At 60.6% G+C, this 55,598-nt stretch carries 56 protein-coding genes, 1 tRNA gene and 1 pseudogene (2 of these 58 only partly in view); 25 read left to right on the top strand and 33 right to left on the bottom strand.

What is annotated here, in order from left to right; all coding sequences use genetic code 11:
- Positions 1-338 carry the 5' portion of a DUF2161 domain-containing phosphodiesterase gene (locus FHX15_RS11780; RefSeq protein ID WP_184397071.1) on the bottom strand. 331 nt of this gene lie to the left of the window's left edge, so the window shows 338 of its 669 coding nt (coding positions 1-338); it begins with the start codon at positions 336-338; the stop codon falls past the left edge of the window.
- Positions 339-527: 189 nt separating this feature from the next.
- On the opposite strand from FHX15_RS11780, the gene FHX15_RS11775 reads away from it, so the two are divergent.
- Positions 528-1,139, top strand: coding sequence for a TerC family protein (locus FHX15_RS11775; protein ID WP_184397068.1), 612 nt, complete (start codon positions 528-530; stop codon positions 1,137-1,139).
- A gap of 48 nt (positions 1,140-1,187) precedes the next feature.
- Here FHX15_RS11775 and FHX15_RS11770 read toward each other — a convergent pair whose 3' ends face one another.
- Genes FHX15_RS11770 through metG form a run of 3 tightly spaced genes read right to left on the bottom strand, consistent with a single transcriptional unit; the run spans position 1,188 to position 4,342 of the window.
- Positions 1,188-2,000, bottom strand: a complete 813-nt coding sequence (locus tag FHX15_RS11770; RefSeq protein ID WP_184397065.1) for an MBL fold metallo-hydrolase — start codon at positions 1,998-2,000, stop codon at positions 1,188-1,190.
- 4 nt (positions 2,001-2,004) lie between these two features.
- A complete protein-coding gene (locus FHX15_RS11765) occupies positions 2,005-2,787 on the bottom strand; it encodes a TatD family hydrolase (RefSeq protein WP_184397063.1) in 783 nt (260 codons plus the stop codon).
- A 4-nt stretch (positions 2,788-2,791) separates the two neighbouring features.
- Entirely contained in the window at positions 2,792-4,342 is a 1,551-nt protein-coding gene (gene metG, locus FHX15_RS11760) for a methionine--tRNA ligase (protein ID WP_184397059.1), read from the bottom strand.
- A 233-nt stretch (positions 4,343-4,575) separates the two neighbouring features.
- Here metG and FHX15_RS11755 point away from each other — a divergent pair, with 233 nt between their 5' ends.
- Entirely contained in the window at positions 4,576-5,364 is a 789-nt protein-coding gene (locus tag FHX15_RS11755) for a sulfite exporter TauE/SafE family protein (protein ID WP_184397056.1), read from the top strand.
- A gap of 99 nt (positions 5,365-5,463) precedes the next feature.
- Here FHX15_RS11755 and FHX15_RS11750 read toward each other — a convergent pair whose 3' ends face one another.
- The 4 genes from FHX15_RS11750 to FHX15_RS11735 all read right to left on the bottom strand — a co-directional run bounded on the left by FHX15_RS11750 (position 5,464) and on the right by FHX15_RS11735 (position 9,737).
- Positions 5,464-6,489 carry a DNA polymerase III subunit delta' gene (locus tag FHX15_RS11750; protein WP_184397053.1) on the bottom strand — a complete coding sequence of 342 codons (1,026 nt, stop codon included), beginning with the start codon at positions 6,487-6,489 and terminating at the stop codon, positions 5,464-5,466.
- Positions 6,482-7,159 (bottom strand): dTMP kinase, encoded by a 678-nt coding sequence (gene tmk / locus FHX15_RS11745; RefSeq protein ID WP_184397049.1) that lies wholly within the window; start codon positions 7,157-7,159, stop codon positions 6,482-6,484. Before tmk ends, FHX15_RS11750 begins: the two co-directional genes overlap by 8 nt.
- Positions 7,160-7,293: 134 nt before the next feature.
- Positions 7,294-8,487 carry a D-alanyl-D-alanine carboxypeptidase family protein gene (locus FHX15_RS11740; protein ID WP_184397047.1) on the bottom strand — a complete coding sequence of 398 codons (1,194 nt, stop codon included), beginning with the start codon at positions 8,485-8,487 and terminating at the stop codon, positions 7,294-7,296.
- A gap of 83 nt (positions 8,488-8,570) precedes the next feature.
- The gene (locus FHX15_RS11735) at positions 8,571-9,737 is read right to left on the bottom strand and encodes a septal ring lytic transglycosylase RlpA family protein (protein WP_184397045.1); all 1,167 of its coding nucleotides are present in this window, start codon (positions 9,735-9,737) and stop codon (positions 8,571-8,573) included.
- Positions 9,738-10,183: 446 nt separating this feature from the next.
- Between FHX15_RS11735 and FHX15_RS11730 the strand changes: the two genes are divergently transcribed.
- From FHX15_RS11730 to FHX15_RS11720, 3 genes are all read left to right on the top strand, one after another.
- A tRNA-Ser gene (locus FHX15_RS11730) sits at positions 10,184-10,273 on the top strand.
- A 154-nt stretch (positions 10,274-10,427) separates the two neighbouring features.
- A complete protein-coding gene (locus FHX15_RS11725; RefSeq protein ID WP_184397043.1) occupies positions 10,428-11,540 on the top strand; it encodes an NAD(P)/FAD-dependent oxidoreductase in 1,113 nt (370 codons plus the stop codon).
- 380 nt (positions 11,541-11,920) lie between these two features.
- Complete coding sequence (locus tag FHX15_RS11720; protein ID WP_184397041.1) at positions 11,921-12,175, top strand: GlsB/YeaQ/YmgE family stress response membrane protein; 255 nt, start codon at positions 11,921-11,923, stop codon at positions 12,173-12,175.
- Positions 12,176-12,238: 63 nt separating this feature from the next.
- Here the strand turns inward: FHX15_RS11720 and FHX15_RS11715 are convergent, their stop codons facing one another.
- Complete coding sequence (locus FHX15_RS11715; protein ID WP_184397038.1) at positions 12,239-12,520, bottom strand: hypothetical protein; 282 nt, start codon at positions 12,518-12,520, stop codon at positions 12,239-12,241.
- Positions 12,521-12,738: 218 nt separating this feature from the next.
- Between FHX15_RS11715 and FHX15_RS11710 the strand changes: the two genes are divergently transcribed.
- Genes FHX15_RS11710 through glp form a run of 5 tightly spaced genes read left to right on the top strand, consistent with a single transcriptional unit; the run spans position 12,739 to position 18,202 of the window.
- Positions 12,739-14,631, top strand: coding sequence for a peptidylprolyl isomerase (locus tag FHX15_RS11710; RefSeq protein WP_184397036.1), 1,893 nt, complete (start codon positions 12,739-12,741; stop codon positions 14,629-14,631).
- A 13-nt stretch (positions 14,632-14,644) separates the two neighbouring features.
- On the top strand, positions 14,645-15,661 hold the full coding sequence (gene trpD, locus FHX15_RS11705) for an anthranilate phosphoribosyltransferase (protein ID WP_184397034.1): 1,017 nt from the start codon (positions 14,645-14,647) through the stop codon (positions 15,659-15,661).
- A gap of 9 nt (positions 15,662-15,670) precedes the next feature.
- On the top strand, positions 15,671-16,483 hold the full coding sequence (gene trpC, locus FHX15_RS11700; RefSeq protein WP_184397032.1) for an indole-3-glycerol phosphate synthase TrpC: 813 nt from the start codon (positions 15,671-15,673) through the stop codon (positions 16,481-16,483).
- 1 nt (position 16,484) lies between these two features.
- A complete protein-coding gene (gene moaC / locus FHX15_RS11695) occupies positions 16,485-16,982 on the top strand; it encodes a cyclic pyranopterin monophosphate synthase MoaC (RefSeq protein ID WP_184397030.1) in 498 nt (165 codons plus the stop codon).
- On the top strand, positions 16,979-18,202 hold the full coding sequence (gene glp, locus FHX15_RS11690; RefSeq protein ID WP_184397028.1) for a gephyrin-like molybdotransferase Glp: 1,224 nt from the start codon (positions 16,979-16,981) through the stop codon (positions 18,200-18,202). Before moaC ends, glp begins: the two co-directional genes overlap by 4 nt.
- Here the strand turns inward: glp and FHX15_RS11685 are convergent.
- From FHX15_RS11685 to FHX15_RS11670, 4 genes are all read right to left on the bottom strand, one after another.
- The gene (locus FHX15_RS11685) at positions 18,171-19,412 is read right to left on the bottom strand and encodes a multidrug effflux MFS transporter (protein WP_184397026.1); all 1,242 of its coding nucleotides are present in this window, start codon (positions 19,410-19,412) and stop codon (positions 18,171-18,173) included. The genes glp and FHX15_RS11685 overlap by 32 nt on opposite strands.
- Positions 19,409-19,861 carry a MarR family winged helix-turn-helix transcriptional regulator gene (locus FHX15_RS11680; RefSeq protein ID WP_184397025.1) on the bottom strand — a complete coding sequence of 151 codons (453 nt, stop codon included), beginning with the start codon at positions 19,859-19,861 and terminating at the stop codon, positions 19,409-19,411. Before FHX15_RS11680 ends, FHX15_RS11685 begins: the two co-directional genes overlap by 4 nt.
- A gap of 111 nt (positions 19,862-19,972) precedes the next feature.
- Complete coding sequence (locus FHX15_RS11675) at positions 19,973-20,563, bottom strand: 2-hydroxychromene-2-carboxylate isomerase (protein ID WP_184397023.1); 591 nt, start codon at positions 20,561-20,563, stop codon at positions 19,973-19,975.
- Between the two features lie 46 nt (positions 20,564-20,609).
- Positions 20,610-21,272, bottom strand: a complete 663-nt coding sequence (locus FHX15_RS11670; protein ID WP_184397021.1) for a class I SAM-dependent methyltransferase — start codon at positions 21,270-21,272, stop codon at positions 20,610-20,612.
- Positions 21,273-21,438: 166 nt separating this feature from the next.
- Between FHX15_RS11670 and FHX15_RS11665 the strand changes: the two genes are divergently transcribed.
- A complete protein-coding gene (locus FHX15_RS11665; protein ID WP_184397019.1) occupies positions 21,439-22,221 on the top strand; it encodes an alpha/beta fold hydrolase in 783 nt (260 codons plus the stop codon).
- A gap of 53 nt (positions 22,222-22,274) precedes the next feature.
- Here the strand turns inward: FHX15_RS11665 and FHX15_RS11660 are convergent, their stop codons facing one another.
- From FHX15_RS11660 to FHX15_RS11645, 4 genes are all read right to left on the bottom strand, one after another.
- Positions 22,275-24,182: a DEAD/DEAH box helicase gene (locus FHX15_RS11660; protein ID WP_184397017.1), complete on the bottom strand. Its 1,908-nt coding sequence runs from the start codon at positions 24,180-24,182 to the stop codon at positions 22,275-22,277.
- 97 nt (positions 24,183-24,279) lie between these two features.
- Positions 24,280-26,142 (bottom strand): CHASE2 domain-containing protein, encoded by a 1,863-nt coding sequence (locus FHX15_RS11655; protein ID WP_184397016.1) that lies wholly within the window; start codon positions 26,140-26,142, stop codon positions 24,280-24,282.
- Between the two features lie 8 nt (positions 26,143-26,150).
- The gene (locus FHX15_RS11650; protein WP_184397193.1) at positions 26,151-26,669 is read right to left on the bottom strand and encodes a FecR domain-containing protein; all 519 of its coding nucleotides are present in this window, start codon (positions 26,667-26,669) and stop codon (positions 26,151-26,153) included.
- 126 nt (positions 26,670-26,795) lie between these two features.
- Complete coding sequence (locus FHX15_RS11645; protein WP_184397014.1) at positions 26,796-27,935, bottom strand: citrate synthase; 1,140 nt, start codon at positions 27,933-27,935, stop codon at positions 26,796-26,798.
- 84 nt (positions 27,936-28,019) lie between these two features.
- On the opposite strand from FHX15_RS11645, the gene FHX15_RS11640 reads away from it, so the two are divergent.
- On the top strand, positions 28,020-29,108 hold the full coding sequence (locus FHX15_RS11640; RefSeq protein ID WP_184397012.1) for a citrate synthase/methylcitrate synthase: 1,089 nt from the start codon (positions 28,020-28,022) through the stop codon (positions 29,106-29,108).
- A 64-nt stretch (positions 29,109-29,172) separates the two neighbouring features.
- Here the strand turns inward: FHX15_RS11640 and FHX15_RS11635 are convergent, their stop codons facing one another.
- From FHX15_RS11635 to FHX15_RS11620, 4 genes are all read right to left on the bottom strand, one after another.
- Positions 29,173-30,801, bottom strand: coding sequence for a CTP synthase (locus tag FHX15_RS11635; RefSeq protein ID WP_184397010.1), 1,629 nt, complete (start codon positions 30,799-30,801; stop codon positions 29,173-29,175).
- 141 nt (positions 30,802-30,942) lie between these two features.
- Positions 30,943-31,449 carry a preprotein translocase subunit SecG gene (gene secG, locus FHX15_RS11630; RefSeq protein ID WP_184397008.1) on the bottom strand — a complete coding sequence of 169 codons (507 nt, stop codon included), beginning with the start codon at positions 31,447-31,449 and terminating at the stop codon, positions 30,943-30,945.
- 108 nt (positions 31,450-31,557) lie between these two features.
- The gene (gene tpiA, locus FHX15_RS11625) at positions 31,558-32,328 is read right to left on the bottom strand and encodes a triose-phosphate isomerase (protein ID WP_184397006.1); all 771 of its coding nucleotides are present in this window, start codon (positions 32,326-32,328) and stop codon (positions 31,558-31,560) included.
- Positions 32,329-32,453: 125 nt separating this feature from the next.
- A complete protein-coding gene (locus FHX15_RS11620) occupies positions 32,454-33,338 on the bottom strand; it encodes an alpha/beta hydrolase (RefSeq protein WP_184397004.1) in 885 nt (294 codons plus the stop codon).
- 205 nt (positions 33,339-33,543) lie between these two features.
- Between FHX15_RS11620 and parE the strand changes: the two genes are divergently transcribed.
- The 3 genes from parE to FHX15_RS11605 all read left to right on the top strand — a co-directional run bounded on the left by parE (position 33,544) and on the right by FHX15_RS11605 (position 38,193).
- Positions 33,544-35,610, top strand: a complete 2,067-nt coding sequence (gene parE / locus FHX15_RS11615; protein ID WP_184397002.1) for a DNA topoisomerase IV subunit B — start codon at positions 33,544-33,546, stop codon at positions 35,608-35,610.
- A 145-nt stretch (positions 35,611-35,755) separates the two neighbouring features.
- Entirely contained in the window at positions 35,756-36,892 is a 1,137-nt protein-coding gene (locus FHX15_RS11610) for an esterase-like activity of phytase family protein (protein ID WP_184397000.1), read from the top strand.
- 116 nt (positions 36,893-37,008) lie between these two features.
- The gene (locus FHX15_RS11605) at positions 37,009-38,193 is read left to right on the top strand and encodes an AI-2E family transporter (RefSeq protein WP_184396997.1); all 1,185 of its coding nucleotides are present in this window, start codon (positions 37,009-37,011) and stop codon (positions 38,191-38,193) included.
- A 22-nt stretch (positions 38,194-38,215) separates the two neighbouring features.
- Here FHX15_RS11605 and FHX15_RS11600 read toward each other — a convergent pair whose 3' ends face one another.
- Entirely contained in the window at positions 38,216-38,677 is a 462-nt protein-coding gene (locus tag FHX15_RS11600; protein WP_184396995.1) for a GNAT family N-acetyltransferase, read from the bottom strand.
- Between the two features lie 131 nt (positions 38,678-38,808).
- On the opposite strand from FHX15_RS11600, the gene FHX15_RS11595 reads away from it, so the two are divergent.
- Positions 38,809-39,216, top strand: a complete 408-nt coding sequence (locus tag FHX15_RS11595) for a hypothetical protein (RefSeq protein ID WP_184396993.1) — start codon at positions 38,809-38,811, stop codon at positions 39,214-39,216.
- Here the strand turns inward: FHX15_RS11595 and FHX15_RS11590 are convergent.
- The 3 genes from FHX15_RS11590 to FHX15_RS11580 form a co-directional block, all read right to left on the bottom strand.
- Positions 39,213-40,343 (bottom strand): DUF2336 domain-containing protein, encoded by a 1,131-nt coding sequence (locus FHX15_RS11590; RefSeq protein ID WP_184396991.1) that lies wholly within the window; start codon positions 40,341-40,343, stop codon positions 39,213-39,215. The two genes, FHX15_RS11595 and FHX15_RS11590, sit on opposite strands and share 4 nt — an antisense overlap.
- Positions 40,344-40,467: 124 nt before the next feature.
- Entirely contained in the window at positions 40,468-41,070 is a 603-nt protein-coding gene (locus FHX15_RS11585) for a flavin reductase family protein (RefSeq protein WP_184396989.1), read from the bottom strand.
- Positions 41,070-41,654, bottom strand: a complete 585-nt coding sequence (locus FHX15_RS11580; protein ID WP_184396987.1) for a nitroreductase — start codon at positions 41,652-41,654, stop codon at positions 41,070-41,072. Before FHX15_RS11580 ends, FHX15_RS11585 begins: the two co-directional genes overlap by 1 nt.
- A gap of 112 nt (positions 41,655-41,766) precedes the next feature.
- Between FHX15_RS11580 and FHX15_RS11575 the strand changes: the two genes are divergently transcribed.
- The gene (locus tag FHX15_RS11575; RefSeq protein WP_184396985.1) at positions 41,767-42,876 is read left to right on the top strand and encodes a hypothetical protein; all 1,110 of its coding nucleotides are present in this window, start codon (positions 41,767-41,769) and stop codon (positions 42,874-42,876) included.
- 27 nt (positions 42,877-42,903) lie between these two features.
- On the opposite strand, the gene FHX15_RS11570 is transcribed toward FHX15_RS11575, so the two are convergent.
- From FHX15_RS11570 to FHX15_RS11545, 6 genes are all read right to left on the bottom strand, one after another.
- Complete coding sequence (locus tag FHX15_RS11570; RefSeq protein WP_184396983.1) at positions 42,904-43,098, bottom strand: hypothetical protein; 195 nt, start codon at positions 43,096-43,098, stop codon at positions 42,904-42,906.
- A 184-nt stretch (positions 43,099-43,282) separates the two neighbouring features.
- Complete coding sequence (thrS, locus tag FHX15_RS11565) at positions 43,283-45,289, bottom strand: threonine--tRNA ligase (RefSeq protein ID WP_184396981.1); 2,007 nt, start codon at positions 45,287-45,289, stop codon at positions 43,283-43,285.
- 122 nt (positions 45,290-45,411) lie between these two features.
- Complete coding sequence (locus tag FHX15_RS11560; RefSeq protein ID WP_184396979.1) at positions 45,412-45,939, bottom strand: DUF1697 domain-containing protein; 528 nt, start codon at positions 45,937-45,939, stop codon at positions 45,412-45,414.
- Positions 45,936-46,355: a DUF2267 domain-containing protein gene (locus tag FHX15_RS11555; protein ID WP_184396977.1), complete on the bottom strand. Its 420-nt coding sequence runs from the start codon at positions 46,353-46,355 to the stop codon at positions 45,936-45,938. Before FHX15_RS11555 ends, FHX15_RS11560 begins: the two co-directional genes overlap by 4 nt.
- 5 nt (positions 46,356-46,360) lie before the next feature.
- Complete coding sequence (gene yidD / locus FHX15_RS11550) at positions 46,361-46,762, bottom strand: membrane protein insertion efficiency factor YidD (protein ID WP_184396974.1); 402 nt, start codon at positions 46,760-46,762, stop codon at positions 46,361-46,363.
- A gap of 3 nt (positions 46,763-46,765) precedes the next feature.
- Positions 46,766-47,212 carry an iron-sulfur cluster assembly scaffold protein gene (locus tag FHX15_RS11545; RefSeq protein ID WP_184396972.1) on the bottom strand — a complete coding sequence of 149 codons (447 nt, stop codon included), beginning with the start codon at positions 47,210-47,212 and terminating at the stop codon, positions 46,766-46,768.
- 305 nt (positions 47,213-47,517) lie between these two features.
- Here FHX15_RS11545 and folE point away from each other — a divergent pair, with 305 nt between their 5' ends.
- The 3 genes from folE to FHX15_RS11530 all read left to right on the top strand — a co-directional run bounded on the left by folE (position 47,518) and on the right by FHX15_RS11530 (position 49,697).
- Entirely contained in the window at positions 47,518-48,132 is a 615-nt protein-coding gene (gene folE / locus FHX15_RS11540; RefSeq protein ID WP_184396970.1) for a GTP cyclohydrolase I FolE, read from the top strand.
- Positions 48,133-48,159: 27 nt separating this feature from the next.
- Complete coding sequence (hisI, locus tag FHX15_RS11535; protein ID WP_184396967.1) at positions 48,160-48,612, top strand: phosphoribosyl-AMP cyclohydrolase; 453 nt, start codon at positions 48,160-48,162, stop codon at positions 48,610-48,612.
- A gap of 116 nt (positions 48,613-48,728) precedes the next feature.
- On the top strand, positions 48,729-49,697 hold the full coding sequence (locus FHX15_RS11530; protein ID WP_184396965.1) for a patatin-like phospholipase family protein: 969 nt from the start codon (positions 48,729-48,731) through the stop codon (positions 49,695-49,697).
- Positions 49,698-49,718: 21 nt separating this feature from the next.
- Here the strand turns inward: FHX15_RS11530 and FHX15_RS11525 are convergent, their stop codons facing one another.
- Positions 49,719-50,153, bottom strand: coding sequence for a CBS domain-containing protein (locus tag FHX15_RS11525; protein ID WP_184396963.1), 435 nt, complete (start codon positions 50,151-50,153; stop codon positions 49,719-49,721).
- A gap of 100 nt (positions 50,154-50,253) precedes the next feature.
- On the bottom strand, positions 50,254-51,039 hold the full coding sequence (locus tag FHX15_RS11520) for a rhomboid family intramembrane serine protease (protein WP_184396961.1): 786 nt from the start codon (positions 51,037-51,039) through the stop codon (positions 50,254-50,256).
- 291 nt (positions 51,040-51,330) lie between these two features.
- On the opposite strand from FHX15_RS11520, the gene FHX15_RS11515 reads away from it, so the two are divergent.
- From FHX15_RS11515 to FHX15_RS11495, 5 genes and pseudogenes are all read left to right on the top strand, one after another.
- Complete coding sequence (locus FHX15_RS11515) at positions 51,331-51,948, top strand: PAS domain-containing protein (RefSeq protein ID WP_184396959.1); 618 nt, start codon at positions 51,331-51,333, stop codon at positions 51,946-51,948.
- Positions 51,949-52,069: 121 nt separating this feature from the next.
- Positions 52,070-52,681 carry a PilZ domain-containing protein gene (locus FHX15_RS11510; protein ID WP_184396957.1) on the top strand — a complete coding sequence of 204 codons (612 nt, stop codon included), beginning with the start codon at positions 52,070-52,072 and terminating at the stop codon, positions 52,679-52,681.
- A gap of 315 nt (positions 52,682-52,996) precedes the next feature.
- Positions 52,997-53,955 (top strand): annotated as a pseudogene (gene pip / locus FHX15_RS11505) (prolyl aminopeptidase).
- A gap of 383 nt (positions 53,956-54,338) precedes the next feature.
- Positions 54,339-54,947 carry a transglutaminase-like cysteine peptidase gene (locus FHX15_RS11500; RefSeq protein WP_184396955.1) on the top strand — a complete coding sequence of 203 codons (609 nt, stop codon included), beginning with the start codon at positions 54,339-54,341 and terminating at the stop codon, positions 54,945-54,947.
- A gap of 216 nt (positions 54,948-55,163) precedes the next feature.
- Positions 55,164-55,598, top strand: the 5' portion of a protein-coding gene (locus tag FHX15_RS11495) for a hypothetical protein (protein WP_184396953.1). The gene runs 312 nt beyond the window's last position; only the first 435 of its 747 coding nucleotides appear in the window; the start codon lies at positions 55,164-55,166; its stop codon lies beyond the right edge, outside the window.

Here is a 55,598-nt window from a genome sequence, read left to right as displayed (position 1 = left end):
ACGGAGCCGACGATAATGCTGACGTCGCCGGCGTCCGAAATGCCGAGCATGCCGATGCCGAGCCTGCGGCACAGGTCACGGTAGCGCCTGTCGGCTTCGCGGCCTTTTCCCTTGGCTGATACCTTGGCCGCAATCCACACCTCATCCGAAATGGCCGCGCGATCGACAGCCTGGAGGATGAGCTCGAGATTGAAGCTCATCTTCAACTCGCAGACCACGATCACAGGCGGATCGTCGTCGTTTAAGCCCACGAGATCGCAGCCGCCGACTTCGCCTTTGACGACATAACCTGCTTTTTCGAGGAAGCCTTTCACGGGCAGATAAAGCGACGTTTCCATGAGCCTGCGGATAGAAAAAGAATCGTTCCATAATCTACATCGATACGCCTCCGCGCGACACCGCATCAACCGCCATCGGCCGGCTAGGCGGCTTGACCGTGGATGTAGCCATCAAGGCATACCTTCGCTGGTTGACGGAAAAGCGCTGAGACGCTAGCACGCTCGAAGCATATCAGGGGGTAATGCAATATGGATATTTTCACAGCAGCCGGCTTGACGGCCTTGCTGCAGGTCATTGCTATTGACCTCGTTCTCGCCGGCGATAACGCCGTCGTCATTGGCCTTGCTGCCGCTGGTCTGGAGGCCGCACAGCGCCGCAAGGCGATCATTGTCGGCATTCTGGCGGCAACGGTTCTCCGAATCCTGTTCGCCAGTGTTGCGGTCTATCTCTTGGCGATTGTCGGTCTGCTGCTTGCCGGCGGCCTGCTCCTCCTCTGGGTCTGCTGGAAGATGTGGCGTGAGTTGCGCGCCGGCCATCATGATGATCACGCCGTTGAAGCCGGCGCATCGGCGCCGAAGAAGACGTTCTTCCAGGCCGCGATGCAGATCGTCATCGCTGACGTCTCCATGTCGCTGGACAACGTCCTTGCCGTAGCGGGTGCCGCTCGCGAGCATCCAAGCGTATTGGTTCTCGGCCTCGGGCTTTCCATCGCGCTGATGGGCATAGCTGCGAACCTCATCGCCCGCTTGCTCAACAAACATCGCTGGATTGCCTATATCGGCCTTGCGATCATCCTCTACGTCTCACTGGACATGATCTATCGCGGTTCGCTTGAAGTCATGCCTCTGGTCGGCGGCTAAAGCAAAAGATACCGCATTCCCGTCTTTCGAAGAAAAGACGGGAATGCCTTAGATCTCGACTTCGAAGCTCATCTGGTCGAACGCTGGCACCACATGATCAGGCGTCTGGGCCATGACCACGTCATAATCGAGCGGTGTATGCATGTGCGTCAGGATCGCCCGCTTCGGTCTCAGCCGCTCGATCCAGTCCAGCGACTGTTCCAGCGAAAGATGGCTCGGATGATACGCATATTGCAGGGCGTCGATGATGAGGATGTCGAGGTTCTGCAACTTCTCGACCGTCTGTGGCGGAAAATCGCTGACATCGCTGCAATAGGCCACGTCGCCGATGCGGAAGCCGAGCGAGTGGATGTCGCCGTGCTGCTGCAGATGCGGCACGCAGGCGATCGTTCCGCCCGGCCCGTGGATTTCGACGGGCTTCTCCAGATCCTCGATCACGATTGGCAATGCAATCGGCGGATAATTGCTACCAGGCGGCGTCTCCAGGCAATAGCCGAAGGCCTCCTGCAGCCTGCCCATGGTGAACGGTTCGGCAAAGATCGGTACGCGCCGGCGGGTATTGTGGAAATAGCCTCGCAGATCGTCGATGCCGTGAATGTGGTCGGCATGCGGATGAGTGTAGAGGACCGCATCGACATGATCGACCCCTGCCCTGATCATCTGTTCGCGGAAGTCCGGACCGGTATCGACGACGACAGTCGTCGCCGCACCATCAGCGGCGAACTGCTGGATCATGAAGGATGCGCGCGTCCGGCGGTTCTTTGGATTGGCTGGATTGCAGGCCCCCCAGTCACCGGTGATGCGCGGCACGCCTGGCGACGACGAACAGCCGAGAATGGTGAACCGCTGCCGCCGTGACACGCCGCTAGATCCTCGGCATTTTGGAGAACAGACGGAAAGCATTATCCGTCGCGATACGCGCAAGTTCCTCGTAAGGAAGGCCGATCGTATCGGCCAGTACCTCGGCCGTATTCACCACGTAGGACGGCTCGTTGCGCTTGCCGCGCCAGCGCTTCGGCGCGAGATACGGCGCGTCGGTTTCTACGAGCAGCCGCTCATGCGGAATGGTCTTGGCGATCTCGCGCAGCTCTTCCGATTTCGGGAAGGTCAGAATGCCCGAAAAGGAAATATAGCCGCCGAGGTCGACGCCGATCTTTGCGAGCTCGGGACCGGCCGAGAAGCAATGCAGAATGAAAGGAAAGGCCCCCTTTTCTGTTTCCTCGGTCAGGATCGCAGCCATGTCGGCATCTGCGCTGCGGCTATGGATGACGAGCGGAAGCTGCGTCTCACGCGCGGCTGCAATATGGCGCCGAAAACCAGTCTGCTGATCCTCGGGTTTCTGCGTGTCGTAAAAATAATCAAGGCCGGCCTCACCGATCGCAACGACCTTTTGATGGCTGTTGGCGAGCCGCACCAGATCTTCCGTCTGGATATCCAGCTCGTCACCAGCATTGTTAGGGTGCGTGCCAACAGAACAGAAGACGGACGGATATTTTTCGGTTATGGCGAGCAGCCCGTCGAGCTTGCGCACGCGGGTGCAGATCGTCACCATCTGCGCCACGCCGGACGCATGCGCGCGTGCGACGACCTCGTCGCGCTCGGCATCGAAATCGGCAAAGTCCAGATGGCAATGCGTATCGACCAGCACGGCCTCAAGCCTCCGGAGCCACATAGCGTGGGAAGACCGGCTTCGGCGCTTCGAGCGGCGTTCCCGGCACCAGACGGCCAGCTTCGCCCAGGCTCGCGAAGTCCCGCTTGTCCGCAGGTGCGGCCACGAGATCGAGCAGCTTGCCGGCCGATTCCGGCACGAAGGGTTGCAGCAGGATGGCGATCTGTCGCACCACTTCGGCAGTGACATAGAGCACCGTGCCCATGCGGACCGGATCAGTCTTCTTCAGCGCCCACGGTTCCTGGCCGGCGAAATAGCGGTCCGTTTCCGAGACGACTGCGATGATGGAAGCCAGGGCGCGATGGATCAGCTGCTTGCCCATGTCTTCGCGCGTCGAGGCATGCAACGCATCGGCCTGCGCTAGCATCGCCTTGTCCTCGTCGGTCAGGGGACCGCATTCAGGTATCTGGCCGTCGCAGTTCTTGACGATCATCGACAGCGAACGGCTGGCAAGATTGCCGATGCCGTTGGCAAGGTCGGAATTGATGCGCGTGCCGATCGCCTCTTCGCTATAGCTGCCGTCCTGGCCGAAAGAAACCTCGCGCAGGAAGAAGTAACGCACCTGATCGAGACCGAAATGGCTGACTAGGTTGACGGGATCGACGACGTTGCCGAGCGACTTCGACATCTTCTCGCCCTTGTTAAGCAGGAAGCCATGGGCAAAGACGCGCTTCGGCAGCGGCAGCTTGGCCGACATCAGAAAGGCAGGCCAGTAAACGGCGTGGAAGCGGATGATGTCCTTGCCGATGATATGCACATCGGCCGGCCAGTATTTCGCCCGCGGTCCGTCGCGGTCTTCGATATAGCCCGTAGCAGTGATGTAGTTCGTCAGAGCGTCGACCCACACATACATGACATGCGAGGGATCGTTCGGTACCTTGATACCCCAATCAAAGGTCGTGCGCGAGATCGACAGATCCTTCAGGCCAGACTTGACGAAGGAGATCACCTCGTTACGGCGCTCGGCCGGCCCGATGAAGTCAGGGTTTTCCTCGTAGTGCTTCAGCAGCCGGTCTTGGTATTCCGAGAGCTTGAAGAAGTAGCTTGCCTCTTCCACCCATTCGACGGGCGTACCTTGCGGTCCGTAGCGCACACCGTCGGCGCGCAGCTCGGTCTCGTTTTCCTGGTAATAGGCTTCGTCGCGCACGGAATACCAGCCAGCGTAGGAATCCTTGTAGATGTCGCCATTGTCGGCCATCAGGTTCCAGATGTTGCGCGAGGTCTCGTGGTGACGCTCCTGGGTGGTGCGGATGAAGTCGTCGTTCGAAGCATTGAGCAGCTTCGCCATCGCCTGGAATTCACCGGAATTGCGGTCGGCAAGTGCTTGCGCCGTGATGCCTTCGGCGCGCGCCGTCTGCTGCATCTTCTGGCCGTGTTCGTCCGTCCCCGTCAGGAAGAAGACATCTTTGCCGTCGAGGCGCTGGTAGCGCGCCATGGCATCGGTCGCAATCAGCTCGTAGGCATGGCCGATATGCGGCTTGCCGTTGGGATAGGAGATCGCGGTCGTGATGTAGAAGGGGGTCTTGTCTGTCATGGCGGCCAATTCGGGCTTACTCTATAAAAATCGTCAGCCGCTATTAGCGCATGTCTCGCATAAGCGAAACATCAAGTTTGGCAGCCGCCTACGATTTCGGGGCCGCGCATTGATGATCTTGACTCGGCTTCTGGCGCAATTTACCCCTGCTGGCGCAAGAGGCGGGACGGATGCGAAGTGCCATTTTTTGTCGATTGGAATAGTCGTGGCCCCGCGCTCTCGGAGGCACGTATTTGACATTCGAGCCTCTTTATTCTCTGTCCGGTCTCATGGTGGGAGCGCTGGTCGGTATCACCGGCGTTGGCGGCGGTTCGCTGATGACGCCCCTGCTCGTGCTACTTTTCGGTGTTCATCCGGCGACGGCCGTTGGAACCGATCTTCTCTATGCGGCAATCACCAAGACGGCGGGTACTGCCGTCCACGGCATGCATGGCCGCGTAAATTGGAAGATCGTCGCCAGTCTTGCGGCCGGCAGTGTCCCTGCGGCACTTTCGATGCTCTGGCTGATGGCTGGCGTCGATCGCAAAAGCATTGGCGTCACGAATACCATCACCACTGCGCTCGGCTGGCTTCTGGTCATGACCGCAATCATGCTGGTTTTCCGCAGCCAGATCCTTGAATTTGCCCGCCGTGCCATCGGGGAGCGCATGCCTCCGAAACCTGCGACTATCGCAGTCTTCACCGTCGGTCTGGGCTCTGTGCTCGGCGTGCTCGTCACCTTGACGTCGGTCGGCGCCGGCGCCCTGGGCGTGACGATCCTGCTTGTCCTCTATCCCAGCCTCGATGTGCGCGAGATCGTCGGCTCGGATATCGTCCATGCGGTACCGCTCACCCTGATCGGAGGCATGGGATACTGGTTCATCGGCGAGATCGACTGGACGATGCTCTTTGCCCTGCTCGTCGGTTCCATCCCCGGGATCATCGTCGGCAGCTTGCTTGCGCCGAAACTGCACGAGCGCACCATCCGCATCGTACTGGCCGTCACGCTCGCCCTGGTTGCCTGGAAGCTGCTGGCCGGCTGATTAGAACAATTCCAGCAAAAGTTTGCAGCGGTTTTGTGTCCGGAATTGCGTGAAACAAAGAGATAGAAAGTCCTTAGTGCGGGACGCACTAAGGACTTTCTACACGCGGGGTTGCTTGATCTCGGAAAGCACTTCCATGATCGTCTGCTTGCGGTCGAGATTGTAGGCGTCGGAGACGGTCAGCTTCTCGGTGATTTCGGAATAAAGCCGCGCCAAACGTTCGGCCGCCGCAATCCGCCCCTCACCCGCAGCGAGGCGCGCGCGGCTCATGACGTCGTCGCCGACATGGCTCACGAAGAAATCAAAAATCGTGTCGCTTTCTTTACCCGAAAGCGCATCCGCAAGCCGATGCATGGCTTTGCGCGCCGTAGGTCCCTCGGAGGAGAGAACTGCGTCATAGGCTTCGATGATCTCTCCGCCGCCATAGTTCAGCAGTTTGAGCGCCTCGCCCACACTGCCCTTGGCAGCGGAAAGTAGGGGCTGCCCCTCCCCTTGAATGCCGAGATGGGCAAGTGCCGAAAGCAACGCGCGATCGTCGAGTGGGGCAAGCTTCAGCGGCAGGCAGCGTGAACGGATCGTCGGCAGCAGCTTTCCCGGTGCGTGCGAAAGAACGAGGAACATCGCCCGCTTAGGCGGCTCCTCGAGGATTTTCAGGATGGCGTTGGCGGCGTTCCGGTTCATGTCGTCGGCGGGGTCGATGACGACGATGCGCCAGTTGCCGGTACCCGAGGTCTGCGAGAAGAATTTACCCGCCCGGCGCACTTCATCGATGGTGATCGCCGATTTCACCTTCCCGGTCTTGTCGTCGACAGGACGGGCAAGGTGCAGGAGATTGTGCGAGGCGCCCGATGCGATCTGCCGGCTGACAGCGGAAGCAGGGTCCGGATCGGAAATGCGCTCGGGCGCGCTCGCGGGATCGGGATGCGAGAGCACGTGGTTGGCGAAGCGGAAGGCCAGGGTTGCCTTGCCGATGCCCTCCGGCCCCTCGATCAGGATTGCATGATGTCCTTTGCCGGAGCGGTAGAATTGCGCCAGGAAATTCTCGGCTTCTTCATGGCCGAAGAGCTTCGTATTCTCGGCTGGCCAGATCGCGCCGTCGAGCAGTCCGGGCCTTTCCTCACTCATGGTGGGCAGCTTCCGGCATCCGCTCTTCGGGGGCTGGCTTCAGCAGTTGCCTTACGATGATGAGGATGTCTGCGGCGATCGCCTCTTCCGGCTGCGCAGCGTTGATGACATGACAGCGCTCTGGCTCGCGCGCGGCGATATCGAGATAGGCCTCGCGCCTCTTCTCGTGTGTTTCCAGCGTTTCTTTCTCGAAGCGGTCAGGTCCGCCGGCGTTTCGTTTGCTGACGCGCTCCAACCCCAGCTTGGCCGGAATATCGAGGATCAGCGTACAGTCAGGCATGACACCGTTGATGGCGATGCGCTGCAGCGTCTCGATGAAATCGGGCTCCAGATTGCCGGTGACGCCCTGATACACCCGCGAGGAATCCATGAAGCGGTCGCAGAGCACGATCTTGCCGTTGTAGAGCGCCGGTCGGATGACCTCTTCCACGTGATCGTTGCGGGCCGCGGCAAAGAGGATCGCTTCCATGCGAGTGCCGAAGGCCTCCGCTGCACCCGAAAGCAGCACATGGCGCACCGCTTCGGCACCCGGCGAACCGCCCGGCTCCCGGGTCAGCAGCACGTCGTGGCCTTCAGCCTTAAGAGCCTCGGCGAGGCGGCGGATCTGCGTGGACTTCCCAGCGCCCTCTCCGCCTTCAAAAGTAACGAACAAACCCTTACCGGATGACAATGATACTTTCCCGCATTCTGAGCGCCGCGCTCTTCCTCTATCTATCCGAAGATAGCGCGGAGCGAAACCTTTTGCCGCGGCGACATATTCGCCTTCCCCGGCAAATTACGGCTATATCGGTCTGAAAAGAAGTGTCAGCTCTGCTCGGGCTTGTCCCACAGCCAGGAGAAGAACAGTGATTCGCCAAGCTCGAGCAGCGCATCGACCGCCCGGCTGCTGAGCGATCCGACCTCCACGGATTGCGCGGTATAGAGAGGCACTTCACGCAACATCCTGTTGCCGGAAACGATGCGCAGGGTGCCGACTTTCGTATCGGCTTTCACGGGCGCCATTAGCGGCCAGTGATAGACGATGCGCGCGGCGAGCCGGTCCGGATTGCTGATCGGAACATAGACGCTGACGGGCGCTTTGGCGACGAGGTCGACGGTGCGCGCCGTGCCGCCGTAGACGCTCGCGGCACCGATCACCTCCTTGTCGGCGAAGACCTGGTGGCTCTCGAAGGCTGTCAGCCCCCATTCCAGCACCCGTTTGGCTTCTTCCGTGCGTTCCTTGTCCGAGGCAATGCCGGCAAGCACCATGAAGAGCCGCCGTCCGTCGCGCTGCACCGAGGCGACGATCGAGTAGCCCTCGCCTTCCGTAAAGCCTGTCGCCAGTCCGTCCGCGCCGAGATCCATGCCGAGCAGCGGGTTGCGGTTACGCTGGAAGATCCTGTTCCATTCGAAATCGGGCTGCGCGAAATAGGAATAGAGGTGGGGATAGGAGGTCTGCAGATCGCTGGCGAGCGTCACGAGCTCCTTGGCTGTCACCTTGCTCTTGCCGTCGGGAATCCCGGTGGAATTGCCGAAGGTGGCCTTTTCCATGCCAAGATCGCGTGCGCGCCGCGTCATCGAAGCCGCGAACTGGTCTTCGCTGCCGGCCATGCCCTCGGCAAGGATGATGCAGCCGTCATTGGCGCCCTGGATCGCAACGCCCTTGATCAGATCCTCGACACGCACTTTCGATTTCAGCGCCGCAAACATGGTCGCCGCACGCGAAGGCGCGCCGCCCGTGCGCCAGGCATATTCGGAGACGGCATATTCGGTATCGAGCGAAATCTGCCCTTTAGTGACCGCATCGAAAACGAGGTCCATCGTCATCAGCTTGGCAAGTGAGGCAGGTGCGAAAACCTGGTTCTCATTCTTGGCGAGAAGCACCGTGCCGGTCGAGGCTTCGATCATATAGGCCTGCGCGGCCTTGGTGACGAAACCAGCCTCGGTACCTTCTGCAGCAACGGCAGCGGAAGCAGGCAGGAGCAGGCATGCAAGGAGGCGAAGCAGCGGCTTCAACATCGCTAATCCCATTGAACGTGCGGGGTGATTCAGGAGGGTAAAGCGAGCCGGAAGCCGATGCAATTACACTTTATTGTAGGCTTTTATCGCGCCTTTGCGCTGCCGCCGTTACGCCGCTTGAAGGAGGCGAGAATCGACTCCTCGGTGAGCCCGTCGTTGCGCACCATCACGGCATCGAAAGCGAGTGGGACGTTCACCGTCGTCACGTCTTCCTGGTAGCCCATGGCCAGCGACGTGCCCTTCGACCAGCCGTTCGGACGCTCAAAGGGAATGGGTCCGATTTCCGGCAGAACCACCATCTGTTCCATCGTCTGCCCGCCCGTGGAGGGTGCGGGCGGCGGCGTCAGGAAATGCCCCCCCGGCGGTGCTTGCATCGGCACAGGGGCCAGTTGCGGAGCCGGAGCTGGATTATACCTGGCGCTTGGCGTGGAGCCTGGATACTTGGCGCTCGGCGTAGAGCCTGCATAGGCCGTCGACGAGAATGGCACCGGCACACTGGCAGGAGACGGATTCGAATAATCGCCGAGGCTTTGAAGCTGATCGCCGGTGATCTTCTTGCTGTTGGAGGCGACCATTACGCCAGTCGCAATCTGACCCTCGCCCGGATAGATGCCCGGAAGACGGCTGCCCTTCGGAATATAGGAGGCCATCAGATAGGGCATATCATGTCCGTCGAGCGGGGCCTTGCCGACATATTGAACGCGAACCTTCCCGGTGCCGCTGTGCTGCAGGTCGAGCATGGAGGCAGTCTTGTTGGAGAGGTCGATGATGCGGCCTTCATGATACGGCCCGCGGTCGTTGACGCGTACAATGATCGACGACCCGTTTTCGACATTGGTTACGCGCGCATAGCTTGGCAGCGGAAACGTCGGATGGGCAGCGGAAAGATGCATCTGGTCATAAACTTCGCCATTGGCAGTCAGACGGCCGTGGAAAGCCGAGCCGTACCAGGAAGCGATACCCACTTTGTTATAGGAGTAGTCCTCCTTGGGGTAATACATCTTGCCTTTCACAACGTAGGGGTCACCCACCATATAGCGGCCACCGCCCTTGGGGATATTGTTGCCGGTAGCAACACGCGGGCTGGCTTTAACGCCATATTCGCTTTCGGAGAAATATTCCTTGCCGTGGGATTTCTTCTTGGGAACTGCCTGCGTCGTGCCGCAGGCCGCCACTGTTGCGCACATGGCCGATATCGCCAGCCACCGTGCCGTCGTTGCGAAAGACGCCGCCCCGTAATTCAGTTTCATATGCCCCACGCCGTCAAAGACCGTTATGGTTAAGGAACTCACCCGTGAATGAGTTGGAGTTGCCTTATGCCCTGCCTGCCTAACGAGACTTTAATCTTGTGGATATCGTGGCGAATTTGCGAACGATTTCGGCACGATAGGTCGAATTCTAATGATTATGGTTAATATTTGATTGATTTTAACCTGTGCAGGAATGAAATCCTGCATGTATTTCCGCATTTTGGACCGTTTCGGATGATGACAGGCTTGCCGCTGGCGGCCGCTACCCTGTCCCGCCGCGAGACACCAAGCAGCCTATCTTTTCAATTGTTGTCCGATCTATCAGAACGCATTGACGCTGGAGCGCGAACCGCTATAAAGCCTGCCAAACAGCGATTTGCCCGTCGGGGAAAGTAGCCTCGTCAAGAACGAGCGCTTCCAGCGAAGACGAGGCAGGCCAGCTAGACGGAAGAGTGTCCGAGTGGTTTAAGGAACCGGTCTTGAAAACCGGCGTGCGGGAAACCGTACCGTGGGTTCGAATCCCACCTCTTCCGCCAACTTCAGATTGTCCTATCCTGGACCGATACCACCCCAGCACCCTCTTGATTTGAAGATGGGTTCACCCGACGATACCTGAAGCTGGATTGCGTTGTCGGGCCACCAAAAAATCGGAGGCCCCTCGCCGCATTTGGACGATGAGAGGGGAATCTCATGGCGGAGGAACTCGACCTCGACTGCGTCATCGTGGGTGGAGGTGTCGTGGGGTTGGCCGTAGCGCGCGAACTTGCCATGAATGGACGCGAGGTGGTTCTTTTGGAAGCGGAGCCTATGACCGGCAGCGTTACTTCTGCACGCAACAGCGAAGTCATCCATGCCGGGCTCTACTATGCCACCGGCAGCTTGAAGGCAAAGCTGTGCGTTGCCGGAAAACACAGGCTCTACGAATATTGCCGGGAGCGGAACATCCCCCACAGAGCTTGCGGCAAGCTCGTCGTTGCATCCAGTGAGCAGGAGCTCAGGTATCTCGAAAAGCTGTCCAGCCAGGCTGAAGCAAATGGAGTGGAGGACTGCTATCTGATCGATGCAGTTGAGCTCTCCGTTCGAGAGCCTCAGATCCGAGGCTTTGCAGCACTTGTCTCGCCGTCGACAGGTATCATCGATAGTCACAGTCTCATGCAAGCCTACATTACCGACATAGAGGCCAACGGCGGAGCCATCGTATGCAATTCGCCTGTCATCGAAGGCGAATTTGCCGAAGGCAAGATCCGTTTGTCCGTCGGCGGTCGCGATCCCGTTGTGATTCAAGCACGTCTCGTCGTAAATGCCGCCGGTCTGAATGCGTGGACGGTTTCCGAACGGTTGTTGGGCCTGAATGTAAACACGATCCCGTCACGTCACTACGCCAAAGGATGCTATTTCGCATTGACCGGCCGCGCGCCGGCAAAGCAGCTGATCTACCCGGTCCCTGAACCCGGCGGGCTCGGCGTGCATCTGACACTCGATCTTGCAGGCCAGGCACGTTTTGGTCCTGACGTCGAATGGGTTGACGCGATCGACTACGATGTCGATGCTAGCCGCGCGCAGGGATTCTATTCGGCAATCCGCCGCTATTGGCCCGATCTGGCTGACGGTGCGCTGCAGCCCGCCTACTCTGGAATCCGCCCGAAAATCGCCGGGCCGGACGCAGGTGGCGGTGGTGACTTCGTTATCCAGGGGCCGGAACAAACCGGTCATCCAGGCTATGTAGCTCTCTATGGAATTGAAAGCCCCGGCCTCACCGCCTCGCTTGCCATTGGGCAGAAAGTGGCGCGACTTGCGAAATAAAGTAAGTGTTCTGCAAACCCACTGATCGGCGGCTATCGCTCACCACAGACGCTTCGGTAACGATCTTGAGGGCTACACATTGAACACTCCATTCCGCCGTCGTCAGGCGGTCCATTTTACCTAGATTGTATACTTTAACAGTCATTAACGAGCGGCTTGCACAGTTGAGGCGGTGAATTATGTTTGCTTCCGTTAATGGGAGGATTCATGTTCACTCAGAGTTTGCCACACCGGTCTTTTCAGGACTGTTGTTTCAAATTGCGGTTGTCGTGCTTTCCAACGCGGTGACATTCGTTCATCCTTAACAGCGCTAAGCCCGCGACACCGCGGGAACTTTTTTCGATTGTTCTATCTCACGTTTGGGCAGGAGGGAGATTGCCATGGAAAATGCTGGTGTAGGTTGGATTGCAGCCATCATTATCGGCGGCTTGGCCGGATGGCTGGCTGAGAAATTCATGAACAGCAATATGGGCGTGTTCATGAACATAGTGCTCGGTATTGTCGGCGCGATTGTCGCCAATTGGATTCTGGGTGTCCTTCACATCCAGCCGCTCAACGGCTGGCTCGGATACCTGATCACGGGCTTTGTCGGCGCATGCATCCTGATCGCGCTAGGACGCGTCATCCGCCGCTGACCGGACACGGGAGAGAGTCTCGGGAAATTGAGGGCCGGACGTTCTGCGTCCGGCTTTTTTTGGTTAGCGCCGGCTGAGGAGGCCGAAGACATAGGCGATGCCGGCAGTAATGGCGATCGCAGTCAGCGGCTCTTCGCGCACTCTGTCACGCAAGCGTTCGGTCATGACCGAGGCCTCATCGGCGACTGCCGTCTTGGCGCCCTGCCCCAGCGCGATTACGCTCTCTGAAAGGCGGGCCAGGTCTTCGCGCAAAGCGGCGACCTGCGCGGACAGATCTTCGGCGGCAACTTCGGCCTTGACCCGCGCAGCGGTGGATTCGGCGGAAGCGGTTTTCAGTTCGGCCATGGTCTGCTCCTGTTCAGGTGGAATGCCGCATCAACGAAATCAGACCGGGAAAGGTTCCCAATCAAGCATCTTTTGTCGGCCGCAGCGGGCTAGCGAGAGCGTGTGCAAGACCCATAAGCTTTTCGCGCGACAAGCCTTCATTTCCTCGCAGCTTTGTTTTATGGAACGACGGAATGTCTGCCCTTTTGGGCCAATGATAATGTGAGGTTCGCGTTTCCATGTTCCATTTTCTGAGAAGAGCTGCTCAGACCTGGGTTGCCAAGCTGCTCCTGCTCCTGCTCGTCGCCTCCTTCGGTATCTGGGGCGTGTCGCGTGAGCTGATAAACGGCGGCAGCAGTACGACGGTTGTCACCGTCGGAGAACAGCACGTGGACGTCAACGAATTCCGTCTCGCCTATCAGCGTCAGGTTGCGTCTCTGAGCCAGCAGTTCGGCATGCGCCTGACGCCTGAACAGGCTCGCGCCTTCGGCGTCGAGCAGCAGGTTATTGCTCAGCTTGTGGCTGGTGCCTCGCTCGATCAGCTCGCCGACGACATGGGCCTCGGTCTCTCCGAAGATCGCCTTGCTCAGTTGATCGGCGACGATCCGGCTTTCAAGGCAGTCAACGGCCAATTCGACCGTCAGCTTTTCACCTCGCGCCTGCGCAATGCCGGGATTCGCGAAGACGACTATATCAAGGAGCGCAGCAAGGTCGCCGTACGCAGCCAGATCGTCGATGCCGTTTCCAACGGCTTCCAGGCTCCGGCAACGCTTGTCAACGCGCTGAAGCTTTATGGCAACGAAAGCCGCAGCGTCGATTATCTGCTGCTGACCAACGCGAATATCGAGCCGATCAAGGCGCCCGCTGACGATGTGCTCTCCAAATGGTTCGAAGGTGTCAAGCAGCGATACCGCGCGCCGGAATATCGCAAGATTGCCTATTTGAAGCTTCAGCCCGATGACATCGCCGATCCTGCGACCGTCACCGACGATCAGATCAAGGAAGCCTTCAATAAGGCCAAGGCGACCTACACGACGCCGGAAAGCCGCACGCTGGAGCAACTGACATTTGCCAGCAAGGATCTCGCCAATGCGGCTGAAACCGCGCTGAAAAGTGGCACGAGCTTCGACCAGCTCGTCACCGATCAGGGCAAGACTGCGAGCGATGTGCTTCTCGGTGAATTCACCAAGGACAAGGTTCCGGATCAGGCCGTCGCCGAAGCCGCTTTCGCGGTGAAGTCGGACGGCGGCACTACGGCTGTCGTGGATGGTACTTTCGGTCCCGTGATCTTGCGCGTAACCAATATCAAGCCGGAGAGCACCAAGAGCTTCGACGAGGTCAAGGAAGAACTGCGCAAGCAGCTTTCGGTTGCCAATGCCTCGCAGGAAGTCATCAACGTTCACGACCGCATCGAGGATATGCGCGCCGGCGGCACGTCTCTTGAGGAAATCGCCAACCAGCTCAAGCTGAAGGCCGTCGTCATCGATGCGGTCGACATGACGGGTGCGGACAAGGACGGCAATCCGATCAAGAATATCCCGGCCCAGCAGCAGCTTCTGCCGGAAGCCTTCAAGACCGATGTCGGCGCCGATGCGGTTGCCATTTCCGTCGGCAATGACGGCTATGTCTGGTTTGATGTCCGCGACATCATGCCGGAGCGCGACCGCCCCCTCGCCGAGGTGCGTGACAAAGCCGTCCAGGACTGGACCGGCGAGCAGCAGAAGGTCGAGCTTGCCAAGAAGGCAGACGAGCTGAAGGCTCAGGCGCAGAAGGGCACGTCGCTCGCCGATATCGCCGCCCCGCTCGGCATTACCGTCGAAAGCAAGAGCGGCTTTACGCGCTCCACCGACGATCCGGTTCTCGGCCGCGCCGGCATCAACGCCGCGTTCTCTGGCCCTGTCGATACCGTCGCAGGAGCTGTTGGCGCAGACCCGAGCACGCAGATCCTGCTGAAAGTCACCGAGGTCAACGACCAACCGACGACCGATGCTCTGAACAATCGGGACCAGCAGATCACCGCCATGGCAAATGCCGCCGGCGACGATATTCTGGATCAGATGGTCAACCTGTTGCAGAGCAAGTACGGCGCGCAGGTCAACCAGAAACTCGCCGAACAGGCGACCGTCCGCTAGGGGGAAGCGACGCATGACCGATCTGAAGCCGCTTTTGGCCAAGGCAGCAAGCCGCGAGCCACTGACCCGTGACGAGGCCCGCCAAGCCTTCGATATCCTCATGTCCGGCCAGGCAACGCCTTCGCAGATCGGCGGCTTCCTGATGGCGCTCCGCGTTCGCGGCGAGACAGTCGACGAGATCGTCGGCGCCGTCACCACAATGCGCTCCAAGATGCTGCGGGTCGTAGCGCCTCAGGACGCGATCGATATCGTCGGCACCGGCGGCGATGCCAGCGGCACCTACAATATCTCGACGCTCGCGGCGCTGATCGTCGCCGGCGCGGGCGTTCCGGTCGCCAAGCACGGCAACCGTGCACTGAGCTCGAAATCGGGTGCTGCCGACAGCCTTGCCGCACTCGGCGTCAATCTCGAGGTCAGCCCGGAAATGATCTCCCGCTGCATCGCCGAGGCCGGTGTCGGCTTCATGTTCGCGCAGCAGCATCATTCGGCCATGCGCCACGTCGGTCCCACGCGCGTCGAACTTGGCACGCGCACGATCTTCAATCTGCTTGGCCCGCTTTCCAATCCGGCCGGGGTCAAGCGCCAGCTCCTCGGCGTCTTCGCGCCGCAATGGGTCGTGCCGCTTGCGGAAGTCATGCGCGATCTCGGCTCCGAGAGCGTTTGGGTCGTCCATGGAGACGGACTCGATGAAATCACCACGACCGGCAAGACCAGCGTTGCCGCGCTTGAGAATGGCCAGATCCGCACCTTCGAGCTGTCGCCGGCCGATTTCGGCGTGGCGCCCTGCCGGCTCGCCGATATCAAAGGCGGTGACGGTGTAGTGAATGCAGCTGCCCTTCGTGAAGTGCTTGCCGGCGCCAAGAACGCCTATCGCGATATCGCGCTCGCCAATGCTGCTGCATCGCTCGTCATCGCCGGCAAGGCCCAGACGATCCGCGACGGAATGAAGCTCGCAACGGAATCGCTCGATAGCGGCGCCACCGCGTCCGCACTCGACAAACTGATCGCAGTATCCAACGATATCGACTAGGATCGTCTCATGACCGATATCCTGAAAAAGATCGAAGCCTACAAGCGTGAGGAAATCGCTGCCGCCAAGGCAAAGACCTCACTCGCCGAACTGAAGGCCATGCAGGCCGGCCAGTCCGCGCCGCGCGGCTTTCGCAAGGCGCTCCTCGCCAAGCGCGATGCCGGAGAGATCGGCCTGATCGCCGAGATCAAGAAGGCAAGCCCATCCAAGGGCCTCATCCGTCCGGATTTCGACCCGCCTGTTCTCGCCAGGGCATACGAAGCCGGTGGCGCCGCCTGCCTTTCGGTGCTGACTGATGCGCCGAGCTTCCAGGGCGCGCCGGAGTTCCTGACGGCGGCACGTGCCGCCTGCGCACTGCCTGCGCTCCGCAAGGATTTCATGTTCGAGACCTATCAGGTCCATGAGGCGCGTGCCTGGGGCGCCGATTGCATTCTGCTGATCATGGCCTCGCTGAGCGATGACGATGCCGAACGCTTGCAGGACGAAGCCTTCTCACTCGGCATGGATGTGCTGGTCGAGGTTCACGACGTGCCCGAAATGGAACGTGCCCTGAAACTCTCCTCGCCGCTTGTCGGCATCAACAATCGCAATCTGCGTACCTTCGAGGTTAGCCTGACGGTCAGCGAAACGCTGGCTTCAATGGTTCCGGCAGACAAGCTCCTTGTCAGCGAAAGCGGCATCTTCACCCATGAGGATTGCAAGCGCCTGCAGGCCGTAAGGATCAACACCTTCCTCGTCGGCGAAAGCTTGATGCGCAAGGACGACGTGACTGCCGCCACCCGCGCATTGCTGTTTGGCGAAGCCGCTATCGCGGCCGAATGACATGAGCGGTGAGAAGCCCGGCCTCACCCATATCGATGCCGCCGGTGAGGCACATATGGTCGATGTCTCCGACAAGACTGAGACCGTGCGCATCGCCACTGCCGAGGGCCACATAAAAATGGCGCCGGAAACGCTTGCACTCATTCGTCAAGGCAATGCCAAGAAGGGTGATGTCATCGGCACCGCTCGCCTTGCCGGCATCATGGCCGCCAAGCGCACCGCCGATCTCATTCCGCTCTGCCATCCGCTGATGCTGACAAAGGTCACGGTCGAGATAGGGGAAGACGCCGCCCTGCCCGGCCTGCGCGTCACCGCAACCGCCAAGCTCACCGGCAAGACCGGTGTGGAGATGGAGGCGCTGACCGCCGTCTCGGTCGCTTGTCTCACAATCTACGACATGGCCAAGGCGGCCGATAAGGCAATGGAAATCGGCGGTGTGCGATTGCTTGAAAAATCCGGCGGCAAATCGGGCGATTTCCGTCACCCGGAGGCGAAATGAACCTTCTATCGGTCGCCGAGGCCCAGAGCCGCTTGCTCTCCCGCGCAAAGCCCGTCACGGCGTCCGAAACGCTGTCGCTCGCTGAGGCTGAAGGGCGCGTCCTTGCCGTCGATCTTACGGCAGGTCTGACCCAGCCGCCCTTCAATGCATCTGCCATGGATGGTTATGCGCTGCGCCGCGAAGACGCGCCGGAGCCGGGTGCCGTGCTGAAAGTCGTCGGTACGTCTTCCGCCGGCCACGGCTTCGAGAGATGCGTCGGTCAGGGAGAAGCTGTCAGGATCTTCACCGGTGCGCCTGTCCCGTCAGGCGCCGATAGCGTGTTGCTGCAGGAGGATGCCGAAAAGATCGAGGGCGGTATTCGAACCAAATTTGCAGTCCGCCAAGGCCAGCATGTGCGTCCTCGCGGTCAGGATTTTGGCGAAGGTGAAGTCGTACTCTCCGCCGACACGGTGCTCGATTTTTCGCGGCTGACGGTCGCTGCCGGCATGAACCGGCCTGAAGTCGAGGTACTGCGCCGTCCGCTGATCGCAATCCTCGCCACGGGCGATGAACTGCTGCCACCCGGCAGCACGCCCGGCCCCTCGCAGATCATCGCATCCAATACGTTTGGCGTTGCGGCGCTCGCCCGCAAGGCTGGTGCCGACGTGCTCGATCTCGGCATCGTGCCTGACGATAAGACCAGGATCACGGCGGCGATCGACAAGGCGCGTAATGCCAAAGTCGACGTCATCGTCACGCTCGGCGGCGCTTCCGTCGGCGACCACGATCTGGTGCAGGCCACATTGATCGAGGCCGGCATGCAGCTCGATTTCTGGCGCATCGCCATGCGCCCCGGTAAGCCGTTGATGGTCGGCAGCTTCGGCGAAACCCATGTGCTCGGCTTGCCCGGCAATCCGGTATCGAGTCTTGTTTGTTCGCTGCTTTTCCTCGAACCGTTGATCCGCAAGCTCGCTTCGCTGCCGCCAGTACAGCGCGAGGCAACGGTGGAAACCACGGTCACCATGCGTGCCAATGACCAGCGGCAGGATTATGTCCGCGCAAGGCTTTCAAAATCCGCTGCCGGCGATTGGCTGGTCGAACCATTCGACAAGCAGGATTCATCGATGATGAAGATTTTCGCCCATGCGGATTGCCTCATCATTCGCCCGCCGCATGCACCCGAATTGCCGGCCGGAGCCCCCTGCCCAATCATGCTTCTGCGACCAGATCTCCTCGCCTGACATTTTCTGAAGCCATCGCAAGCCAGAAGCAGAGCTGCGCCAGCGCGCTAGCGCCGAGGATGACGGTTGCCGCCGCAAGCCCTGGATCGCCGCCGATGCCTGAGAGGGCGCTGCAGACCGCTCCAACAGCCATCTGCGTCGAGCCGTAGAGGCCGGAAGCGGAACCAGTGACCTTCGGATTGACGGTGACGGCAAGTGTCAGCGCGTTTGGCGAGGCCACTCCCGCGCCAATCGTATAGACCATGATCGAGGCCATTATCGGCAGAAGCGTCAGATGATGGGTTACGGCAAAGCCAAAGAAGACGAGTGCGGCTGCGATGCTCACAAGGTTGGAAATCACCATCAGCCGCTTCATCGCAAACCGGCCGATGAGCCGTGTCGCGATCACGCTGCCGATCCAGTAGCCGAAGATGAGCAGCGCCAGACAGAGACCGACTTCCGTCGCCGGCCGGCCAAGCTCGTTGATCACGATGAAGGGCGCGGACGCGGTGAAGGCGTACATGGAAGTCGTCGCGCAACCGCCGCCGATCGCGTAGCCGATAAAGGAGCGCGACGCGAGCAGTCCCAGGTAATCACGGCTCAGTGACTTGAGAGGGGTTTCCATGTTGCGTGTGCCGGTCTCTGATACCTTGCGCCATGTCAGCAGCAGGTTAACGACACCGAGAGCGCAGAGCGCTGCGAAGATCGAGCGCCAGCCAAGCGTGGAGGCGAGCGCCCCGCCCGCGATTGGTGCAAGCCCAGGCCCGACCGTCACCATCAGGTTCATGAGAGCAAGCCGTTTGGCCGTTTCATCAGGACTGGACGTGTCGCGCACGATCGCGCGGGCAATCACCAGACCGGCGCAGCCACCGAAGGCCTGGAAAAGTCGTGCGACGATGAGCGCATGTATACTGGGCGAGAGCAGCGCCGCCACGCCGCCAATCGTATAGAGCGCAAGGCCACTCATCAGTACCGGCCGCCGTCCGTAGCGGTCCGAAAGCGGCCCGTAGATCAGCTGGCCGACGGCAAGGCCGAAGATGTAGAGGCTGACGGTCAACTGCATCTCGCCGATCGAAGCGCCGAGATCGGTCGCCGCTGCCGGCAGGGCCGGCACGAAAATATGCATGGCCAGCGTGCCGCTGAAGGTGATGAGCCCGAGCAGCCAGATCGGTATGTGAAGCTTTGTGCCAAGCGGTCGGGCTTCTGTTATCGGGCCGGGATGCGAATTCACTGTTCGGGCTCCTCGAGCTTTCGGGCAAGCATGTCGCTGATATGGTCGAGCACGCGCCATGTGGTTTCGATGTCTTCGCGCGGGAGAAGAGCAAGCGCTTCCTCGCGAATGCCCTGCGCCACGCGTTCGACCTCCTCCACGGTCTTCCTGCCCTCCGCCGTCAGCAGGATCTCCTTGGCCCGCCTGTCTTCGCCCTCCCGCCGCTCGACCAGTCCCGCCATTTCCAGATTGTCGATCAGGCGCACGACCGAGGAATTGTCGAGCGAGAGCGACGCTGCCAGCTCCTTCTGGTGCATGGGCGTCGGCGAGCGGGCTATGCGCAGCAGCGGCAGCCATGTTGCCTCCGTCAGCCCGAAGGGCTGCAGGCGCAGGTTTGCGACCCGGCGCCAGTAGCGCGCGGTCTGCGAGACGAGGCTTCCGAATGAGGTTGTGATCTTGTCGTCGGTCATGGGAGTATCGATGGGATAACAATAGATGACATGTCATCTATTTCCGCGCAAGCCTGAATTGACCGATGTGCGGACGTAAATCAGATTTTCCGTAAATAAGGAATGTGTCGCTCAGCGCCCCTTTCGCCGCCAGGCGATCGCATCATCGACTCTGTCATGACCCCAAAAGAGTTCGCTATCGACGATGAAGGAAGGCGAACCGAAGATACCGAGCGATTTCGCCTCCTCCGTCGCGACACGGAGTGCCTCGATCCCTTCTTCGGAATTTGCTGCGGCAAGCACACGCTCCGGCTGCTGTCCGGCTTCGGCTATGCTTGCCGAAAGGTTCGGCTCGCTGCCGGCAGGCTCCTGTCGTTGGAACCACCGCCGGTAGGCGGCGACCGCATAAGCTTCGCACCATCCCTCCGCAGCGGCCACAAGCGCGACACGGTTGGCGAGTTCCAACTCAGCCAAGGGATAGGGAACGGGATAGTGGAGCGGCAGGCCGAAGCTTTCGGCCCGGCGCTCGATATCGCGCCACATATAAGCGGCTTTGACTGGCTTCTTGGCGAAGGGAATATTGTCCATCTCGATCATGATCGAGCGCACATTGAAGGGACGCCACCGAAAGGTGACACCGCTTGATGCGGCTATCTCCGGCAGCCGCATGACGGCCAGATAGCTGTAGGTGCTTCCTATCGAAAACCAGAAATCGATCGGCATGGCGAGACACCCCCGGAGAGCACTCGAGCTTAAATCCGCGGCCGCATCAGCTCAAGCGATAAACCGCGCTGTTTGCGGCCATATTGCGGATGCCTCCGCCGAAATCCGGCACGGAATAATCGGCAATCCGGACCAGAGATCCGCTCGGCAAAGGCGCCCTGCCCGGATCTCCGATCAGCACATCGATGCCGGCGGTGCTGCAGCGCTGAAGGAAAGGCAGAACGTGCTCTGCCAACGCCTCGTCATAAAAGATATCGCCGGCCAGAAGCACATCGACTGCAGGGGGGCTATCTCCTGTAATATCGCCCAGCCGAGTCTCGATCATCACATTGTTAGCCTGGGCATTCAGCTGCGCCGCGACGATCGCCTTGGCATCGATGTCGACGGCGAGCACACGGCTCGCACCACATTTCATCGCCACGATGGCGACGAGACCGGAGCCGGTGCCGAGATCGACGACATGTTTGTCGGTAACCGTTTCGGGATGGTCGAAAAGATAGTGGGCAAGCACCGTCCCACCCGCCCAAGGATAGGCCCAGTAAGGCGGCGCCATATCGGAATCGTCAGCCATCGCAAGGCGATAGAGGCCGCTCTTCGGTGTCGCCATATGCAGCCTTACGTTAGGTATCGAAGGCACGCCCGCAAGCGGCAGGTTTGCCTTGATGAAGGCGGTCAGTTCAGGACGATCATCTGCAGAAGCCGGTCTCATCTGCTATCGATTACCCTCGTTGCGACAGGCCACCTAGCCTCGAGGCAGGGCATAATACCTCGCTGCACCTTTGTATAGTTATGGAGCCGCGCGTCTCGGCGTAGCTTTCCTCCAGCGATCCCGTGAGTGCATCGCCCGTTTTTCCTAGAAGCCGGAGGATTCCACTATGCAACCGATCACCAGACGCTCATTCTCGGCCGCGCTCGTTGCAGGGGCGGCACTCAGCATGTTCCCAGCCGCCGGCCGGGCCGCCACCGTCGTCAAGGCGAAGAATGTCGTTCTCGTCCATGGCGCTTATGCCGATGCATCCTGCTGGCTGGATGTCATCCCCCATCTGCAGGCCGCCGGCCTGAACGTCATGGCCGTTCAGAACCCCCTCACCTCTTTTGCCGACGACGTCGAAGCCACCAAGCGCATCCTGGCGCTGATGGATGGCCCGACAGTGCTTGTCGGCCATTCCTATTCCGGCATGCTCGTCACCGAAGCCGGTGTCGAGCCTAAGGTCACCGCACTCGTCTACATCGCCGCTCGCGCGCCTGATGCGGGCGAGGATTATACCGCGCTTGCCAAGCAATATCCGACGCCGCCGGCCAGTGCCGGCCTTGTTCACAACGGCGGTTATGCCCAGTTGAGCGAGGAAGCTTTCGTGAGAGACTTCGCCGGCGATCTGCCGGTTGCCCGCGCCAAGGCGCTCTATGCCGTGCAGGGCCGCATTTCCGATACGCTGTTCACTGCCAAGACGACGGTTGCCGCCTGGCGCTCCAAGCCGTCATGGTACGCCGTTTCGAAGGACGACCGCACCATCAATCCCGATCTCGAACGCTTCATGGCAAAGCGCATGAATGCGACGACTGTGGAGCTCGATGCCAGCCACGTTTCCCTGATCTCGCAGCCGCGCGCCGTCGCCGATCTCATCCTCGCAGCAGCCGGTCAAAACGAACATATTTGAGACCTTTGCTGCATGCCGGCCGCATTGCCTTACCTGTGCGGCCGGCGACTGCCTTAGCGGTCCTTTTTCTTGGCGAACTTGCCCTTGGCACCATCAAACTTAGGGCCGTCGAACTTGCTCTTGCCGCCTTCGAACTTTCCGCCTTCGAATTTCGGCTTCGGGCCTTTCTTCGTCCAGGGCTTGTCGTCCTGACGCTCGGCGCTGGCGGGCCTGTCCTTGCCGAACTTGCCCTTCGGCTTGTCGCTGCGGAAACGATCATCGCCACGATCTTCGAACGGCTTCTTGGCATAGGGCTTGGCAGCCGGCTTGCTGAAATCAGGCATGCCGTTCAGCCTGACTACGCGGATGCCGCGCTCCATCGTCTTGTTCGGGCCGAGCGCGCCGAGAAATCCGTCAGCGCTATCAGCGGCGATTTCCACAAAGGTTTCGTCCGGCTGCATCTTGATCGCGCCAATCTCACGCTTGGTAAGGTTGCCGTTGCGGCAGAGCATCGGGATCAGCCAGCGCGGCTCGGCATTCTGCTTGCGGCCGACGGAGACGGAGAACCAGACGCTCGGGCCGAAGTCGTCGCGCGGTCCCTTCTGCGCCGGAGCAAATTCGCGTGCCTCGCCGTTGTCGCGGCGTTTGCGGGCGCGGTCGTCCTGCACCGAAACCTCGATCAGATCCTCAGGCGCAGACTGGTTGGCGCGATAGAGACGCACGAAAGCGGCGGCAAGCGTCTCGGCGCCATGGCTGGCGATCAGCTTCTGCACCAGATCCTGTTCTTCATCCTGCGGCTTGTCGGCAAAGATCGGATCGGCGAGCAGCCGCTCATCGTCACGCGCAGTCACTTCTTCGACGGACGGCGGACGTGCCCAGGTGGCGTTGATGCCGGCATTTTCCAGCAGCCGCTCGGCCTTGCGGCGAATATTCAGTGGCACGATGAGCGCGCTGACGCCCTTGCGTCCCGCGCGGCCCGTACGGCCGCTGCGATGCAGCAGCGTTTCCGGATTGGTCGGCAGGTCCGCATGCACGACGAGATCGAGGCCCGGCAGGTCGATGCCGCGTGCGGCGACATCGGTTGCGATGCAGACGCGGGCGCGTCCGTCGCGCATGGCCTGCAGCGCATGGCTGCGTTCGTTCTGCGTCAACTCGCCGGAGAGTGCCACGACATTGAAATTGCGGTTGTGGAACCGTGCCGTCAGGTGATTGACGGCCGCACGCGTCGAACAGAAGACGATCGCATTGCGCGCCTCGTAATAGCGCAGCACGTTGATGATAGCGTTTTCACGGTCGCTTGGTGAAACGACGAGCGCGCGATAATCGATATCGATATGCTGCTTCTCTTCCGCCTGCGTGCTGATGCGCACGGCATCGCGCTGATAGCTCTTGGCGAGCTTGGCAATGGCTGCGGGCACAGTCGCGGAGAACATCAGCGTGCGCCGATCGTCAGGCGCTGCTTCGAGGATGAATTCCAGATCTTCGCGGAAACCGAGATCGAGCATCTCGTCCGCCTCATCCAGCACTGCCGCCTTGAGTCCGCTCATATCAAGCGCGTTGCGGCGGATGTGATCGCACAGGCGTCCCGGCGTGCCGACGACGATATGCGCACCGCGTTCCAGTGCGCGGCGCTCGCTGCGAATATCCATGCCGCCCACGCAGCTGACGATTACGGCGCCAGCCATTTCATAAAGCCATTCCAGCTCACGCTTGACCTGCAGTGCCAGTTCGCGCGTCGGCGCAATGACGAGGGCAAGGGGTGCCCCCGCCGCCGCGAAGCGCTCGGCGCCTGCAAGCAGCGTCGGCGCAAGTGCCAGCCCGAATGCAACGGTCTTGCCCGAGCCGGTCTGGGCGGAAACGAGAGCGTCAGATTCTGCGAGCGCCGGATCGAGCATCGCCTTCTGGACGGGGGTGAGCTCGGTATAGCCGCGCTTCTGCAACGCCTTGGCGATCGCCGGAGAGACGCCGTTATAGTCAGTCATGTGTTCGATCTTTCGGAGCTGTCAGACGCGTAACGCGCCGTAGCCGGATCGTCCGGCCGAAGAGTTGGGCAGTTCCTACCCGCTCCGGGTGCGAATGTCAAAGCGTCTCGCCACGCCATGTGTAGATGACGATGCTGCCGGAGCGGCCGCGAAGCTTCGTCTCGAACGGTCCGGCCAACCGCCCCGTCTGCAATAGTATGGCATCGGGACCGGCGGCGTCGAGCAGGCTGGCGCTGAGTGCAAGCTCCGCGCCGCGGCTTGCCGCCACTTCCATGAGGCGCTGCGCGACATTGACAGTATCGCCCGTCGCAGTGATCTGCTGCCGGTCGCCGGTGCCAAGACGCGACGCGACGATCGGGCCGCAATGGGCACCGAGCTTGAAGCCGATCTTCCTGCGGCGAAGCTCCGGATGGCCTGCGAGGAAGAGGCGCGTGCGGTCGGCAAGCCGTATGGCGCAGGCTGCTGCCCGCGCCGAATCGTCCGCCGCCGGTGCCGGCAGGCCGAAAAGGATCATGGCGCCGTCGCCCATGAAGCTTGTGATCGCCCCGCCGCGCAGCCGCACCTCCTCATCGATCAGTTCAAAGAAGCCGCTGAGGATCTCACGCACCATGGCCGGTCCGACCGCTTCGCTGAGGCCAGTGAAGCCCGAGAGGTCGATGAAGACGACGGAAGCATTCTGCCGCACTGGCTCGGCGAGGAATGCCGGGTCGCGCGCCAGCCACTCCCCGAGGCCCGGCGCCTCGATGCGCTGCAGCCGCTCGGACTGATCGGCAAAGTGCCGCGCCCGGCGGCGGTCGCGCCAGAGCTCTGCAGCACCGAAAATAATCGCGGGTGGTAGCGCGGCCGCAATCGGTAACGCAGCGCTTAGCCAGTAACCGTTCGCGAAAGCGGCAAGGTTGAGCATCGCCCAGGCAATAACCGTGAGGCAGATGATGACGAAGCCAAGAGCGCTGCGGCGCCATGCGACCAAGGCGACGAGGAGAACAGGCAAGGCCGTCGCAATACCGGCATCCGCCTGCCGTGTCCTGCTGTCGCGCACCATGCCATCGCCCGCGATCAGATGGGTGATTGCGGTCGACATGACCTCGACACCCGGCAGGATGGGATCGAACGGCGTGGGAAAGACATCGCCGCCGCCGGTGACCGTTGCGCCGATCACCACCACCTTGCCGGTGACGGCATCCGCCGGCAGCGTGCCATCGAGCGCATCCGCAGCGCTAAAGGTGCTGATGCTGCCCGCAGGACCATAGAAAGTCAGCGGCAGGCGTTGCCCCGTATCCGTTGGAATGCGGTGCACGCCGAGCCGGATGCCATCCTTTTCGATCAATGGTTCGGTATCGAGCGCAATCGAGGCCGCGCGCAACGGAAAGGCTGCGTCCAGACGATCGGCGGCGCGAGAAAACAGCGGGATGAAACGCGGTACGCCGCTCTGATCCGTCGCCACATTGACGATGCCGAGCGGCGCAGCCTCGGCGAAGCGCGGCTGCGGCAGCAGAAGCTGCTGTGCCTCGGCGACCGTTGCAAGCGGATCTTCCGCATTCGCCGTCACTGACTGAAGGCTTTGAGGGAAGGTCGCAGCGCCGGCAATGATACTGGGCGCCGATTTGATCGCCGTTGCAAGCGCAGCATCCCCCTCCTCCGTACCGGGATCGACGAGCAGTATATCGAGAGCCAGGGCCTTCGGTTTCAACGCCCCGACGGACGTGACGAGCTGCGCAAGTGTCTCCCGCTTGAGCGGATAGCCATGTGTCGCGGCGGTGCGGTCATCGATCGCGACAATGGAAACGATGTCGGGCGGAGACCGGACGCCGACGATCATGCTGCGCAGATCGACAAGCGTGGCTTCCACACGCTCGATGAGGCCGGAGTTCGACTGCTGCTGGAGATGGAAATAGCCGAGGGCCGCGCCCCACAGACCGGCGAGCAGCAGTGCGATCACTGTCGGAAGCCGGTGGTTCATGAGACCGCTTATTGACCGAGACGTGAAAGAAGAGCCGCGACGCGGGGCGCCGGCCAAGTGCGAACGGTGAGTGGAGCGGTTCCGGGCGTGACATCGACCCCCTCGCCTGGTCCAAGCACGACGGCTGCCCCTGCCGGACGGCGCACGCCGACGCGGCCGCGTGTGACCAATACTGAGGTCGTGCCGCCTTTGACATCGACGGCCCATTGGGTACCGCGCACGGCCGCGATCGCCTGAGGCGTCACCACCTGGAAGCCGCCGCGATGCTGGCTGCTGTCGACGTCGACAAGGGCAGCCTTGCTGCGCAATGACAGCGAATCCGGGCTGCCGTCGCGATTGCTATCGGTCAGTCTGAAGGATGCCCCTCGTTCGGCAGTGATATTGACGCCGCCCGGGCAACGGAAGATCTGGTTGCCGTTTGCCGCACGCGAAATCGCGCAGCCGGCAGACTGGGCATAAGCTGCACCATCAGGCAGGAGGCAGATGATCAGCACAGCGGAAAACAGGCTGCGGGAGATTGCTGACATGGCTTTCATGGTCCGCCCCTCGTGAGCCGCCGACCCGTCTTCGGTTGCGCCGGTCCGCTCATACTAGCTGAATTCGTCGGTTTCCCTATGCAAAAACGTGAACCTGCGCAAGCCATTCGGAAACACTCAGCGTGCGCCCGGCGAAGGCCCCACATAGCGGGCGCGGGGGCGGATCAGGTGGCCCCTTTCGATCTGCTCCATCGCATGCGCCAGCCAGCCGGCGGTGCGCGCCAGCGCGAAGATGATGATCGGCGCCTCCTCCGGTAGGTCGAAGGCCGCCGTCATGGCGGCAAGCGCGAAATCAACGTTGACCGGCTCGCCCACGATCTCTTCGCCGGCCCACTGCACATCGCGGAAGATCGGCGGTATGTCGAAAGACGAGAGCAGAACGCGCGCCCGCACATCGCCGTCAGGATAAAGCGGATGCCCGAAGGCAACAGGCCTGCTACCCCGTAGCAGCTGGTGGCGGATCGCGTGCTCTGCCCCGATGTTGGATGCGGCTTCGACAAGGACATCGATACTCCGCCACGCCGAGCCATGCAGCGGGCCGGTCAGCGTCGCGAGACCTGAGAGCACAGCAGCAGAAAGCGCCGCCCCCGTCGAAACCGTTACACGGACGGCAAAGGTGGAGGCGTTGAGCTCGTGATCGGCAAGCACGACAAGTGCCCGCCTAAGGCAATCGGCAGCCTCCGGCCTGCCCCAGCACGCGGCAAGACGATGATGCAAAGGACGACCCGCATGCCCCGGCGCCAGCGCATCGGCGACCGTTGAAAGGACGCTGCATGCTTCCATCTGCAAGGCCAGGCGCGCGCGTCCGAGCGACGGCAGGTCGGCGCTTACCCGTCCCGCCAGTGCCAGAAGTGCCGCCTGAATGGAAGGCGATGCCGGCTCCGGGGCGCGTGATGGTACGCGGGTGAAACTCTCGGCATTCCATAGCAGCAGCGCCGTCTCCTCCAGCGTTGCATGAGCCGAAAGCTCCGCCGCATCCTGCCCACGATACAGCAATCGTCCAGCGGCAATGGTTGAGATCGTGGATGTCAGCACGGGATCGCCCCAGCTGATTGCTTCGGCGGCGACCGTCTCGCTCTTGCGTCGGCCGGCATGCCGCTCGGCGAGCCGTTTGACATCGCTTTGCTGGTAGAGGCTGCGGCGCGGGTCGGCTGGGTCGGCCTTAGCACGGATACGGCCTCGGCTGACATTGGCGTAAAGCGTCTGCGGCTTGGTGCCGAGTTCCGCCAACGCTTCCTCTGCTGTCAGCCAGGTCATCTCAGCCTCATATTGATCAATTACATCAAGATTGACGTCAACCAAACTAGGTCCGATCTTTCCTCCGGTAAAGGAGAAAGACCGATGAAAAATGGTTTGGAAGATGTCATTGCCGCTGAAACCCAGCTCTCGGACGTCGACGGCGAAGCCGGCCGGCTGATCATCCGCGGCGTCTCCCTGGATCATCTGGCAGGAAGCAGCGCCTATGAAGATGTCGCCGCCCTGCTGCTGGACGGGTTGATCGAACCGCATCTCGACGCAAGCGAATTGCGCCGCCGGCTCGGCCGGGCGCGAATTGAAGTTTTCGCCGAAGTCAAGTCTGCCGATACTCGCCTGCTGAAGCTGCCACCGGTCGATGCTATGCGTGCTCTTGTTGCTCGCCTACCTGACGGCGAGGACATAGATACCGTGCTCCGTCTGCTTGCCGCACCCGCCGTCTTCCTGCCGGCGGTTCTGCGGCTTCAGCGAGGTGAAAAACCGGTAAAGCCCAATGCGGGCCTCTCACAGTCGACCGATCTCCTGCGCATGCTCTCAGGCGTCGTGCCGAGTGCCGAGCAGACCGCAGCCCTCGACACCTATCTCGTAACGATCTCGGATCATGGCCTGAACGCCTCGACCTTCGCATCGCGCGTCATCGCCTCCACCCGCGCTGGCCTCACCTCCTCGGTGCTGGCGGCGATCAGCGCCCTGAAGGGGCCGCTGCATGGCGGCGCGCCGGGGCCGGTGCTCGATATGCTTGACGATATCGGGAGCGAGGCCAATGCCGGCCCCTGGCTGCATTCAGCGCTCGATCGCGGCGAACGGTTGATGGGCTTCGGCCACCGTGTTTACCGGGTGCGCGACCCGCGCGCCGATGCGCTTAAAAATGCGCTGAAGCCGCTTGTTGCCGGAGGTCAGGTGAATGCCGGCCGCATCGCGCTTGCCGAAGCCGTTGAGCAGGCAGCGCTTGCGATCCTGAAGGAGCGCAAGCCGGACCGGCCACTGGATGTGAATGTGGAATTCTATACCGCGCTGCTATTGGAGAGCCTCGGCTTCCCGCGCGAAGCCTTCACCGGCGTCTTTGCGATCGGCCGCACTGTCGGCTGGGTCGCCCATGCCCGCGAGCAGGCCTTGGAAGGCCGCCTCATCCGTCCGCGCTCAGTCTATGTAGGCCCGCTGCCGGAAGCGGCATGACGGAATGAAAAAAGCCGCTCCCTCGTTTCAGAGGGAGCGGCTGGAATTGTGTAGAAGCGAAGAACTAGACCAGTCGGCTCTGCTCTGTCGCCGCTTCGATGAAGCTCGCGAACAGCGGATGTGGGTCGAGCGGACGGGACTTCAGTTCCGGGTGGTACTGAACGCCGATGAACCAGGGATGGTCGGGATATTCGATCGTCTCCGGCAGAACACCGTCAGGCGACATGCCCGAGAAGACCAGGCCGCAATTCTCCAGCCGGTCCTTGTAGTCGATATTGACTTCGTAGCGGTGGCGGTGACGCTCGGAAATATCGGTCGAGCCGTAGATATCTGAAATCTTCGTACCCTTCTTGAGCGCCGCCTTGTAGGCGCCGAGGCGCATCGTGCCGCCGAGATCGCCCGATGCCGTGCGCTTCTGCAGCTCGTTGCCCTTCACCCATTCGGTCATCAGACCGACGACAGGCTCCGGCGTCGGTCCGAATTCGGTCGAGGACGCGTTCGGAACATCGGCAAGGTTGCGGGCAGCCTCGATAACAGCCATCTGCATGCCGAAACAGATGCCGAAATACGGCACCTTCCGCTCACGGGCAAAACGTGCCGCATGGATCTTGCCTTCCGAACCGCGCTCGCCGAAGCCTCCAGGCACCAGAATGCCGTGAACCTTCTCGAGATACGGTGCCGGATCTTCCTTTTCGAAGACTTCGGACTCGATCCATTCGAGCTTGACCTTGACGCGGTTGGCGATCCCGCCGTGATGCAGCGCTTCGATCAGCGACTTATAGGCATCCTTGAGGCCGGTATACTTGCCCACGATCGCGATAGTGACCTCGCCTTCCGGCGTGCGGATACGGTTGCAGACCTCTTCCCACTGGTCGAGGCGCGGCTTGGGCGCCGGCTCGATGCCGAAGGCGGCTAGCACTTCGTCGTCGAGGCCTTCCTTGTGATAGGCCATCGGCACGTCGTAGATATTGGCAACGTCGAGCGCCTGGATGACAGCGGACGGACGCACGTTGCAGAACAGCGACAGCTTGCGGCGTTCGGCTTCCGGGATTTCCCGGTCGGCGCGCACCAGCAGGATATCGGGATGAATGCCGAGCGCCTGCAGCTCCTTGACGGAATGCTGCGTCGGCTTGGTCTTCAGCTCACCCGCTGCCGGAATGTACGGCATCAGCGTCAGGTGGACGTAGATGGCCGTGCCGCGCGGCAGATCGTTGCCGAGCTGGCGGATCGCTTCCATGAAGGGCATCGCCTCGATATCGCCGACCGTGCCGCCGATTTCGCAGATGACGAAATCATAGTCGTCGTTGCCCTCGATCACGAAATCCTTGATCTCGTTGGTGACGTGCGGAATGACCTGGACGGTCGCGCCGAGATAGTCGCCGCGGCGTTCCTTGTCGATGATGTTCTTGTAGATGCGGCCGGTGGTGATGTTGTCGGTCTTGGTCGCCGAGCGCCCGGTAAAACGTTCGTAGTGGCCGAGATCGAGGTCGGTTTCCGCGCCGTCGTCGGTGACGAAGACTTCGCCATGCTGGGTCGGGCTCATAGTGCCCGGATCCACGTTCAGATAGGGGTCGAGTTTGCGAAGCCGCACCCGATAACCACGGGCCTGCAACAACGCTCCGAGAGCCGCAGCCGCAATTCCTTTTCCGAGGGAAGAAACCACGCCGCCAGTGATGAATACGTATCGCGCCATGGGAGTCACCGGATACCTTTTCAAAAACGATTCCACCAGCCCAAAAATTCTTTTCCAGAATTTTTGGAGCCGAATTGGAATCTGAACAAAAGAAAACCGGCAGACCCGAGGGCCTGCCGGCGGTTTATTTTCTGGACCGGCTTATTGTCCCGTGGGGACGCCGGAAGGCTGTGCCGCGGCCGGAGCTTCAGGCTGGGCCGGAGCCGTCGTCGGAGCCGCCGGAGCGGTCGCAGGGGCAGCCGGTGCTGGAGTTGCGGGCGCTTGCGCTGCTGGGGCAGCCGGTGCCGGGGCTGCAGCGCCGCTATTCGGAATGCCACTGTTATCGGCAGGCTTGGCCGGAGCCGGCGTATTGCCTCCGAGCGAATCGAGAATGCCGTTGCCCTGCCCGCTCGTCGCGGGAATGCGGTTGAGAATGTCGCTCGGGCGGCTTTCGTAACGGGTCAGGATGCCGAGGCCGAGCGAGGTGAGGAAAAACAGCGTCGCCAGAATGGCCGTCGTACGAGTCAGCGCATTGGCTGTGCCGCGGGCCGACATGAAGCCCGATCCGCCGCCGATGCCGAGGCCGCCGCCTTCCGAGCGCTGGATGAGCACGACGCCGACGAGCGCGAGCACGATCATGAGATGGATGACAATCAATACTGTCTGCATGGGTCCAGTCCTGCCCGTCTAAGGACGGACATAAAGTAAAAATCTGGCGGCTCTTTACATGAGGTCATCTGCTATTCCAAGCCCTTCGACCAGGAATATGCAATCGCTTCAGGCAAGCAGCTCTTCATATGCGCCGTAGATGGCGAGGAAGTCAGTGGCTTTCAAGCTCGCCCCGCCGATGAGAGCGCCATCCACATTATCGACGGCGAGCAGCTCGCGGGCATTCGAGGGCTTGACCGAACCACCATAGAGGATCCGCATGCTCTTCCCCTCGTCGCCGAAGCGCAGGATGAGTTCGTCGCGGATGAAGGAGTGGACGATTTCCACATCCTTTGCGGTCGGTGTGAGCCCGGTGCCAATCGCCCATACGGGTTCGTAGGCAATGACAGTATTGTCAGCCCTCGCCTCTTCCGGCAACGAACCGAAAAGCTGGCGCTTGAGGACGTCGAGCGTCTGATAGGCATCGCGCTCGTCGCCGGTTTCACCGATGCAGACGATTGCGGTCAGATCCGCCTGATAGGCGGCCTGCGCCTTGGCTCGGATCATATGGTCAGTCTCGGCATGGTCGATGCGTCGCTCCGAATGGCCGACGATCACGTAGGTGCCGAAGCAATCGGCAATCATCTCAGCTGAAATATCGCCGGTGTGCGGGCCGCATTGCTTCTGGTGGCAATCCTGTCCGCCGATCGCAAGCGGGCTGTCGGTCGCAAGCGCGGTCGAGACGTAAAGCAGTGTCGCCGGCGGGCAGATCAGCGTTTCGACCTTCTCGGATAAGGAAACCATGACGCCTTGGGCAATCGCCTTGATCTGGTCCAATGAATCGCGCGTGCCGTTCATCTTCCAGTTCCCCGCTACGAGCGGGCGTACGTCAGGTGTCATGCTGCTCTCCCAAAATCCGCATATTCGGCGGCCTTAGCAAACGCGTGGCTCAAAGGAAAGCGCTTGGAGTGGCCCCGGCGAAATATGATGGCCTGAAAGCCCTAGATCACCCGGAATCTACGCGTTCAGGACGCCAAAACCCAGTTCAGCACCTTACGCCAGTCGATCATGCGGATTGGCGTTCCATGATTGCCGTTCTGGAAGAGCGTGAAATGCGTCGGATACTTCGCCTTGCGGAGCCTTTCGTACAGCGCCTGCTGGTCGGCGGCGGCATAGACAGGGTCACGGCTGCCATGCGCAAACCAGAGCGGCAGCTTGGCCTTGTAGAACGGGCTTTTCACGAAATCCGGATCCGTGACGCCGCTCATGATCAACATGCCCTTCAGCCGCTTGACGCTTTCGGCATCGCGCGTGATGCCCCAGCAGATCTGGCTGCCCATCGAGGCGCAGCTGAGGATGATCGGGCGGCCAGGCGATTGCGCGCTCGCATAGCGGATCAATCCGGCAATGGCTGCGACGCCATTGGCGTCGAAGGTCCTGACGGTCGGCGAATAATAGACGCCGCCATTGCCGGCTGTAAGGTTCTTCAGCCGGTTGAAATTGCCGCCGAAGGAATAGTCATTGGCGCCGAGGCGCCGATCGCCGTCGCGGCCGTGGATGAAGATGACCGTGAAGGCGGCATTCTCAGCCGGTCCCACCCTGGTGACATCGAGTCTGATGCCGTCGAGCGACAGCGTTTCATCCGCCTGCAGATTCTTGATGCCGAGCGAGACATATTTCTGCTGCACCCGCTTTTCCGGGATCTGGTCGCGCCCGTTAATGTCGCGCATCTCGTCGTATTCGATCACTTCCAATGCGCCGTCATCGCCGGTCTGCAGCACTTTCTGCCTCGAAAACAGATCGTCCTTGTAGGGCGACAGCGTCTCTGCCGAGGTGGTCGTGACAACCGCGGACAGGAAAAAGGCCGCAATTGCCGTGATTATGATGCAATGACTTGTGGACATCGGCATTGAGATGGTTCCCGAAGAGCTGCCGCGACTTGCCATTCGGCGTCCGGCAACGCAAATCACATCTTGAAAAGCTCCGCAAATCCGGGGCGCGTCGCGTATCGGGGCGCTTTCTGTCAGAATTCCCCTGATTCGCAAACGCGATACGGACCGCGACTATTGTGGGCCAGCGGCGGCCCTTCACGAGAATGAAGATCTGAACGGTTCCATGGAAGACAGCAACGACCTCTTTTCCGGAATGCCCCTGACGCAAAAGCAGGAGGAGGCTGCAAAGCCTGTTGCGCCAGCTGAAAAGCCCTCAGTGGCGGCCGCTGCCCCCCGCCCTGCCCCGACGACATCGAACGGCGACGATTACGGCGCGTCCTCGATCCGCGTTCTGGAAGGCCTGGAACCGGTGCGCATGCGCCCGGGCATGTATATCGGCGGCACCGACGAGAAGGCGCTGCACCACCTTTTTGCCGAAGTCATCGACAACTCGATGGACGAAGCGGTGGCCGGCCATGCCGATTTCATCGATGTTCATCTCGATATCCACGGCTATCTGACGGTCACCGACAACGGGCGCGGCATTCCCGTCGAGAACCATCCGCAGGTTCCCGGAAAGTCGACACTTGAAGTCATCATGACCAAGCTGCACGCCGGCGGCAAATTCGATGGCAAGGCCTATGAAACCTCGGGCGGTCTACACGGCGTCGGTGTCTCCGTCGTCAATGCTCTGTCGGACTATCTCGAAGTCGAGGTGGCGCGAAACCGCAAGCTCTATCGCCAGCGCTTCTCGCGCGGACTGCCGCAGGGCGGGATCGAAGAGCTGGGCGACGTGCACAACCGTCGCGGCACCAAGGTTCGCTTCCATCCCGACCCGCAGATTTTCGGCGACCATGCGAAATTCGATCCCGGCCGTGTGTTCCGCATGGCTCGTTCCAAGGCCTATCTCTTTGGCGGTGTCGAAATCCGCTGGAGCTGTGATCCGGGCGTGCTGCCGGAGGGCTCCGACGTGCCCGACAAGGCCGTCTTCCACTTCCCCGGAGGCCTGAAGGATTATCTGCAAGCGACGATGGGCAAGGAGTTCACGGTCACCCGCGAAATCTTCGCCGGCAAGAGCGAGAAGGTCGCAGGCCACGGCGCGCTGGAATGGGCGATAACCTGGTATGGTGGGGACCCGCAGGTCCACTCCTATTGCAATACCATCCCGACGCCCGAAGGCGGCACGCATGAAGCAGGTCTGCGCATTGCGTTGACCAAGGGCCTGAAAAGCTATGCCGAACTGACTCAGAACAAGCGTGCCGCGCAGATCACTACCGACGACGTGATGATCTCGGCCGTCGGCATGCTTTCGGTTTTCATCCGCGAGCCCGAATTCGTCGGCCAGACCAAGGATCGCCTGGCGACCGTCGAAGCTCAGCGCCTCGTTGAGAACGCACTGCGCGACCCTTTCGACCATTATCTCGCTGACAATCCGGCCGAGGCGGAAAAGCTTCTCGACTGGGTGATCGAGCGCGCCGAAGAGCGTTTGCGCCGCCGCAAGGAGAAGGAAGTCAACCGCAAGACAGCGGTGCGCAAACTGCGCTTGCCCGGCAAACTTGCCGATTGTTCACAGAACACCGCCGAGGGCGCCGAACTCTTCCTGGTCGAGGGTGACTCGGCAGGTGGCTCCGCCAAGCAGGCACGCAACCGCGCCAATCAGGCGATCCTGCCGCTGCGCGGCAAGATCCTCAACGTCGCCAGCGCCGGCCGTGAGAAGCTGTCGGCCAACCAGCAGATCTCGGATCTCATCCAGGCGCTCGGCTGCGGCACGCGCTCGAAATACCGGGAAGAGGACCTGCGCTACGAACGCATCATCGTTATGACCGATGCCGACGTGGACGGTGCGCACATCGCCTCGTTGCTCATCACCTTCTTCTATCAGGAAATGCCGGAGCTGGTGCGTGGCGGCCACCTCTTCCTCGCTGTGCCGCCCCTCTACAAGATCACGCAGGGCGCGAGGTCCGCCTATGCCCGCGACGACGATCACCGCGCCGAACTCATGGAGACGGAATTCAAGGGCAAGGGCAAGATCGAGATTAGCCGCTTCAAAGGTCTCGGCGAAATGTTGCCTGCCCAGCTCAAGGAAACCACCATGGATCCGGCCAAGCGTACGCTGCTGCGGGTACTGATCGACGAGGTGGATTTCGAGGGCACGCGCAATGCCGTCGACGACCTCATGGGAACCAAGGCCGAAGCCCGTTTCCGCTTCATCCAGGAACGTGCGGCTTTCGCGGAAGATTTGGACATTTAAGCCACAGCGAATTCATCGAACTGACGAAGAACCGTTACAAGTCCGTCAAATTACCGGCGCAATAGAACGGCCGGCGCTTGAGGCCTCTCCCGAGGGTTTCGTGGGCGCCGGCCGTTTTGTTTCCACCCTTTGCCGGATATTTGCCATGACCAAGCGTTTTCTTGCGACTGCTGCATTTGTTCTCCTGTCCAGCACCGCCTCCTTCTGTGCCACCGATATCGGCGCTACCGTCGAGACCGCCTGCCCCTTCGGTGATTGCACCGCCGCCATTTCGCTCTCCCATCTCGGTGAATTCGTCATCCCGACCGGCCAGATGGAAAATGGTGTCGAATTCGGCGGCATTTCCGGCCTCGATTTCGATGCTGCCACCGGCCACTACATCGCCATCAGCGACGACCGCTCCGAAAAGGCCCCGGCCCGCTTCTACGATCTCGATATCGATGTCAGCGCTGCCGGCCTGAAGGGCGTCACCGTCGTCAAGCATGTCACCCTCCAGGACAAGAACGGCCAGCCCTTCGCTTCGCGCACCGTCGATCCTGAATCCATCCGCTTCGGCAAGGACGGCATTTACTGGGGTAGCGAAGGCGATGCCAAGGCGCTGATCGCCCCCTTCGTGCGCGTCACCTCTCCTGATGGCGCCTTCGTGCGCGAGTTCAAGCTGCCGGATGGGTTTGCACCAACCGCCGACAAGTCGACGGGCATCCGCGACAACCTCGCCTTCGAGGATATCGCAGTGTCTCCGTCCGGTGATGTCTTTGTCGGCGTTGAGGCAGCCCTCTATCAGGACGGCCCGAACCCCAGCCTGACAACAGGCAGCCTGTCGCGCATTATCCGCTACGACGGCGCAACCGGGGAGCCGAAGGCTCAGTATGTCTATCCGGTCTCGCCAATCCCGCAGGCCGCCACGAAGGCCGACGGCGGCAACGACAATGGAATGTCGGAAATGATTGCCCTTGACGATCACCGCCTGCTTGCCGTCGAGCGCAGCTACGCCCAGGGCTTTGGCAACAACGTCAAGCTTTTCATGATGGATCTCCACGGTGCGACCGATGTCTCCGCCATCGCCTCGCTTGCCAAGAGCGACCAGCGCGTCGTCCCGGCCCGCAAAAACCAGGTGCTGGACCTCCGCGCCATCGGCCTGACGCCCGACAATATCGAGGCTATGGCAATCGGCAAGGCGAAGGATGGCACTGATGTCCTGATCCTCGGTTCGGACAATAATTTCTCGACCGGCCAGAAGAGTCAGTTCTACGCTTTCAAGATCAACCGCCGCCCTCAATAATATCGAGGCGATGAGAAGCTGAAACAACCACGCTTTGTATACGCTTTATCCGGGCGGACCTTGAAACCGCCTGGTTCATAGCCCATAAACTAAGACAACAATAAAAAGAGGCGCGCGTGGGTGTGTTTGATCGTCAGAAAACCAATACCGAGCCGCGATGGCTTGGGCCGTCGGCGACGATACGTACGCCGCTGATCCCCTCCATTTCGGCTGCCCGCTGGCTGCTCGTGCTCGTCGCCGCAGCCGGCGTCTACTTCTTCTACGGCTTCGTCGTGCCGGTGCTTGCAGCCCTCGTCATCGGCTTTGCGAGCTGGCCGCTTTATCGCAAGCTCCTCGCCCGCGTGGGCGGCAATACGACCATTGCCGCGACCATCGCAATCATCCTTATTCTCACCTTCCTCGTCATTCCGATCGGCCTTGCCGTTGCCTACACGACCGGCGAAGTGCGCACCTGGGTTGCCTGGGCGATTCACGCCAACCGCTTTGGGGCGGAAACGCCGCAGTGGATCATCGCGCTGCCGTTCGCCGGTCCCTATCTCGATGAGCTCTGGACGAAATATATCGGCAGCCCTGGCGCCATGGGTGAGCTTATCCAGGCCGTCAGCGGCGCTCATATCGGCAACATTTACCGCGCGGTTCTGGCGGCAGGCGGCGGCGCCTTCCACCTGTTCCTGACGCTGCTGTTCATGCTGATTGCTCTCTTCTTCGTCTATCGCGACGGCTTCTCCTTCTCAAAGCAGATCGACATGCTGGGCGAGCGCATCCTGCCGAACCGCTGGGAGCGTATTTCCCGCGTCGTGCCTGCCACGATCAGTTCGACCGTCATGGGCATGACGCTGATTGCCATCGGTGAAGGCATCGTGCTCGGCCTCGCCTATTGGATCGCCGGCGTGCCCTCTCCGGTCACGCTTGGCGTGCTGACCGGCGTCATGGCGCTAATTCCGGGTGGCGCGCCGCTCTCCTTCACGCTGGTATCCGTCTATCTGCTCGCCAGCGGTTCGCATGTCGCCGGTATCGGCCTCTTCGTCTGGGGCACGGTCGAACTCTTCATCGTCGACAAGACGCTACGCCCGAAGCTCGTCGGCGGACCGATCAAGCTGCCATTCCTGCCGACCTTCTTCGGTCTCGTCGGCGGCGTGAAGACCATGGGCTTCCTTGGCCTTTTCATCGGCCCGGTGCTGATGGCGTTGCTGGTCGCGATCTGGCGCGAATGGATACATGAAGTCCGCACCGCCGATGCAGGTCCACAGATCGTTCTCGACGATCAAGCGCCGCCGGTGCAGCGCGCTGCGGAGCGTTAATCTTCCGTCAGTCGAAGGTCGCTTACAGGGTCAGTCGCTTTTCCATAAACAGGCTCAGCGGGTCCGGCTGATACGATCCGAAAGGCCCGATCTCAAAATATCCGTACTTCTTGTAGAGGCCGATCGCTTCCGGCTGGTAGATTCCGGTCTCGAGCCGGATGGCCTTGAGCCCCTTCTCCCGGCTAATATCTTCCAGCCGATCCATCAGCCGGCTTGCGACCTTCAGGCCTCTCGCTTCAGGATCGACGAACATGCGCTTAATTTCGGCCGTGCCGTCGCCCGCCTCGACCAGTGCACAGCAGCCGACGATTCCGCTGCCGTTGCGCGCGACGAGGAAACTCACCGACGGCTTTTCCAGCGTTGCAATATCGACGAGGTGGTTGCTCTCAGGCGGATAGAGCGACTGGGCATAGGCGTCGGAGAGTTCCAGAAGACGGATCACGCCATCCTGACGCGGTGGCTCCAGGCCAATGGTGACGAGCATTCTCACTCCAGTTCCTGCAATGGCCACGCAATTTTTCGCCTAGATAACGATGAGTTAATGGCGTTGCCTTCATTCCGTTGAAATTCAACTTTCGAAGATGATGACACGCTCAATAGCCATGGAGGCAGAATATGCAAGCCGTGCTCATCGCCATGACGATTCTCGGTTGCGATGATTCCGTCAGCCAGTGCAATTATGTCGCCACCGTCGACAAACACTGGGAAACCGTCGTCGCCTGCGATGCCGAAGCCGAACAGCGGCTGAAGGCCTATGCCAACGCCAGCTATCCGACTGTCATTGCCGTCTGCGAGGCGCCGAAATCGCTTGCTGCTGCCGAACCGGCCAAGCCGGCGCCTGTTGCGCCAGCAACCCCTGAGGTGGCAGAACAGCGGGATGGTCTGGGTGGGTTTGTAGACAATATTGCCGAGCGCGTTCGCACCAATCTGCCCTCCGGCCACGACGTGAAAAGCAAGCTGACGAAGCCGCTGCATTTTGTTTCGGCAACCTACTCCTGGGTCGCTGCGCGATTGAGCGATTAAGCAGCCGCAAGCGACGCGTAGACACGGGCCGAGCGGCGCTGCTCGGCCACATGCAGCTTTTCCACCATGTCAAGCAACTCGCCGACGGCATCATGCTGCCCGATCCGGTTGTGGAATTTCTCAAGCAGGCGCCCACAGATGCTGCCGAGCAGCGAGGTCGATGTCTTTCTCGAAGCCTCACGCCACAGGAACGTCGCTTCCACGAAGATAATGCTGATATCGCGCGGCAGGCCGGCGGATTCATAGAGCGCACGTACCGCATGCATACGGCCGGTGGCGAGAATCGCCCGCACGCGTCGGTCGCTGCAACCCGACAGGTTGACGATGGCGCAGGCGAAGAATTCCACCTTGCCGCAGCACAGCGCATGCATGAGGAAGGATGGCGTCAGCCGGTCGCTGAGGCGAAGATGTTCGACGAGATCAGGCACTTCGATTGGCGCGATATCGCCCGCGATGGAAACGATTGCCGCTTCCGTCGCCTCGCGGCTGATGCGCTGCAGTCTCTGCAGGCCGATCGCTGCCTGCGCCAACGGCAGGCCGACCAGCGCATTGCTGACATGCTGCGTCAGAAGCTGGCGGGCATCGGCTGGCAGGTCGCTGCGGTCGAGAAGCAGGTTCCTGATATCGCAGATGTCGCCAAGCCGTTCGGCAATCCGCTTCAGGGAATGGGCCGAAATCGACGCGCCATCATTTTCGAGCAGGCAAAGAACTTCGTCTTCGTCGCCGACTTCGGCGAGCGCTGCCGAAACCGGGCGAGTGACATGGGCACGCGCCGCAATCAGCATGCGCGTTGTGCCGCTACCGCGCGCTGCTAAGTCGACAAGATCGGCATCCGTCAACAAGGGCGAGCAGGTCACGGCATGGCAGGCGATCTCCGGCTGGTCCTGGGCGAGCGAAAGAATGATATTGCGCGGCGCATGCGGCGCCCAGGCGATCGCTTCTGCAAGTGCTAGCCGCACGCGCGGCGACGGATCGTCGAGCAGATAGGTCATCGCCTTTTCGGCAACGTCGCGCCGCTCGTCCGACATTTCCGATTTGAGATAGACGCGTCCGAGGGCGCTTGCCGCGGCCGCCCTGTCGGCGCTCTTGGCCGTTTCGACCCAACGAAGAAATGCCTCAATGATCACGAACGCGCCCCAGCACTGGACGCGATTCCCTCGCGCCTCATTCAATGCAATGACGGTAGCCGGAAAAAGTTTATGATTGGTTCACCATATTCGTTAGGATTTATCCAGGTTTGCGCGTCAGCCGTCAAACTCTCGGCCTGAACATTTCGAAGACGTCGCTGCCCTCGCAATAATCCATATAGCCCATGCGCGCGACCGGCTGCGCCAGCGCCGCATCGAACCGGCCATCTCTGATGATGGCTTCGTCGATATGGATGCCGACAACTTGGCCGAAGACGAAGACGTTTTCGGTCGCTTCGCCAGACAGTGTCTTCGGCTCGATGATCTCGGTCACCCTGCATTCTAGCACGGCAAGGGCCTCAGCCACATAGGGCGCGTCGATCAACTCCGCCTGCATTGGGGTCAATCCTGCAAATTCGAATTCGCTCACTCCATAAGGCAGGGCGGCCGAGGAAAGGTTCATCTTTTCCGCCAGATTACGGCTGATAAAATTGCAGGTGAAGACGCCGGTTTCTCTGGCGTTTCGCTGGCTGTGCTTATGCCCGCTCGACGAAAACATCACCAGCTTCGGCTTGTCGGCGACAGCATTGAAGAAAGAATAGGGCGCGAGATTGATCGATTCGTCTCTGCCCTTGCTGCCGATCCAGCCGATCGGGCGCGGCGCGACGATCGCCTTGAAGGGATCATGCGCCAGCCCGTGCCGGTTGGTATCCGTTGTATAGAACATCAGACTTCACCGCCGACCCAGGTAACAGTCTCGGTCAGTTCGGGACGCGGACGCTCGACAGCGGGGAACGTGGTCGAGCCGATATGGACAAAGCCGGCAACCCTCTCGCCCGGCTGAACGCCGAGCAGCGGATAAGCGCGCTCGTCATAAGCAAACCATTCCGTCAGCCAGTTGGCGACATAGCCATGCGCATTGGCAGCCAGGATGACGTTGAAGCACAGTGCCCCCGCCGACATGATCTGCTCCCATTCCGGGATCTTGAAATGTGGGCCGGCCTTGCTGACGATGCCGACGACGACAGGCGCGCGGGTAAAGCGCGTGCGTTCCACCTGGATCATTTCCTCGGAAAGGTCGGGCTTTGCTTCGAGCGCCAGCTTTAGCAGCTCTTCGCCGAGCCGCACGCGCTCTTCGCCGCGATAGACGATGAAGCGCCAGGGGGCGAGCTTGCCGTGATCGGGAACGCGCGAGGCAAGGCGCAGAATTTCCTCGATCTCGCTCTTTTCCGGGCCCGGTTCGCACATCTGAAACGCCGGTATGGAGCGGCGCACCGAGAGATAATCGATCAGCTTGATGTCGGATTTCATACGGGAGAAACTCTCATTTGTATGCAGAGGAAGCCAGAGGTCTTGAATTTGCCATGGCATTGGTCTTGAAGTGGACGCTGCGATTTCAGAAGTCAATCGGTTCACGAACAGGATGTTTGGCATTTTGCCTTTTGCACGAATCTGCCTTGCTGTTGCCCTCGTCATGCTGACGCCGTTTGGCGTTGCCGCCCAGGATGCTTTCAAGGGGTTCAAGCAGCTCGAATCGACACCGAAAATGCCGAAGCTCAATGCGTTCATCGCGCCGGGTGCGACGCAGGAAGGTGTACACCTGTGTGACGTTTCGCTGGAAGCGAAACTCACGGCCGATGGTGCGCCTGTCGACGACGGGCTTTCGTGGTATGTATTCAGCCCCGTTGCAGGAAGCGACGGCAAGCTGCCGCTGATCGCGAGCTCGCGGGGCGGCAGCGCAGCCTTCCAGCTCGCCGCAGGGGATTATTTCGTCAACGTTTCCTTCGGCCGCGCTGGCGTGACCAAGAAGCTGACGGTGCCGGATGAAGGCCAGGTCGACAAGCAGGTGATCGTGCTCGATGCCGGCGGCCTGTTGCTCAATGCCGTATCCGGTTCCGATGTCCGCATCCGCCCGGATCAGTTGAGCTTCTCGATCTATTCCTCGGAAGTTCGCGATGACGGTGAGCGCGGCCTTGTCATGGCCGACGTCCCGCCGAATACCGTGGTGCGCCTCAATGCCGGCACCTATCACATCGTTTCCGAATATGGCAACGTCAATGCCAGCATCCGCGCCGATATCCAGGTTGAGGCCGGCAAGCTGACCGAAGCAACGATCCAGCACAGGGCGGCGCAGATCAATTTCAAGCTGGTGTCGGAAACGGGCGGCGAAGCGATCGCCGATACCGCCTGGTCGATCCTGACGGCGGCAGGTGACAGCGTCGGTGAAAGTGTGAGCGCCTTCCCGACCATGATCCTGTCCGAAGGCGAATACACGGCGGTCGCCCGCAACAAGGACAAGATTTATCAGCGCGACTTCACGGTCACTGCCGGCGTCAACACCGATGTCGAAGTGCTGATGAAGGACCAGCAGGCCCAGCAGCCGATTGCCCCTGCCGCGACGGCATTGCCGTCGGGACAGACTGCGCCGGCACCCAAGGGCGTGCCCCAGCCGGGCGGACAGATACCGCCGCAGGCGCCTCTGCCGTCATATGAAGACCTTCAGGGCAGCGGCGACGGCGCCAGCCTCGATTGACGCCGCATCCGCAATACCAGGAAGTTCTTAGCCGGCGCGCTTGGTGGAGGCCTTCTTCGGCGCCATAGAGAAGACGGCCTCAAAGAGGCGAGCGAGCAGATCCTTACGATCGCTGCAGCTACCCAAATCTTCGAAGGACTGTACCCAGCCGACATGCGCTATGATCGTCGTGCCTGAAAGGCCACAAAGCTCGCGGATCGGCAGCGACAGGCGCAGCATCATCGAACCGGCGCTTCATGCGCGGATCCCGTTCGTTCGCGTAAGAAAGCTCTTTGAAGCGCCCTAGCATCCCTTTCGGGATTAAACCCGTCCCTGTTCTGTGGCGGCTATATTACTGTCGCATGTCAGATTTCTGACAGCGCCGGACAGATCAATGCCGGCGCTGCCACCGCCTGAAAGGCAATTTTCAGGCCGCCTTGGCCTTTTTTGCCTCGAGCTTGCGACGGATATCGGGTGGCGTTGCCTCCAGGGCAAGGCTTTCAATCGCCGAGTCGAGATGCATCGACACCTGTTCCTGGCTGCCGAGGCGACGGATATTGACCGTGCGCTCCTCTGCTTCCTTCCTGCCGCAGACGATGATGACGGGAACTTTCGTAACGGAATGTTCGCGGATCTTGTAGTTGATCTTCTCGTTACGGAAGTCGGTTTCGACATGAAGGCCCGCTTCGCGCAGCGCATCGGCCACTTCCTGGCCATAGCCGTCGGCTTCGGATGTGATCGTCGCGACGACGACCTGCAGCGGCGAAATCCACAGCGGCAGATGGCCGGCAAAGTTCTCGATCAGGATTCCGAGGAAACGTTCCATCGAGCCGCAGATGGCACGGTGGATCATGACTGGCTGCGTTTTTTCCGAGTTGCTGTCGATATAGAAGGCGCCGAAGCGCTCCGGCAGGTTGAAGTCGACCTGCGTCGTCCCGCACTGCCATTCGCGGCCGATCGCGTCCTTCAGCGTATATTCGAACTTCGGCCCATAGAAAGCGCCCTCGCCCGGCAGGATGCCGGTCTTGATGCGGCCTTCGGATTGCGCCTCAATCGTCTTCAAGACATCGGTCATGACGGCTTCCGCACGGTCCCATAGCGCATCGGTTCCGACACGCTTGTCCGGGCGGGTGGAGAGCTTCACGACGATCTCCTTGAAGCCGAAGTCCTCATAGACCGAGAGGATGAGATCATTGATCTTCAGGCATTCGGCGGCCATCTGCTCGTCGGTGCAGAAGATATGCGCATCGTCCTGCGTGAAGCCCCGCACGCGCATCAGACCGTGCAGTGCGCCGGAAGGCTCGTAACGATGCACCGTGCCGAACTCGGCAAGACGGATCGGCAGCTCGCGATAGGACTTCAGGCCATGCTTGAATATCTGCACGTGGCCGGGGCAGTTCATCGGCTTGAGCGCAAAGACGCGATTGTCAGCTTCCTTGTCTTCCGGATGCGTCATCGCATGCGCCGATTTCACGGCAAACATGTTTTCCTGGTACCATCCCCAGTGACCCGAGGTTTCCCAGAGCGCGGTGTCGAGCACCTGCGGCGCGTTGACTTCCTGATAGTCGGCAGCCAGGCGACGCCGCATATAGGCGACGAGCGTCTGAAAGATGCGCCAGCCCTTGCCATGCCAGAACACGACGCCCGGACCTTCTTCCTGAAAGTGGAACAGGTCCATTTCGCGGCCGAGCTTGCGGTGATCGCGCTTTTCGGCCTCCGCCAGCATGTGCAGGTAATTGTCGAGGTCGGCCTGGTCAGCCCATGCCGTGCCGTAGATGCGTGACAGCATGGCGTTGTTGCTATCGCCGCGCCAGTAAGCACCGGCAACCTTCATCAGCTTGAACGCCGTGCCGATCTGGCCGGTGGAGGCCATGTGCGGGCCACGGCAGAGGTCGAACCATTCGCCCTGATTGTATATCTTCAGATCCTGCCCTTCGGGAATCGCGTCCACGAGCTCGACTTTGTAGTTTTCGCCCTTGGCGGCAAAAACTTTCTTGGCCTTCTCGCGCGACCAGATCTGTTTGGTGAAGGGCGCATTGCGGGCAATGATCTCCTTCATCTTCTTTTCGATCTTGGGCAGATCGTCGGGCGTAAAAGGCTCGTTCTTGGCGAAATCGTAATAGAAGCCGTTCTCGATGACGGGGCCGATCGTTACTTGCGTGCCGGGCCAGATTTCCTGCACGGCTTCAGCCATCACGTGCGCAGCGTCATGCCTAATCAGCTCCAGCGCGCGCGGGTCCTTGCGGGTGATGATCTCGATCTTGCCATCCGTGACGGCATCGGAGAGGTCGCGTACGGTGCCGTCGATCGCAATGGCGACGGCACTCTTGGCCAGCGACTTGGAGATGGATTCGGCGACATCCTTGCCGGTCGCGCCGCTTTCGAAGCTGCGCACCGAACCATCGGGAAATGTCAGGGAAACGGATTGGGACATTGAAATTCTCCTTGTCCAGTCCCGCCAACGAATGCGGGTGGTTGAAACGGAAGCGCCGTCCGACTGCGGACGCGCTGCCGCCTGATACTGATATTTGCTCTCTGAGTAAAGGAAAAGCCTGCCTATACGACCATCTCAAAAAGGCCGCGCACGGTGTTCCAGTTGCGCAGCGTGCCAACGCCCATGCGCTTGGTCGTCAGCGCCGAAAGCAATTTCGACTGGCTTGGCTTGCCGTGGAAATCGATCCAGAGATCGCAGCCGACCAATTCCATCCGCTGCCCCTCGGAAAGAAGCGGCTTCAACGCCTCCACCTTTTGCGGATCGATCGGCAGCCGGCTGACGCGCACGATCACCTGATCACCCTTGCCGTCCTTGAACGGATTGGCGCTGCAAAGCGCCATCCAGGTGCATTCGCTGCGCACGATGATGTCGACATGTTTGCCGAATTTTTCCTCAAAGGCCTTCTCAAGTCGTTCCTCGACTTCATGCGGTCGCACCTCGTCCGCCTCGAAGACCAGATTGCCGGTCGAGACAAGCGTGCGCGGGTCGCGATAGCCGAGTTCTTCCGCAAGCTTTCGCAGATCCTCCATGATCACGCGACGCTCGGACGTCAGAACAATACTGTGCAGAAGTGCGATAAAGGTGCTCATGGCTGCCAGAACTCCTCCGCTCCCGCCGGCAGCGTCTTCAGCATGCGATCCAATGCTGCCGCATCGACATGCCTGCGTACCGCCCCTGTCACATCGCGTATCGCAGTGTCTGGGGAAAAATTGTGGTCGCCGCGCAGTGACTGCACTTCACGCGTCATTATTTCGCGGTCCTCGAAAGGATGCCTCGTCTCATCAGGATTCCAGTCGGCGACGAAGATTGCACGCAGCACGGGAGGCAATATATTGGCAAACCGCAAGGCATCGGCGGTTTCTAGCCGGCGCCGGAAGGTCTGGAAGACACCCTGCGTCATCGTATAGACGACGTTCCGGCTTTCGATCAGCGTATGTCCTCTGACATCGTCGAGATAATGCTCGAAATCTTCGGAGGCCCGCCTGTATTCGCCGGGTATCGTCATGGCACCTACCCCGCTTTCCGCCCGAGTGCGAAATAGCGCCAGGGCGTGAACCAGCGGAAGCGCATTTCCAAACGTTCAGGTACCGGGTCCAGTCCGCTTGTACCGCCGGGGCCGCATCGGCCGACACGGAAGAGTGTCATCCAACCGCCGGCCCAGAGCCCGTGGCGGGCGATAGCCTCATAGCCATATTCGGAACAAGTCGGGATATGGCGGCAGGAATTGCCGATGAAACCGGAAAGCGTCAGTTGATAGAGACGGATCAGCCCCATGCCGAAAAGGCGGTCCGGCGTCTTGCGAAACGGGCCGGTATAATTGCGGGAGAATTTCTGCGGCCGCGCCGGACGAGGCTTGGGGGCGGCGGCTCCCCCCTCGTCTTCCTCTTCACGCAGCAGGCAGAATTCGCACATAGCTCACGCCTCGACGGCTTCCGCACGGTTAGCCTCTATCTGGCCGATGGCATCGACGACAGCGTCGAAGGTCAGCATCGTGGAGGCATGACGCGCCTTGTAATCACGCACGGGGAGAAGATAGCGCATATCCGCAAACCGTCCATCCGGCCCCTCGCCATCCGCCTTCAGCATCGCGAGCATGTCCTCGCGCGCCTTGCGCACTTCCTCGGCAGTTGCGCCGACGACATGGCGGGCCATGATCGAGGAGGAAGCCTGGCCGAGCGCGCAGGCCTTCACGTCATGGGAAAAGGCGCTGATCGTATCGCCGTCCATTTTCAACCAGATGCGCACTTTCGAGCCACAGAGTCGGGAATATGCCTGGGCGCTCGCATGCGCGTCTTCAAGCGTTCCAGTCAGAGGAATATTGCCGGCAAATTCGAGGATTTTGCTGTTATAGATATCATCCATGACGGATTTGACTCCAAAAACGTCTGAAGAGACGCTAATTGCTATGTGATTGTCGTGTAAACAAAAAACACACAGTCTCACGACAGAATACTTACATAGCTGGGTCGTCTTCCTATATGTATGTCGTTCGAGGGCCATCCAAATGCAATGGTCTCGAACAAGTTTGATTGGGAAACCGTGCCGGAAGGGTTCGAGAAACGAGCTCGGAAAGCCCCGGAACCTGCCAAAGGTGCAAGAATTCCCGCTTGGGGTACCAGTGGCTAGTCCGACTACGGTCCGCGTTGCGGGCCAGGAGACCATTGAATATGGACGCCATCGTTAAGAATTTTCCGCAGACCACCCGTGAATCCGATCGCCCCTCCCAGCAGGAGGCAGAGGACGCAGTTCGCGTCCTGCTGCGCTGGGCTGGCGACGATCCGACGCGCGAAGGCCTGTTGGATACGCCTGCCCGTGTCGCCAAGGCTTATCGTGAGCTCTTCGCCGGTTACGAGATGAGCCCGGAAGACGTGCTCGGCCGCACCTTCGAAGAGGTGGCCGGCTATGACGACATGGTGTTGGTGAAGGACATCCCCTTCTTTTCTCACTGCGAACACCACATGGTGCCGATCATCGGCAAGGCGCATGTCGCCTATATGCCTGACGGTCGGGTTCTCGGCCTCTCCAAGATCGCCCGCGTCGTCGAAATCTATGGTCGTCGCCTGCAGACGCAGGAGACGATGACCTCGCAGATCGCCAAGGCGATCGACGAAACGCTACGTCCACGCGGTGTTGCCGTTTTGATAGAGGCCGAACATATGTGCATGGCCATGCGCGGCGTTCAGAAGCAGGGCTCGACCACATTGACGACAACCTTTACAGGGACGTTCAAGACTGAACCGGCCGACCAGGTCCGATTCATGACAATGGTAAGGGGCCGCTGATATCGGCTCCCTCCCAGGAGGGCCGCGATGAGTGCACTGATTTTCAATCAGCCTTCGGACGATAAATCCGAGTTGGAGGACGCCGGCGATTTCACGCCGCGCTTCGATGATCGCGGCCTGATCACGGCCATCGTTACTGATGCCGGTGACGGAGAACTCCTGATGGTCGCCCATATGAATGCGCACGCCCTGGCGCTCACCATTCAGACCGGCGTCGCCCATTATTTCAGCCGCTCGCGCGGCAAGATCTGGAAGAAGGGCGAAACCTCGGGCAATCTTCAGACTGTCAAGGAAATCCGCACGGATTGCGATCAGGACGCCATCTGGCTCAAGGTCGAGGTCGCCGGCCACGACGCGACCTGTCATACCGGCCGCCGCTCCTGCTTCTACCGCACCGTCACGCTCGAAGATGGAAAGCCAATGCTGACGATCATCGATGACGATCTGCATTTCGACCCCAAAGACGTCTACGGGAAATAGCCCAAATCCCGGCCGCCTGCCCCTTATTGCGACACAAGCCGCCTCTATATAGAGTTTGGTAAGGGTTGAGAGCGGCTAATAGGGATCCAAGTGTTCTGCCGGGAGGGAGGAACGCCATGCTGGGCTGGAATATGCATCGTCAAAGCGCCGAAGGCGGGAGTTCCGGCACGGCAGCGCTTCAGGATACGACAGTTCCCCCCGCTCCATCCCTATCGGAAAACAAAGCAAAGCTGGCATTGGCGCTCGGCGGCGGTGCCGCGCGCGGCTGGGCGCATATCGGCGTGCTGCGCGCGCTCGATGAGGCCAAAATCGAAATCGGCATGATTGCCGGCACCTCGATCGGTGCCCTCGTCGGCGGCTGCTATCTGGCCGGCAAGTTGGAAGAGCTGGAAGATTTCGCCCGTTCGCTCACCATGCGCCGCATCGCGAGCCTTCTCGATCTGACGATCGGCGGCTCCGGGCTCTTCGGCGGCATGCGGCTGACCAAGCGCATGCAGGAGCATCTGGAAGGCTTGACGATCGAGGACCTCGACCGTCCCTTCGTTGCGGTCGCAGCCGAGGTCAATACCGGTCACGAAGTCTGGATCGCCAACGGCTCGCTGATCACGGCCATCCGCGCCTCCTATGCCCTGCCCGGCATTTTCGAGCCGGTCCGCAGCAATAACCGCACGCTGGTCGATGGTGCGCTGGTCAATCCCGTGCCGGTTTCCGTCTGCCGCAGCTACGAGCAGCCGCTCGTCGTCGCCGTCAACCTCAACTACGATCTCTACGGACGCTCCGCCGTCGTTCGCCACAATGCCAGCCTCTCGCCTGCCGAAGTGCAGCAGCAGAAGAATGCGCCTTACGCTGCAAGGCTCGGCATGACCGGCGTCATGGTGCAGGCTTTCAACATCATTCAGGATCGTATTGCCCGCGCCCGCCTTGCCGGCGATCCGCCTGATATTTCGCTGCAGCCGCGCCTGTCGGACATCGGCCTGTCCGAATTCCATCGTGCGGGGGAAGCCATCGAACGTGGCTATGAGGAAGCCCGGGCAAGGCTGCCCGAGCTGCAGCGTATGCAGGAACTCTACGCCAGACACCCCTGACGCAGAGCCCTATTTTCCAGATCAGCTCGCAATATAAGCCTTGATCTCTTCTGCCTCGCGCTCGACCTCGGCGATGCGCGACTTCACGACGTCGCCGATCGAGATGATGCCGGCAAGCTTGCCGTTGGCTTCGACCGGGACGTGGCGGAAACGTTTTGTCGTCATCAGCTCCATGAGCTCGTTGACCGAGGTCTGTTCGTTGCAGCGGAGAACCTTCGAGGTCATGACGGAAGAGAGCGTCTGGTCGAGCCCGTCCTTGCCGGCCTTTGCGATGACATGTACGAGATCGCGCTCGGTGAACATACCGGAAATCTTGTTTTCCATCCCGACGACGACGATCGCGCCAATCTTCTTCTTGCTGAGAATCTGAGCCGCTTCTAAGACCGTGGTGTTCGGCCCGGTGGTGACGACGTCACGCCCTTTCAGATCGAGTATTGCTTTGACGGAACTGGCCATTCGAACCTCCTATGGCGAAAGTGAAACACTTGTCGGAAACACAGGCTCCGCGGCGGTCTCTCCTCCCATCGCGGAATAGGTCAATGGTGCACTCGTTGGGTCAGGATTGCAACTCGTCGTCGGGGAAAGACGCTTCGAATTGATCCTCCAGCGGCTTTCGGTCGAAGAGCGGAAAAAGGAAGAAGCCGAAGACGAAGCCGCCGATATGAGCATCCCAGGCGATCTCCTGGCTGCCGTCGCCGACGAGCGGGATTCCGACCGCAATCAGCGCGTTGCCGGCCAGCCAGAGCAGCATGAAGATGACCACCGTGCGGCTCTGTATCGCCTGCAGGACAGATAGCCGCGGATTGAGGTGCGCGGGGCCGAAGATCTGTCGCCCGGAGGGAAATGCAAAGCGGCAGGCCGCGCCCATCAGGCCTGAAACCACCCCCGATGCGCCGATGAGCAGCCCCTCGCTTCCCCAGTTCAGCGCCGCATGCAATGCCGCCGAAGCGGTAGAGGAAAGGATCCAGAAGATGATGAAGCGGGAGGTGCCGATGCGGCGTACGACGGGCGCGCCGAAGGCCATCAGCCAGAGGCCGTTGAAGACGATGTGTTCGATGCTTCCGTGCAGCAGCGAGTAGGTGACGGGCGTCCAGTAGAGCTGCGGCCCCTGCTCCGCGAGCGAGACGGCATAGCGCAGCGGAATGAACCCGAAATTGAACAGGAACCAGGAAAGCCCGTCGGGAGATAGCAGCGACTGTCCGGCGTAGGTCAGGACCAACAGCAGGAGCGTGGCAAGCAGCGCCGGCGGAAGATTGAAGACCGGCTGGCGCGGCGGCCGGGCCGGGGGTTCGGGCTGCGTAGGCTGAAATGCCTGATCAGGCCCGGACATCTTTTCGTTCATGCTCTTCTCGCCTCGTTGGAGGCCTCAGCCATACAGGAGCGGCCTTCAAAAAAAAAGCCGTCCGGATTTGGCCGGACGGCTTGCCTGGGTTCCCCGAGGTTGCCCCCTTCCCTGGCAGTTGCGTGCAAAACATCACTGGTCGAAGTGATGGCGGAACGGTCTCATGGCGGCGGTCCGCACTCAAGCAGAACCCTTTCTTAACCTTAACTCACCTGATTTGGCATGAAATCCGCAAGGTAAGAGGAGAAGGGGCGAAAACCGCCCGCCAATGAACCGAAATGAGACAGTGTCATGCGCCTCCGGACCACGATCGACATATTCGACTACTGGAATGCCCTGCGCGGCGAGCAGGACGCGCCGTTGAAATCGCAGATCGAGCCCGGCGCGATCCGTCACCTTCTGTCGAGTCTCTTCATTTTGGAGACCGAGGCAGACCGGCATATCCGCTTCCGTCTTGCCGGAACGAAGATCTGCGATCTCTTCGGTCGCGATCTGGGCGGCGAGCGTTTCGCCGCTCTGTGGGCCAAGGGTCAGCATCAGGATATCGAAAGAACGGCGGCTGGCGTCATGGATCACGCCATCCCAACGCTTTTCAATGCAACCGGCTACAGCACCGCCGGCCATCATGCGGCCTTCGAGATCATCATGATGCCGTTGCGTTCGCCCGAAGGCGGCTGTAGCCGCCTGCTCGGCGCCATTACGCCTGCCGTTGCTGCAACCTGGCTTGAGATCGTGCCGCTGGAGCTTCTCGCCCTCGACCGCAGTCGCCTGCTGAACGAGACGTTCGGTCGCACGATGCCTATTGAGCCCCGTCGTCCCGTCGCGGTCGCTACCGAACAACACTCGACCTTCGGTCGGACGATGCTGCGTGCCATGTCGCATTTTCTGAATGGGGCAACCGCTCGCTGACTGTGCCATTTCGGCTCGCCGACGTAGTGCTTTGGGGTTACACGGCGGTTGTTTCTACAACCTTCTATTAATGGATTGCGGGTAAGGATTGAGTCTAGCGATTTCATGAAGAAGCCCTTTGATGCACTCGTTCCAGCCCGCTCAGACGCACCGACCTGCGCCGCGCCCTGAACAGGGAATATTCCAGCGCGTGCCTATTAATATGCAGGGCCGTCTGATGCTCGCAAATTACGAGGAATTCGAGTGCATGGTGATCGATATGTCGCCCGGCGACATGTACGTCACCTGCTCCGGCCGCCCGCGCGCCAATGAACGCGTCGTCGCCTATATCGACCATCTCGGCCGCGTCGAAGGCCATGTACAGACGGTCGATATGCGCGGTTTCACCATGTCGATCAACGCCACCGAGCGCAAGCGCGAGAAGCTCGCGGCCCAGCTCACCTGGCTTGCCAACAAGCACGAGCTCGGCCTGCCCGAGGATCGCCGCCATGATCGCCTGACCCCGCGCGAGACCAGGACTGACCTCACTCTCGATGACGGCACCCGCTACACCTGCCGCATCATGGACCTTTCGCTCTCGGGCGCTGCTATCGATTGCGAAGTGCGTCCGCCGCTCGGCACGCCCGTTCGTCTCGGTAACATGCGCGGTCGCGTCGTTCGCCACTTCTCGGAAGGTGTTGCGATCGAGTTTCTGTCAGTCCAGTCGCGCGAAACACTGCGCGAATTCCTTTAGATCCTTCCCGACCAGAGCGCCACCCGCCCATCTGGACACCAAAGCTTTCTTGCTTTTCCAATCGACGCATGGTCGGAAAGCAGCGATTTCTGACGATGCTGCGGCGCTGCTAGGATGCCTATGTTGCACAGGCATTTCCGACACCCTCTGAAAAATGCCGGTTTCAATCCCATAACCGGCTGATATTTTCGCGTATAAGAGGAATAATTCTCAAATCCAATGCATCCTGTGTGGCAGATGCCGTGCGATCGCACTTCCTTCATCTATCCGTAACAGACCTGAAGAATATAGCACGCCCTCGATGAAAGCACGGTCATGTCAGTCCTGTTTCCTGAAATCGAACCTTACGAACATGGCCTGCTCGATACCGGCGATGGTAACCTCGTCTACTGGGAAGCCTGCGGCAATCCGGCGGGCAAACCGGCACTCGTTCTGCATGGCGGACCAGGGTCCGGCTGCTCCGCCGCAGCGCGCAGCTATTTCGACCCATCCGCCTATCGTATCATCCTCTTCGACCAGCGAAATTGCGGACGCAGCCTGCCAAATGCCGCTGACGTCGCGGCCGACCTCTCCCGCAACACGACCGCCCATCTCATTGAGGACATAAGGAGGCTGCGCAGCCTCCTTGGCGTGGAAAAGTGGATCATCTTCGGAAATTCCTGGGCTCGACGCTGGCGCTTGCCTACGCGCAATCCCACCCTGATCATGTAGGCTGTATCGTCATTGCAGGCGTCACCACGACACGGCGTTCCGAGATCGATTGGCTGTATCGAGGCATGGCGCCGCTCTTTCCCGAGGAATGGTACCATTTCGGCGAAGCGTTACCACCAGAACTCCGCGAGCTTGACCGGGTGAACGCCTATCATCAGCTGCTCAACGATCCCGACGAGCAGGTACGGCTGAAGGCGGCGCGCGACTGGCATGAATGGGAGGCGGCCACTATTCTGCTTGCCGATCCTGCCGGCCTGCCGCGGCGCTGGTCCGATCCGCGTTATCTCCTGACTCGTGCCCGCATCGCCACCCATTATTTCCGTGAGGGCGCGTGGTTGGAAGATGGCATCCTCTTAAAGAACGCCGGTCGCCTCGCCGGCATCCCGGGAATCCTCATCCATGGACGTTGGGACATGGAGGCGCCGCTTGTCACCGCGTGGGAACTTGCGCGCGTATGGCCGGGAGTGGAGCTCGTGGTGCTACCGAAGGCGGCTCATTCGACCGCAAACGCCGACATTGCCGCGGCGATCGTCGCAGCGACGAACAGATTTCGCGATCTCTGACGAAATTATTTTTTCGGCCGCAAATTCGAAGATGAGCTGGAATCGGTTTCCAGAACAGCGATCCCGTCCTTGTATGAGCTTCAGCCGGCTTTGCGCCAGCTGCCATTTCCGCCGCCGATCATCGTGGAAATTTGCTCGGCTTGTCGGAGATCGTTAACGGCCCGTGCGTTTTCCGGGCATTTCGGGGCAGAAAGCCTTTTTCCTATTCCTTCAATTTTAATCGAATTTGAGCCGAATGCATCTTTAATTTTAGGCGTATTCGAGCTTCATTTGAATCAAGTTCGTTGCGCATTTGAATAAACTAAGCCATTAATTTAATTGCGTAATTTTGCGTGAGATAAAAACGTCCGTGCCATTGTCGTCCTCATAACGGGGAGACGATAATGTCAATTCGAAACCTTCTGAGAGGCGGGCTTCTGGCCCTTGGCATGACAATGGCAATGGTGGGCGCAGGACAGGCAGCATCACCCGCCAGCATGACGCTTGCAGGCAATGCGAGCCCGCCGATCGGGCACTATGAATTCTGCCAGGCCAATCCGAGCGAATGCGCCTATGCCGGCGGCGACGCCGGTCCGGCGATCCTGACGGAGGATCGCTGGAAGGAAATTCTCAAGATCAACTACACCGTCAATTCGACGATCCAGCCGATGACCGATATGGAAATCTACGGTGTCGAAGAGCGCTGGGCTTATCCGAAGACGGCCGGTGACTGTGAGGATTTCGCCCTTCTGAAGCGCAAGATGCTGATCGATGCCGGCTTCTCTCCATCAGATACGCTGATGACTGTCGTGCTGCAGCCGAATGGCGAAGGCCATGCCGTGCTGACGGTCCGCACCGATCACGGTGACTTCATTCTCGACAATATGCGCAACAAAGTGCTGCTGTGGTCGGATACCGAATACACCTACCTGAAGCGCCAGTCCGCCGACGATCCGGCCCGCTGGACGAAGCTGCAGGACGGCCGCGCCGTCGCTGTCGGTAGCGTCAAGTAACAGGCATACCGGCCCCGGTCAGTCCCCGCATCCCCGTCCCGACCGGTGCTCAGAGCCGTTCCCGCTGTCCCGGGGACGGCTCGCTTCTTTTGTGGCACGTACGTTTAGTTGAGTTAACGGCCCGTTAACCCCTCCATCCCATCCTTCCCTAGAGATTCATCACCGGCACCGACGACTCGCGTTATTCTTACGGCGGCCCGCTATCCGAGGACGACGATGAGCCATTCCGCTGTGGGCCATCCTGACGAGCAGCCCCTTCTTTCGACCCGCTTCCTCATCCGTGCCACTGCGACGATTGCGGTCCTTGCCCTGTTGACGATTGCGATCAGCATCGCCGGCCGCTGGTTCGGTCGGCATATCTCGCTTGCCGGCAATACGGAAAACATAGCCACGATCACGTTGACCATCGGCCGCGATACGGTCGGCCTGCCCGCCAACACGATTCGCTTCCCCAGCGAACGGCATGACGGCGCGGCCGAGCGTGTCGATCTCTACCTCACTTGGCCGGAAATGCAGGGTTACGGCAAAGACACCCGTCAGCGTTTCGACGATATTGCTCAATCGGCTGGCTTGATTTTCCTGCAGATCACGCAGGGCACGATGTCGCGCGATATGTCGGGGCGGCTGGAGCCGATCTACTCGCATCTGATG

The organism is Rhizobium sp. BK650, assembly GCF_014195325.1.
Classification (GTDB): domain Bacteria; phylum Pseudomonadota; class Alphaproteobacteria; order Rhizobiales; family Rhizobiaceae; genus Rhizobium.
This window is presented reverse-complemented; position numbering and strand designations above follow the sequence as displayed.

Coding starts and splice junctions, on each gene's coding strand:
- FHX15_RS11775 (WP_184397068.1), top strand. CDS start 528: ATGGATATTTTCACAGCAGCCGGCTTGACGGCCTTGCTGCAGGTCATT.
- metG (WP_184397059.1), bottom strand. CDS start 4,342: ATGACAGACAAGACCCCCTTCTACATCACGACCGCGATCTCCTATCCC.
- FHX15_RS11750 (WP_184397053.1), bottom strand. CDS start 6,489: ATGAGTGAGGAAAGGCCCGGACTGCTCGACGGCGCGATCTGGCCAGCC.
- FHX15_RS11740 (WP_184397047.1), bottom strand. CDS start 8,487: ATGTTGAAGCCGCTGCTTCGCCTCCTTGCATGCCTGCTCCTGCCTGCT.
- FHX15_RS11735 (WP_184397045.1), bottom strand. CDS start 9,737: ATGAAACTGAATTACGGGGCGGCGTCTTTCGCAACGACGGCACGGTGG.
- FHX15_RS11725 (WP_184397043.1), top strand. CDS start 10,428: ATGGCGGAGGAACTCGACCTCGACTGCGTCATCGTGGGTGGAGGTGTC.
- FHX15_RS11720 (WP_184397041.1), top strand. CDS start 11,921: ATGGAAAATGCTGGTGTAGGTTGGATTGCAGCCATCATTATCGGCGGC.
- FHX15_RS11715 (WP_184397038.1), bottom strand. CDS start 12,520: ATGGCCGAACTGAAAACCGCTTCCGCCGAATCCACCGCTGCGCGGGTC.
- FHX15_RS11710 (WP_184397036.1), top strand. CDS start 12,739: ATGTTCCATTTTCTGAGAAGAGCTGCTCAGACCTGGGTTGCCAAGCTG.
- trpD (WP_184397034.1), top strand. CDS start 14,645: ATGACCGATCTGAAGCCGCTTTTGGCCAAGGCAGCAAGCCGCGAGCCA.
- trpC (WP_184397032.1), top strand. CDS start 15,671: ATGACCGATATCCTGAAAAAGATCGAAGCCTACAAGCGTGAGGAAATC.
- moaC (WP_184397030.1), top strand. CDS start 16,485: ATGAGCGGTGAGAAGCCCGGCCTCACCCATATCGATGCCGCCGGTGAG.
- glp (WP_184397028.1), top strand. CDS start 16,979: ATGAACCTTCTATCGGTCGCCGAGGCCCAGAGCCGCTTGCTCTCCCGC.
- FHX15_RS11680 (WP_184397025.1), bottom strand. CDS start 19,861: ATGACCGACGACAAGATCACAACCTCATTCGGAAGCCTCGTCTCGCAG.
- FHX15_RS11675 (WP_184397023.1), bottom strand. CDS start 20,563: ATGCCGATCGATTTCTGGTTTTCGATAGGAAGCACCTACAGCTATCTG.
- FHX15_RS11670 (WP_184397021.1), bottom strand. CDS start 21,272: ATGAGACCGGCTTCTGCAGATGATCGTCCTGAACTGACCGCCTTCATC.
- FHX15_RS11665 (WP_184397019.1), top strand. CDS start 21,439: ATGCAACCGATCACCAGACGCTCATTCTCGGCCGCGCTCGTTGCAGGG.
- FHX15_RS11660 (WP_184397017.1), bottom strand. CDS start 24,182: ATGACTGACTATAACGGCGTCTCTCCGGCGATCGCCAAGGCGTTGCAG.
- FHX15_RS11655 (WP_184397016.1), bottom strand. CDS start 26,142: ATGAACCACCGGCTTCCGACAGTGATCGCACTGCTGCTCGCCGGTCTG.
- FHX15_RS11650 (WP_184397193.1), bottom strand. CDS start 26,669: ATGTCAGCAATCTCCCGCAGCCTGTTTTCCGCTGTGCTGATCATCTGC.
- FHX15_RS11645 (WP_184397014.1), bottom strand. CDS start 27,935: ATGACCTGGCTGACAGCAGAGGAAGCGTTGGCGGAACTCGGCACCAAG.
- FHX15_RS11640 (WP_184397012.1), top strand. CDS start 28,020: ATGAAAAATGGTTTGGAAGATGTCATTGCCGCTGAAACCCAGCTCTCG.
- FHX15_RS11635 (WP_184397010.1), bottom strand. CDS start 30,801: ATGGCGCGATACGTATTCATCACTGGCGGCGTGGTTTCTTCCCTCGGA.
- secG (WP_184397008.1), bottom strand. CDS start 31,449: ATGCAGACAGTATTGATTGTCATCCATCTCATGATCGTGCTCGCGCTC.
- tpiA (WP_184397006.1), bottom strand. CDS start 32,328: ATGACACCTGACGTACGCCCGCTCGTAGCGGGGAACTGGAAGATGAAC.
- FHX15_RS11620 (WP_184397004.1), bottom strand. CDS start 33,338: ATGCCGATGTCCACAAGTCATTGCATCATAATCACGGCAATTGCGGCC.
- parE (WP_184397002.1), top strand. CDS start 33,544: ATGGAAGACAGCAACGACCTCTTTTCCGGAATGCCCCTGACGCAAAAG.
- FHX15_RS11610 (WP_184397000.1), top strand. CDS start 35,756: ATGACCAAGCGTTTTCTTGCGACTGCTGCATTTGTTCTCCTGTCCAGC.
- FHX15_RS11600 (WP_184396995.1), bottom strand. CDS start 38,677: ATGCTCGTCACCATTGGCCTGGAGCCACCGCGTCAGGATGGCGTGATC.
- FHX15_RS11595 (WP_184396993.1), top strand. CDS start 38,809: ATGCAAGCCGTGCTCATCGCCATGACGATTCTCGGTTGCGATGATTCC.
- FHX15_RS11585 (WP_184396989.1), bottom strand. CDS start 41,070: ATGTTCTATACAACGGATACCAACCGGCACGGGCTGGCGCATGATCCC.
- FHX15_RS11580 (WP_184396987.1), bottom strand. CDS start 41,654: ATGAAATCCGACATCAAGCTGATCGATTATCTCTCGGTGCGCCGCTCC.
- FHX15_RS11575 (WP_184396985.1), top strand. CDS start 41,767: ATGTTTGGCATTTTGCCTTTTGCACGAATCTGCCTTGCTGTTGCCCTC.
- FHX15_RS11570 (WP_184396983.1), bottom strand. CDS start 43,098: ATGATGCTGCGCCTGTCGCTGCCGATCCGCGAGCTTTGTGGCCTTTCA.
- thrS (WP_184396981.1), bottom strand. CDS start 45,289: ATGTCCCAATCCGTTTCCCTGACATTTCCCGATGGTTCGGTGCGCAGC.
- FHX15_RS11560 (WP_184396979.1), bottom strand. CDS start 45,939: ATGAGCACCTTTATCGCACTTCTGCACAGTATTGTTCTGACGTCCGAG.
- FHX15_RS11555 (WP_184396977.1), bottom strand. CDS start 46,355: ATGACGATACCCGGCGAATACAGGCGGGCCTCCGAAGATTTCGAGCAT.
- yidD (WP_184396974.1), bottom strand. CDS start 46,762: ATGTGCGAATTCTGCCTGCTGCGTGAAGAGGAAGACGAGGGGGGAGCC.
- FHX15_RS11545 (WP_184396972.1), bottom strand. CDS start 47,212: ATGGATGATATCTATAACAGCAAAATCCTCGAATTTGCCGGCAATATT.
- folE (WP_184396970.1), top strand. CDS start 47,518: ATGGACGCCATCGTTAAGAATTTTCCGCAGACCACCCGTGAATCCGAT.
- hisI (WP_184396967.1), top strand. CDS start 48,160: ATGAGTGCACTGATTTTCAATCAGCCTTCGGACGATAAATCCGAGTTG.
- FHX15_RS11530 (WP_184396965.1), top strand. CDS start 48,729: ATGCTGGGCTGGAATATGCATCGTCAAAGCGCCGAAGGCGGGAGTTCC.
- FHX15_RS11525 (WP_184396963.1), bottom strand. CDS start 50,153: ATGGCCAGTTCCGTCAAAGCAATACTCGATCTGAAAGGGCGTGACGTC.
- FHX15_RS11520 (WP_184396961.1), bottom strand. CDS start 51,039: ATGAACGAAAAGATGTCCGGGCCTGATCAGGCATTTCAGCCTACGCAG.
- FHX15_RS11515 (WP_184396959.1), top strand. CDS start 51,331: ATGCGCCTCCGGACCACGATCGACATATTCGACTACTGGAATGCCCTG.
- FHX15_RS11510 (WP_184396957.1), top strand. CDS start 52,070: ATGCACTCGTTCCAGCCCGCTCAGACGCACCGACCTGCGCCGCGCCCT.
- FHX15_RS11500 (WP_184396955.1), top strand. CDS start 54,339: ATGTCAATTCGAAACCTTCTGAGAGGCGGGCTTCTGGCCCTTGGCATG.